Origin of the sequence: Pseudomonas sp. CFBP 13602, assembly GCF_014842725.1 — a bacterium.
Lineage (GTDB): Bacteria > Pseudomonadota > Gammaproteobacteria > Pseudomonadales > Pseudomonadaceae > Aquipseudomonas > Aquipseudomonas baltica.
On record NZ_JACYVT010000002.1, the window covers coordinates 457,710 to 515,380 of the forward strand.

Below are 57,671 nucleotides of genomic sequence, written 5' to 3' on the forward strand. Positions count from 1 at the left end.
CACCGCGCTTCACCTGGCACAGCGCATCCCGGAGCGAGGGTCAACCTCGCTCGGCGGGGACCGAAGACAATTCGAACGGGCTGCTGCTGCGACGCTGGTTGCGATCCTCGCGGGGGGTGGCGCCGAAAAAATTGCGGTAGGCGCTGGAAAAATGCGGGCCCGAGGAAAACCCGCACGACAGGCCGATCTGGATGATCGACTTGCTGGTCTGCATCAACATCTGCCGCGCCTTGTTCAGGCGCAACTCGAGGTAGTACTGGCTGGGCACGCGGTTCAGGTACTGCTTGAAGATGCGCTCCAGCTGGCGCCGCGAAACACACACATGCTGGGCGATCTCGTCGGTGGTCAGCGGCTCTTCGATATTGGCTTCCATCAACAACACCGCCTGGGTCAGCTTCGGATGGCTGGACCCCAGACGATTCTGCAACGGAATGCGCTGGCGCTCGCCGCCCTCGCGGATACGCTCCACCACCAGCTCTTCGGACACCGCCCCGGCCAGTTCGGCGCCGTGATCGCGGGCCAGTACCGCCAGCAGCAGGTCGAGCACCGACAAGCCCCCGCAAGCCGTCATGCGGTCGCGGTCCCAATCGAACAGGTGGCTGGTGGCGATGACCTTGGGAAAGCGCTCGGCGAAATCATCCTGCCAGCGCCAGTGCACGGCCGCGCGGTAGCCATCGAGCAGCCCCAGCTGCGCCAGCGGGTAGACCCCCGCCGACAGCCCGCCCACCAGGCATCCGGCCCGGACCGTCTGCTTGAGCGCAGTGGCCAGTGCCGGCGCCAATGCCGACGGTGGCTCGTCAGCCAGCAGAAAAAGCTTATGGCAACCCTCCAGGCGACCGTTCCACGCCTCACCGGGCAGCTGCCAGCCGCCTGGAACAGGTGGTTCGGCTTGCAGGAAAAGCAACTCGTAGGTCACTTCCGGGTGCACCTTCTGCGCCACTCGCAGGGCCTCTTCGGCCAGCGCCAGGGTCAGGGCTCGCGTGCTGGGCCAATAGAGGAAACCGATTCGTTGGGCTGTCATCTGATGCGGACCGAAACCTTAGGTATCAAAAACCGAATGGGAAATGGCACTGCGCCAGGCATGCTCGACCTGCTCGCAGGAAAACACCCGGCAGATGTTTCAAGCGGCGATCACTTGAGGCTGCCGGACAAGAACTGCTGCAACCGCTCGGAACGCGGATTGGCCAGCACCTCGCGCGGGTCGCCGGTTTCTTCGACCAGGCCCTTGTGCAGAAACACCAGTTGGTTCGACACCTCACGGGCGAAACCCATCTCGTGGGTCACGACGACCATGGTCCGCCCTTCCTGAGCCAGGGCCTGCATCACCTTGAGCACGTCACCCACCAGTTCCGGGTCGAGCGCCGAAGTCGGTTCGTCGAACAACATCACCTCGGGTTCCACCGCCAATGCACGGGCAATGGCGACACGCTGCTGCTCGCCACCGGACATGTGCCCCGGATAGGCATCCTTGCGGTGCGAAACCCCTACCTTGGCCAGATAATACTCGGCTTTTTCCAGCGCTTGCTTTTTCGATACGCCCAACACATGCACGGGCGCTTCGATGACGTTTTCCAGCGCGGTCATGTGCGACCACAGGTTGAAATGCTGGAACACCATCGACAGGCGCGAACGCAAGCGTTGCAGCTGCTTGGGGTCGGCCGCCCTGAGCGCCCCATCCTTGCCGGCAACCAGTTTGAGTTCTTCGTCGTTGAGCAGGATCTTGCCCGCGTGGGGCTGTTCGAGCAGGTTGATGCAACGCAGGAACGTGCTCTTGCCCGATCCGCTGGAGCCGATGATGCTGATCACATCGCCCGCCTTCGCCGCCAGCGAGACACCCTTGAGCACCTCGTGCGAGCCATAGCGCTTGTGCAGGTCCTGAACTTGGAGTTTGTACATGATCGGGGGTCTCGCAAATCGGTCAGTCACGGGCCAGCGGCCCGTGGCGAAAAGGTTTTTGCTGCACGCGCTCAGTGCCTGCGCGGTGCCAGGTAGGCCAGCCAGCGGCGCTCGGCCAGCTTGAACAGGCGCACCAGAATGAACGTCAGGCACAGGTAGCACACACCCGCCGTGATGTAGGCTTCGAACGGCAGGTAATACTGGGCGTTCACCGTACGCGCTGCGCCGGTGATGTCGATCAGGGTCACGATCGAAGCCAGGCTGGTGGTCTGCAGCATCATGATCACTTCGTTGCTGTACTGCGGCAGCGCTCGGCGCAGTGCCGAGGGCAGCAGGATACGCCGGTACATCCCGGCCCTGGACATGCCCATGGCCTTGGCCGCTTCGATCTCGCCCGGTGGCGTGGCCCGCAGGCTGCCGGCGATGATTTCGGCGGTGTAGGCACTGGTATTGATGGCGAAGGCCAGGCAGGCGCAGAACGTGGCGCTCGACAACCAGGGCCAGAGCACGCTGTTGCGCACGGCCTCGAACTGGGCCAGACCGTAATAGATCAGAAACAGCTGCACCAGCATGGGCGTGCCACGGATCACGTAGGTGTAGAGCCACGCGATGCCGTTGACCAGCGGCTGCCGGGACACCCGCATCAAACCCAGCGGCAGCGCCACCAGCAGACCGAAGAACAGCGAAATCGCCAGCAGCTTCAAGGTTTCCAGCATACCGCTCATGTACAGCGGCAGGCTGTCCCAGACGACGTTGTAATCGAAGATCATAGCTCAGCCGCCTTGATGCCCACCGAGTAGCGTTTTTCGATGGCGCGCAGCAACAGCAGCGACACACTGGTGATGACCAGGTACATCGCCGCCACCGCGAGGAAGAAGGTGAACGGTTCGCGGGTGGCATCCGCCGCCTGCTTGGCCTTGAACATCATGTCCTGCAGGCCGACCACCGAAATCAATGCCGTAGCCTTGGTCAACACCAGCCAGTTGTTGGTGACACCGGGAATCGCCAGGCGAATCATCTGCGGCACCAGCACCCGAAAGAACACCTGCAGGCTGCTCATGCCATAGGCCATGCCGGCTTCGGCCTGGCCCTTGGGAATGGCCATGAACGCCCCGCGAAAGGTTTCCGACAGGTAGGCACCGAAGATGAAACCCAGGGTGAAGATACCGGCCAGCAGCGGATTGAGGTCGATGTAGTCGTCGTAACCCACCAACGGCGCCACGCGATTGAGGATGTCCTGGCCACCGTAGAAGATCAGCAGGATCAACACCAGATCGGGTATGCCACGAATCACCGTGGCGTACAGGTCACCCAGCCAGGCCAGCCAGCGTACCGGCGACAGGCGCAGGGCCACGCCGAACAGACCCAGCACGATGGCCAGTGCCATGGACGACAAGGCGAGCTGCAGCGTCAGCCAAGCGCCATCGAGAATGACGGCCCCGTAGCCTTTCAACATGTAGAGATCCTCGCCCGAAGAATGAAAAATGGTGCAGACCGCGGTTTCCCGCCGTTTGCACCATCAGTCAGGTGACGCCTGCCGGCTTATTTGCCGTAGATGTCAAAATCGAAGTACTTGTCCTGGATCTTCTTGTACTCGCCGTTGGCGCGAATGCCTTCGATGGCCGCGTTGATGCGATCCACGTTGGCCTTGTCGCCCTTGCGCACGGCGATACCGATGCCGTCACCGAAGTATTTCGGGTCGTTGACCGACGGGCCGACGAATGCGTAGCCCTTGCCGGCGTCGGTGTTGAGGAAACCGTCCTGCAACAGGGTGGCATCGGCCAGCGTGCCGTCCAGTCGACCGGCGGCCACGTCCAGGTAGATCTCGTTCTGCGAGCCGTACGGCATCACTTCGACGCCCAGCGGCTTGAGCACCTCGGTGGCATACCGGTCATGGATGGTGCCGCGCTGCACGCCGATCTTCTTGCCTTTGAGCTCGGCCATGGAGTCGCTCACCTGGGTGCCGGACTTCATGACCAGACGCGCCGGAGTGGCGTAGTACTTGTTGGTGAAATCAACGGACTTCTTGCGGTCGTCGGTAATCGACATCGACGACAGAATGGCGTCGATCTTGCGAACCTTGAGGGCGGGAATGAGACCGTCGAATTCCTGCTCGACCCAGGTGCACTTGACCTTCATCTCAGCGCACAGCGCGTTGCCGATGTCGTAGTCGAAACCGACGATGCTGCCATCCGGCGCCTTGGACGCGAACGGTGGGTAAGCGGCTTCGATACCGATCTTCAGCGGCTTTTCATCGGCGAACGCTGTCGCCGACAGCACGGACAGTGCCAATGCGCCAAACAGTGCAAGTTTCTTCATTGGGTGAGCTCCAGCGAAAATGGGCAGTATGGGCAAAGTGAGCGCAGGCCCAGAATGCGAAAAATGAGGCTGAACGGGCGACGCCACGAGGTCCGGCGAGTGAGCGCATTTTAACGGCACTGTGCCAGTCGATATTTCTTCAATGCGACAAGTAGTTACAGAAGCACCGAGACACCCAGACCAAGGGATTGACAGCCCATGCCGATTGTGGCTGAGCAAAAAGACGCGCAACCTGTCCATCAAGCAATTAGCGCGCCCATTATTGGCAAAGCCTTGGCAGACGGCAAGCTTGGGGTTGTGGGAGATGTTGCATGTGACAGGCGATGGGGCCTTGGGTGGCACCCGGCGCGGCAATGGCGTTACCGCAGTAACGCCAGCGCTGCCTGAACAGCCTTGCGGGCCCCTTCGCGGGCAGAGGCCCCCGAGGTCGCGTCAACTCACGCCGAAGCGCGATGCATTTCCTTGTGGGTGTCGATCAGCTGTTGCACCACCCCCGGATCAGCCAAGGTAGAGATGTCACCCAGCGAGTCGTACTCGGCCGTGGCGATCTTGCGCAGGATGCGCCGCATGATCTTGCCCGAGCGCGTCTTGGGCAGCCCCGGCGCCCACTGGATCACATCCGGCGAGGCGATGGGGCCGATCTCCTTGCGCACCCAGTTCTTGAGCTCCAGGCGCAGTTCCTCGCTGGTCTGCTCGCCACCATTGAGCGTGACATAGACATAGATGCCCTGCCCTTTCAGCTCATGGGGAACGCCCACCACAGCGGCCTCGGCCACCTTGGGATGGGCCACCATCGCGCTTTCGATCTCGGCCGTGCCCATGCGGTGCCCGGAAACGTTGAGCACGTCATCGACTCGGCCGGTGATCCAGTAGTAGCCATCTTCGTCGCGACGCGCGCCGTCGCCGGTGAAGTACATGCCGCGAAAGGTCTTGAAATAGGTATCGACGAAACGATCATGGTCGCCGTAGAGGGTACGCGACTGGCCGGGCCACGAATCGAGAATCACCAGATTGCCCTCGGCAGCGCCGTCGATCAGGTTGCCCAGGTTGTCCACCAGCGCCGGCACCACGCCGAAGAACGGTTTGGTCGCCGAACCGGGCTTGAGGCCGATCGCACCCGGCAGCGGGCTGATCAGGATGCCGCCGGTTTCGGTCTGCCACCAGGTGTCGACGATCGGGCAGTTCTGCTTGCCGACCGTGTTGTAGTACCAGTTCCAGGCCTCGGGGTTGATCGGTTCGCCCACCGAACCCAGCAAGCGCAGGCTCGAGCCATCGGCGCCCTCGACTGCCTTGGTGCCCTCGGCCATCATCGCGCGGATAGCGGTGGGCGCGGTGTAGAGGATATTGACCTTGTGCTTGTCGATGATTTTCGAGACGCGGGTAATGTCCGGGTAGTTGGGCACGCCTTCGAACAGCAAGGTGGTGGCACCGTTGGCCAGCGGGCCATAGACGATGTAGCTGTGGCCGGTGATCCAGCCGACGTCCGCCGTGCACCAGTAGACATCGCCCGGCTTGTAGTCGAACACTCGCTCATGGGTCAGCGCGGCGTACACCAGGTAACCGCCGGTGGTGTGCAGCACGCCCTTGGGCTTGCCGGTCGAGCCGGAGGTATAGAGGATGAACAGCGCTTCCTCGGCGCCCATTTCCTTCGGCGCGCAGGTGCTCGATGCCACCTCCAGCAGCGAGTGGTACCAGATGTCGCGATGACGGTTCCACTCGATCTCGCCACCGGTGCGCTTGCACACGATGACCTTCTGTACGCTGCTGGTTTCGGGGTTGGTCAGGGCGCGGTCGACGTTGGCCTTGAGCGCCGTTTTCCTGCCGCCCCGCAGGCCTTCGTCGGCGGTGATCACCACCTTGGACTGGCAGTCGATGATGCGCCCCGCGAGCGCCTCGGGCGAGAAGCCACCGAACACCACCGAATGCACCGCGCCGATGCGGGTACAGGCGAGCATCGCCACCACCGCCTCGGGAATCATCGGCATGTACAAAGTCACCACGTCGCCGCGGTGCACATCCTGGCCGCGCAGGGCGTTGGCGAACTTGCACACCTCGGCGTGCAGCTCGCGGTAGGTGATGTGACGGCTTTCGGAAGGGTCGTCGCCTTCCCAGATGATCGCGACCTGATCACCACGCTCGGCCAGGTGGCGGTCCAGGCAGTTGTAGGAGACGTTGAGGGTGCCGTCGGCGAACCATTTGATGTCGACATGGTGATCGTCGAACGAGGTCTGCTTGACCTTGGTGAAGGGCTTTATCCAATCGAGGCGCTGCGCCTGTTCGCGCCAGAAACCGTCCGGGTTGACCACGGACTGCTGGTACATGGCCTTGTAGGTCGCCTCATCGGTCAGCGTGGACGCCGCCACCTCTGGACGAACGGGATACAGGGAAGCCGCACTCATCTTTCATACCTCGGTTGAGTAGTTGTTGTTTTATACACCTGTTTTAAGGGTATCTGGCCCGTGCAGCCATTCGACGATGGTAGTACCGCTGCTTGCACCGATGCACGCCCAGACCCGCGGGATTAGTGCAGATTCGAATAAAACTGTTTATCCGAACCGGCTCTGTTTACCTCCACCGTGCACGCCTAGAATCGATTTCGCCAGCAACGGCACCGCGATCGACGAAGACTGCATCCCCCCACGAAGGCCTGTCGATCGCAACTTTCCCACTCTCAAGTTTCACACGTGACCTCACAAGGGCTGCGTGCACCCTGACGACTGCAAAACAGGAAAATCGACATGAAAGCTTTTTTGATTCTGGCGCTGATTGGCGCGAGCGGCATGGCCCTGGCCGATGAAACCACCACGGCTGCCACCGAAAAAACCACGGTGGAACCTTATGAGTATTCGCAGCACCCCGATATTGCTCACGTCATCTCGACTTCAGCGATTCCCAACGTCTGCGCCGTGGTCCCGGCACGCCTGACCTACGAAGATTCGCAGGGCAAGCGCCACATCATGGAATATCAGGTCATGGGCAACGGCTGTTCGAACAGCTGAACACCTCCCAGCGTCGGGGCTGCGGCCCCGCTGTTGGCCTGCACCTGAGCAACCCCGCCAGCAGCATCTGCATGAAGCGCCACCCATCGCCGTCTCTCTTTTTGTGCCTCGTGCCTCTATCATGAGCGTCACGTAAGCCTGTCTTCATTTCTCGTGTGCGCCGGACACCCAGCCAGCCTGCCCGCACCTGCGCCCATCACCTGCTTCCGCGACGGATCTACCTATGCCCCACTCACAGCGCCCCATGACGGTCACGCTGCAAGTCGTCTCCATCGTCCTGTTCACCTTCATCGGCTACCTGAGCATCGGCATCCCGCTGGCGGTATTGCCAGGCTTCGTCCACAGCGACCTGGGCTACGGCGCGGTCATTGCCGGGCTGGTGATCAGCGTGCAGTACCTGGCCACCCTGCTCAGCCGCCCGCAGGCGAGCAAGATCATCGACAACCTGGGCAGCAAGAAAGCAGTCATCTACGGCCTGGTTGGCTGCGGCATCAGCGGGCTGTTCATGCTGCTGGCCGGCTGGTTGCAAAGCTGGCCGGCGCTGAGCCTGACCAGCCTGCTGGCGGGTCGGATACTGCTGGGGTCGGCGGAGAGCCTGGTGGGCTCGGGGTCCATTGGCTGGGGGATTGGCCGCGTCGGCGCAGCCAACACCGCCAAGGTCATCTCCTGGAACGGCATTGCCAGCTACGGCGCCCTGGCCATCGGTGCGCCGCTGGGCGTGCTGATGGTCAAGCATCTGGGCCTGTGGAGCATGGGTGCGAGCATCATCGTGCTGGCTGGCGTGGGCATCGCCCTGGCCTGGAACAAGCTTCCCGCACCGGTGGTGGCGGGCGAGCGACTACCGTTCCTGCACGTGCTGGGCCGCGTGCTGCCCCATGGCACCGGGCTGGCCCTGGGCGGTATCGGCTTCGGCACCATCGCCACCTTCATCACCCTTTACTACGCCAGCAATGCCTGGGACAACGCGGCACTGTGCCTGAGCCTGTTCGGTGCCAGCTTTATCCTCGCCCGGCTGCTGTTCGGCAACCTGATCAACCGCATCGGCGGTTTTCGGGTGGCGATCGTATGCCTCAGCGTGGAAACCCTGGGCTTGTTGCTGCTGTGGCTTGCGCCCAGCCAGGAGCTGGCGATGGCTGGCGCGGCGTTGACCGGATTCGGATTTTCCCTGGTATTTCCAGCGCTCGGCGTCGAAGCGGTCAATCTGGTGCCGGCGTCCAGCCGCGGTGCGGCCGTGGGGGCCTACTCGCTGTTCATCGACATGTCGCTGGGCATCACCGGGCCGGTGGCAGGCGCCATCGCCGCAGGCTACGGCTTCAGCGCGATCTTCCTGTTTGCCGCCGTGGCTGCGTGCGCCGGCCTGGGCCTGACCTTCTATCTATACCGGCGAGCGGCAAGCCTGCCACCAGCGCAAGACAAGCTGGTCTAGAACGGCATGATCTAGAAATCGATCCTGCCACGCCCGGCCTTGATCGCCCCGCGCTTGGTCTTGCCTTCCAGGCGGCGAGTCTTGGAGCCCAGCGTGGGCTTGGTCGGCCGGCGCTTCTTCTCCACCTTGGTGGCCAGCAGAATCAGCTCGCGCAGGCGCTGCAGGGCTTCGGCGCGGTTTTGCTCCTGGGTGCGAAACTGCTGCGCCTTGATGACGATCACGCCATCGCCGGTGATCCGGCTGTCGCGCAGCGCCAACAGGCGCTCCTTGTAGAACGGCGGCAGCGACGAAGCGCCGATGTCGAAGCGCAGGTGCACCGCACTGGAAACCTTGTTGACGTTCTGCCCACCCGCGCCTTGTGCGCGGATGGCGCTGAGTTCGATTTCAGCGTCGGGCAGATGGACGGCGTTGGAGATTTCCAGCATGCAGCGCTCCGGTCAGGACGAGGGGTTCGACTTGAGGCGATAACACAGGTACATCCCGCCGATCCACAGAGGAATGGCATACACCGACACGCGGATGCCGGGAATCATCAGCATGATGATCAGGATGAACGCCACGAACGCCAGGCACAGGTAGTTGCCGTACGGATACCACAACGCCTTGAACAGCGGCACCCGGCCCTGGCGCTGCAAGTGCTGGCGAAACTTGAGGTGCGAGTAGCTGATCATCGCCCAGTTGATCACCAGGGTCGCCACCACCAACGACATCAACAGCTCGAGCGCCTGCTGCGGCACGAAGTAGTTCAATGCCACGGCCACCAGCGTGATCGCCGCCGACACCAGCAGCGCCCGAACCGGCACGCCACGGCCATCCACCTTGGCCAGTGCACGCGGCGCGTCGCCCTGCTCGGCCATGCCCAGCAGCATGCGGCTGTTGCAATAGGTGCCGCTGTTGTAAACCGACAAGGCTGCGGTCAGTACCACGAAGTTGAGCACGTGGGCAGCCGTGTCGCTGCCCAGCATCGAGAACACCTGCACGAACGGGCTGCCGCTGTAGGCATCGCCCGAGGCATTCAGGCTGGCCAGCAGACCGTCCCACGGCGTCAGCGACAACAGCACCACCAGCGCGCCGATGTAGAAGATCAGAATGCGGTAGATCACCTGATTGATGGCCTTGGGAATCACCGTCTTCGGGCTGTCGGCCTCGGCCGCCGTAAAGCCGAGCATCTCCAGGCCACCGAAGGAGAACATGATGATCGCCAGGGCCATGACCAACCCGCCTACACCGTTGGGAAAGAAACCACCGTGGGCCCAGAGGTTGCTGACACTGGCCTGAGGGCCGCCGTCACCGCTGACCAGCAGATAGCTGCCCAGGGCAATCATGCCGACGATCGCCGCGACCTTGATGATGGCGAACCAGAATTCGGTCTCGCCGAACACCTTGACGTTGGTCAGGTTGATGGCATTGATCATCAGGAAGAACACCGCAGCGGAGACCCAGGTGGGTATTTCCGGCCACCAGTAGTGCACGTACTTGCCGACGGCGGTCAGTTCGGACATGCCTACCAGGATGTACAGCACCCAGCAGTTCCAGCCGGACAGAAAACCGGGAAACCGGCCCCAATAGCTGTGGGCGAAGTGACTGAAAGAACCGGCAACCGGTTCCTCGACGATCATTTCGCCCAGCTGACGCATGATCAGGAAGGCAATGAAGCCGCAGATGGCATAGCCCAGGATCATCGACGGGCCGGCGGACTTGAGCACGCCTGCCGAACCCAGGAACAGCCCGGTACCGATGGCACCGCCCAGAGCGATCAGTTGGATGTGGCGGTTCTTCAGCCCACGCTTGAGCTGGTTTTGTTCAGTCATCAGGGAGCAGTCACTTCTTCGACGTTCGAGGTATCAAGAGTGCAATGGTCCGCCGCAGGCAAACCTTGTGGGAGCGGGTCTCTGCCCGCGAAGAGGCCCCCACCGACACCCCACAAAAAAACGCCAACCCTGGAAGGTTGGCGCACGTGGACATCAGTTGTCCTTACTCGGGCTTGGGCTTGCGACGGCCAAAGCCTGGGCGCTGACCGGTGACGGCGGCCGGGCCACGACGATTGCCCGACGGCGCGTCGTCCACCAGCTTGATGCCCGGGCGCTTTGCAGCGGGCTTGGCGCCCGGCTTGCCGGCAGGCCTGGCTGGACGCTTGTTCATGTCCGCCGGACGCTCGGCCACGGCACTGCCACGACCGCTGTCCTTGCGCGCAGCCGGCGCCGAATCACCGCGGGGCTGACGGGCTGGACGCTGCTCGCCGGACGGCGCCGAATCGCCGCGCGGCTGGCGAGCCGGGCGTTGGTCGGTGGACGGCGCGCCGTCCTGGGCAGGACGCAAGGTGCGCACGCGCTCGCCGCGGCCCATCGGGCGCGAGGATTTGCGCTGCATGCGCTCCAGCTTGTCCTTGGTCTTGGTGGTCATCGACGGCATGGCCACGGCGGTCAGGCCGACTTCGGCGCTCAGGGTATCGACTTCACCCTGGGTCAGCTCGCGCCAACGACCCATCGGCAGGTCGGAGTTGAGGAATACCGGACCGAAGCGCACGCGCTTCAGGCGGCTGACCACCAACCCCTGGGATTCCCACAGGCGACGCACTTCGCGGTTGCGGCCTTCCATCACCACGCAGTGGTACCAGTGGTTGAAGCCTTCGCCACCCGGTGCCTGCTGGATATCGGTGAAGCGCGCGGGCCCGTCTTCCAGGATGACGCCGTTCTTGAGGCGCAGCAGCATGTCGTCGTCGACTTCGCCGCGTACGCGCACCGCGTACTCACGGTCCATTTCGAACGAGGGATGCATCAGGCGGTTGGCCAACTCGCCGTCGGTGGTGAACATCAGCAGCCCGGTAGTGTTGATGTCCAGGCGGCCGACGTTGATCCAGCGGCCTTCGCGCGGGCGCGGCAGGCGGTCGAATACGGTCGGGCGGCCTTCGGGGTCGTCGCGGGTGCAGATTTCGCCGTCGGGCTTGTTGTAGATGATCACGCGGCGCACGGTTTCCGAGGCTTCTTCGCGCTTGATCACCTTGCCATCGACGGTGATGGCGTCGTGCAGGTCGACGCGCTGGCCGAGGGTCGCGACCTTGGCGTTGACCTTGATTCGGCCTTCGCTGATCCACGCCTCGACGTCTCGGCGCGAACCCACGCCGATACGGGCCAATACTTTCTGCAGTTTTTCGCCGGCAGGGCCGATTTCCTGGCTGCCGTCTTGCTGATCGAGATCTTTCATCGTAAGCACCTCCCGGTGGGTCGAATTGAATGCTGCTCGGCGCAGGCGCGCCGGAGGGCCGCGAATGATACGCGCAACACGGCGCCTGCGCATCAAAGGCTAGCCGATTTTTTCAGGCTTTCTTCTTTTTCCGCTTGGCGGTGCCTTTCATGTCTTTCAGGCGCTGCACCGCCTGTGCGTTCACGTCGCGACGCTCGTCCTTGTCCATCTTCTTCCAGGCCTTGCATTCAGGCTTGGTGCGGCCACAGGCAATACACGTCTCGTCAGTGAACTTGCAGACGCTGATACAGGGGTTCTTGCTGCTCATGGGACGGGGCACCGGTGCGCGACTGGAGGGATAAGGCTCTGACAACCGCCAGCGCCGAATGCGCCATTTTCTTTGAACGCAGCAGGCTCGAACCTATCCGGCGGCACTCGTTGAAAACCGTTGAAAACCGTTGAAAACTGACAAGCGCCACCGAGGAAACGCTGAACTAAATAATGATTCACACACGTTAAATATGAAAAATCATATTCATTCTTCTGCCTGTCGAAGTTCTCAGCATGTGCTTAACTTTTTTTAACCGGGGGTCGCGCCATGCGCCTGCAACACGGGTAATGATTAGAACAATTTATTCATTGAATACGAGGTGCAGCATGAACGCCAAAGACTTTAAGCCGTTTGATTTTTCAACCGTCAAACGAGATCAGAAGAACAGCGTAGCCAGCGTCGCGGACCTGCCAGTGGAGTTCAGTCATATCCCTGCCCGATACGCCAGCGAGTTTCCAAACAGACAGGTCGTTTTCAAAGATGTACAGATTTTCGAAACCGCCCGGGGTGTGACGTTTTCAGCGAACTATGTTCCCGATCGCGGCAGTCACTGGGAGTTCATGATAAACACACCCACGTCCCCAGGCTTCCACACCATTGGCGCTCAAGGATCGGCATACGCCGGGTTGCGTCACGGGGGACACGAGATGCACTTGTTCGATTACGACACCGTCGAGCTGAAAGCCTACATGCCAGACAGCATCTATCAGGCAAGGCTCGTCAATGCAGGTCAAGCCGGGGAGGACGGTTTCCAACTAAGCCTGGCTTCCAATGTGCAGGAGGACTGAGTCTCGAAAAAATCCAGACACAAAAAAAGCGACCCGAAGGTCGCTTTCTTTGTTTGCCTCAAGGAGTTCAAGGGCCTCGAAGCTTTGTATGGCGCAGCGGACGGGACTCGAACCCGCGACCCCCGGCGTGACAGGCCGGTATTCTAACCGACTGAACTACCGCTGCGTATCGCTCGGACTTGCGTCCGTTTGAAACCTGTTGACCCAGAACTTCGAAGTTCTCGATCGCTGACCCGGCGAACCGAATCAGTGTATAAAAATGGCGCAGCGGACGGGACTCGAACCCGCGACCCCCGGCGTGACAGGCCGGTATTCTAACCGACTGAACTACCGCTGCGCAGTGTGTGCTCTCTTGTTTCAGCACGTGTTGCTCTTCGTTGCGTTCTCAGCTGCATTCTAACGAAATGGTGGGTGATGACGGGATCGAACCGCCGACCCTCTGCTTGTAAGGCAGATGCTCTCCCGGCTGAGCTAATCACCCTTTGCTTCGCTGAGGCCGCGAAATTTACGCAGGTACCGAACCTAAGTCAATACCCTGTATGAAGTTTTTTTGAAAAAGGTGTTAAATGTCAGAGCTTGTGAAACCTTGCGGGCCTCTTCGCGGGCAGAGCCCGCTCCCACAGGATCCTCAGATGAACTGGGTTTGTGTGGGAGCGAGGCGGGCGGCGAGCCCTCTGCCCGCGAAGAGGCCTTCAGCCCTTACAACGCAGCCAGCCCGCGCGCCAGATCGGCCTGCAGGTCGCCAACGTCTTCCAGGCCTACCGCCACCCGGATCAAGCTGTCGCGAATCCCTGCCGCTTCGCGTTCGGCGGGCGACAGGCGCCCGTGCGACGTGGTGGCCGGGTGGGTGATGGTGGTCTTGCTGTCACCCAGGTTGGCGGTGATCGAGATCAGGCGGGTTGCATCGATGAAGCGCCAGGCGCCCTCCTTGCCTCCCTTGACCTCGAAACTGACCACGGCGCCGAAGCCTTTGGTCTGACGCTTGGCCAGTTCATGCTGAGGGTGGCTCGGCAGGCCCGAGTAATGCACCTTCTCGATGCCATCCTGCGCCTCCAGCCATTGCGCCAGCACCTGCGCGCTGGCGCAATGGGCGCGCATGCGCAGGTTCAGGGTTTCCAGGCCCTTGAGGAAGATCCAGGCGTTGAACGGGCTCAAGGTAGAGCCAGCGGTGCGCAGGTAACCCAGCACCTCGTTCATTTCCTTGCTGCGACCGCACACGGCGCCACCCATGCAACGACCCTGGCCGTCGATGAACTTGGTCGCCGAGTGCACGACGATGTCGGCACCCAACGCCAGCGGCTGCTGCAGCGCCGGTGTGCTGAAGCAGTTGTCGACCACCAGCATGGCGCCCTTGGCCCGGGCCACGGCGCTCAAGGCCGTGATGTCGACCAACTCGGCCAGCGGGTTGGACGGCGACTCGACGAACAGCAGCCTGGTATTGGCCTTGATGGCCCGTTCCCAGCCGCTGACGTCGGCCAACGGCACGTAGTCCACTTCGATGCCGAAGCGCTTGAAGTACTTCTCGAACAAGCTGATGGTCGAGCCGAACACGCTCTGCGACACCAGCACGTGGTCGCCCGCGCTGCACAGGCTCATGACCACGGCAGTGATCGCCGCCATGCCCGTGGCGAAGCCGACCGCCTGTTCGGCGCCTTCCAGGGCGGCCAGGCGCTCTTCGAAGGAGCGCACGGTGGGGTTGGTGTAGCGCGAGTAGACATTGCCCGGCACTTCGCCGGCAAAACGCGCCGCGGCATCGGCCGCAGTACGGAAAACATAGCTGGAAGTGAAGAACAGCGGATCACTGTGTTCGCCTTCCGGCGTGCGGTGCTGGCCGGCGCGAACCGCCAGGGTGTCGAACGACACCCCTTCGAGATCGCTATCCAGTCGCCCGGCATCCCATTCCTGTGTCATGCCGTTGCTCCCATTCAGTTGTTGTAGAGGTCTATGATCGCGCTGACCGCATGCGACTTGCTCTTGTTGGAGTCGTTGCGCGCCTGCTCGATCTTGTTCAGATAGAACGCGTCGATATCGCCGGTGACGTACTTGCCGTCGAACACCGCGCAGTCGAAGTTCTCGATCTTGACCTTGCCACCACCGACCGCGTCGATCAGGTCGGGCAGGTCCTGGTAGATCAGCCAGTCGGCGCCGATCAGATCGGCCACTTCCTGGGTGCTGCGGTTGTGCGCGATCAACTCATGCGCACTCGGCATGTCGATGCCGTAGACGTTCGGGTAGCGCACGGCTGGAGCAGCCGAGCAGAAATAGACGTTCTTGGCGCCGGCTTCGCGGGCCATCTGGATGATCTGCTTGCAGGTGGTGCCGCGCACGATCGAATCGTCCACCAGCATCACGTTCTTGCCGCGGAACTCCAGCTCGATGGCATTGAGCTTCTGACGTACCGATTTCTTGCGCGCGGCCTGGCCGGGCATGATGAAGGTACGACCGATGTAGCGATTCTTGACGAAGCCTTCGCGAAACTTCACGCCCAGGTGGTTGGCCAGCTCCAGGGCCGCGGTGCGGCTGGTGTCCGGAATCGGGATGACCACGTCGATGTCGTGTTCGGGGCGTTCGCGCAAAATCTTGTCGGCCAGCTTCTCGCCCATGCGCAGGCGTGCCTTGTAGACCGAGATACCGTCGATGATCGAGTCAGGGCGGGCCAGGTACACGTGCTCGAAGATGCACGGTGCGTACTGCGGGTTGGGTGCGCACTGGCGCGTGTGCAGTTTGCCGTCTTCGGTGATGTACACCGCTTCGCCCGGCGCCAGGTCGCGGATCAGGGTGAAGCCGAGTACGTCCAGGGACACGCTTTCGGAGGCGATCATGTATTCCACGCCTTCGTCGGTGTGGCGCTGGCCGAACACGATCGGACGGATCGCGTGCGGGTCACGGAAACCGACGATGCCGTAGCCGGTGATCATCGCCACCACCGCGTAGCCACCGGTGCAGCGCTTGTGCACGTCGGTGACGGCGGCGAACACATCTTCCTCGGTAGGCTGCAGCTTGCCGCGCACGGCCAGTTCGTGGGCGAACACGTTGAGCAGCACCTCGGAGTCCGAGCTGGTGTTGACGTGACGCAGGTCCGATTCGTAGATTTCCTTGGCCAGCTGCTCGACGTTGGTCAGGTTGCCGTTGTGCGCCAGGGTGATGCCATAGGGCGAATTGACGTAGAACGGCTGGGCCTCGGCCGAGGTCGAGCTGCCCGCCGTGGGATAGCGCACATGGCCGATGCCCATGTGCCCGACCAGCCGCTGCATATGGCGCTGCTGGAAAACGTCCCGTACCAGCCCGTTGTCCTTGCGCAGGAACAACTTGCCATCGCTACTGGTAACGATACCGGCAGCATCCTGGCCGCGGTGTTGGAGGACCGTTAGCGCGTCATACAGCGCTTGATTGACGTTCGACTTACCGACGATACCGACGATGCCACACATGCGACGCAACCCCTACTTAATGAATCTGAACTGAGCACCACTCACTGCGCCTTGTTGGCCGGCAAGAGGTGTTCCTTGAACGGAATGTCAGCCGGTGCGCTGATTCCGCTGGCGAGCCACTGGCTGGACATCCCCAGAATGAGGTTTTTCGACCAGTCAGCAACCAAAAGAAATTGGGGCAGGAGCCGTGATTCCTGCCACCACGAATCCTGTTGAACGGGCCCCAGGCTCATCAGCCCGGCGGCCACCACCACCAGCAGGCCACCGCGCGCGGCGCCGAAGACCATGCCCAGGAAGCGGTCGGTGCCCGACAGCCCGGTGACGCGAATGAGTTCGCCGATCAGATAGTTGACCATGGCGCCGACCAGCAGGGTGGCCACGAACAGTACGGCACACCCGGCGATGACGCGCGCGGATGGGGTCTGGATGTAGTTTTCGAAATAACCGGCGAGGGAACCACCGAACAGCCAGGCCACGCCACCTGCGACTATCCACGTGACCAGCGACAGGGCTTCCTTGACGAAGCCGCGTGTCAAGCTGATCAGTGCGGAGATGGCGATGATCGCGATGATCGCCCAGTCGACCCAGGTAAATGCCACGGTGCGGCCTGCATACGGATAAGGCGGCGCATTTTAGCAGAGCGCGGGCGCGGGAGTAAGCGGCGATTGTCGCCTGCACCGCAGTGCGCCCCTTCGCGGCCGCTGACCAATCCTACAGCTTCTCGTAGGAGCGGTCAGCGGCCGCGAAGGGAGCGCCACGGTCCCACGCCAAAAGAAGACTCAGCCGCGCTCGGGCTCGAAACGTACCACGAACCCTTGCAGCTTCTGCTGGCGGTTGATCACGTCACGCAGGCGCTCGGCCTCAGCGCGCTCGACCAGTGGACCGACGAACACCCGGTTCTTGCCATCGGCCGTACGCACGTAGGCGTTGTAACCCTGCGCACGCAGGCTCTTCTGCAAGGTGTCGGCACCGGCGCGGTTGGACAGGCTGGCCAATTGCACCGACCAGCTGACCGGCAGCCCATTGGGGTCGATCTTGCTGCCGGTGTCCGTCTTGGCGACCGGTGGCACCTTGGCCGCAGCGATGGGCGCGGAAGGCTGCACCGATTCCACCGGCTTCTTGGCAGGTGTGGCAGGCGCGGCAGGCACCGACTGGATCGGCTGGCTAGGCGGGGCAGCCTGCGTCGCGGCCTGCGCTGGAACCGGCTCCGTCTCGATGATCTGCGGCTCGGGCACGGCAACCGGCTCGACCTGCACCTGAGGCGCTGCCGGTGCCTGCGGCGCTGCCGGGGCTTGTACCTGAACCTGGCGCACGGTTTGATCCTCGCGCGAAAACAGCATCGGCAGGAAAATCACCGCCAGCGCGATCAGCACCAGGGCGCCGATCATGCGCTGCTTGAACACCTTATTGGGCAATGCCATCCACGTTCTCCCGTTCTACGTTGCCATACATCCATTTCAGAGCCTGGGCGACACAGTGGAACGAGCCGAACACCAGAATCTCGTCACCCTCGCCTGCGGCTTCGCACTGCGCTTCGAGCGCATCGGCGAGGCTGCCATGAGACGTCGTGGCAGCGCCAAGGTTCAGGAGCGCGGCGTCGAGTTCGGCGGCCGGACGACTGCGCGGTGTTTTCAGTGGTGCGACTGCCCAGTGCGCGATGACGGCTGTCAGCGGCTCGATCACTCCGACTAGGTCCTTGTCGGCGAGCAGGCCGAACACGGCCAGACGCCGCCCCGCAAGAGGCTGGCGCGCCAGCCGCTCGGCCAGAAAGCGAGCGGCGTGCGGGTTGTGGCCCACGTCGAGAAGAATTTCGACCGGCTTGCCGGCGTAACTCACCCGGTGACGGTCCAGGCGGCCGGCCACGCGGGTGTGCGCCAGCGCCCAACCCATACGTGCAGCGTCACGCGGCAGATCGAGTGCCACATAGGCCTGCAGGGCCAACGCGGCGTTTTCCAGCGGCAAGCTGGGCAATGGCAACGACAGCAACTCGACCGGGTAGCCTTCGACATCCACCCCGCGCCACGACCAGTGATCGCCTTGCGCGGTGAAGTCGTAGTCGCGGCCGCGCAGATAGAAGGGGCAACTCAATGTGGCAACCTGCTCGAGCAATGGCTGCGGAGGGTCGATATCGCCACACAGTGCTGGCACGCCAGCGCGCAGGATGCCGGCCTTCTCGAACGCCACCGACTCGCGGGTATCCCCCAGGTACTCGGCATGGTCCAGACCGATGCTGGTGACCACGGCCACATCGGCATCCACCAGATTGACCGCATCGAGCCGACCGCCCAGGCCCACTTCCAGCACCACGGCATCCAGCTCGGCGCGCTGGAACAGCCAGAGCGCGGCCAGGGTGCCCATCTCGAAATAGGTCAGGGTAGTGGCGCCGCGCGCCGCTTCCACGGCGGTGAACGCCTGGCACAACTGGGCATCGGTGGCCTGCTGGCCGTCGATCAGCACTCGTTCGTTGTAGCGCAGCAGATGCGGCGAGGCGTAGACCCCCACTTTCAGATCGCGATCCTGCATCAGCGCCGCGATGAACGCGCAGGTCGACCCCTTGCCGTTGGTCCCGGTCACCGTGACCACACGCTCGGCTGGCTTGCCCAGGCCCAGGCGCTGCGCGACTTCGCGGCAACGGTCCAGGCCCATGTCGATGGCCGAAGGGTGCAGCTGCTCCAGATAGGCGAGCCACTGGCTCAGGCTGCGCTCGGTCATACGTTGGCGGGCGCCGGTGGAACCACAATGGGCTCGATCGGGGCGGCCACGTAGGTAGGCGTCGGCAGGCCCATGAACTGGGCCAGCAGGCTGCCCAGGCGCGGGCGCAGTTCCTGGCGCGAAATGATCATGTCGATCGCACCGTGCTCGATGAGGAATTCGCTGCGCTGGAAGCCTTCCGGAAGTTTTTCGCGCACGGTCTGCTCGATCACCCGCGGGCCGGCAAAACCGATCAGCGCCTTGGGCTCGGCGACGATCACGTCACCGAGCATGGCCAGGCTGGCGGAAACGCCGCCGTAGACCGGATCGGTCAGCACCGAGATGAACGGAATGCCTTCTTCGCGCAAACGCGCCAAGACTGCTGAGGTCTTGGCCATCTGCATCAGCGAAATCAGCGCTTCCTGCATGCGCGCACCACCGGAGGCGGCAAAGCAGATCATCGGGCAACGGTTTTCCAGGGCGTAGTTGGCGGCACGCACGAAGCGCTCGCCGACGATGGCACCCATGGAGCCACCCATGAACGAGAATTCGAAGGCGCTGGCCACCACGGGCATGCCCAGCAAGGTGCCGCTCATGGAGATCAGCGCATCCTTTTCGCCCGTCTGCTTCTGCGCTGCAGTCAGGCGATCCTTGTACTTCTTGCCATCACGAAACTTCAGGCGATCGACCGGTTCCAGATCGGCACCCAGCTCGGCGCGGCCATCTTCGTCGAGGAAGATGTTCAGACGCGCACGTGCACCGATGCGCATGTGGTGGTTGCACTTGGGACAGACGTCGAGGGTCTTCTCCAGCTCCGGACGGTACAGCACTGCTTCGCAGGACGGACACTTGTGCCACAGGCCTTCGGGCACCGAGCTTTTCTTCACTTCCGATCGCATGATCGAAGGGATCAGCTTGTCTACCAACCAGTTGCTCATGCTTTATTTCTCCAGTACCGGGGACTGCTGGCCTGGCCAGGTCCCGTGCATGCTCTTGAGCGTGTTCAGATATGAAACGAATGCGTGGGCGAGCGTGGCGCAGGCTGCACACCTGCGTGCCGCGCGTTTCGCGAAACGTATGGACGGTGCCGAGCTGCCTGCCGTCACATGCTGCTCCCACGCACCGCTTTGAGGAAAGCGTCGATTTTGCGATGGTCCTTGATGCCCTTGCTCGACTCCACCCCGCCACTGACATCCACCGCCCAGGGTTTGACCTGAGCGACGGCCTGGGCGACGTTGCCGGCGTGAAGCCCTCCTGCCAGCACGATCGGCTTGTCCAGGTCCGCGGGCACCAGCGACCAGTCGAAGGCTTCACCGGTGCCGCCCGGCACGCCGGCCACGTAGGTGTCGAGCAGAATGCCGCTGGCGTTGCGATAGGCCCGGCAGGCCGCCTGCAGATCATCGCCGGCGCGCACGCGCAATGCCTTGATGTAGGGACGGTGGTAGCCCTCGCATTCTTCCGGCGTTTCGTCGCCATGGAATTGCAGCAGGTCCAGCGGCACGGCGTCGAGGATTTCACCCAGTTCGCACCGACTGGCATTGACGAACAGGCCGGTGGTGGTCACGAACGGCGGCAGCGCGGCGATGATCGCGCGTGCCTGTTGCACGTTCACCGCCCGGGGGCTTTTGGCATAGAACACCAACCCGATCGCATCGGCACCCGCGTGCGCAGCGGCCAGAGCATCCTCTATGCGGGTAATACCGCAGATTTTGCTGCGAACGGCTGACATGTCGGCGAGTACCTCGACTTGGCTGGGGAACGGCGGATGTTAGCAAATGCTGTCGGCGACGTCAGCCAGTGTGTCGAACCCGGTCAGGAAGTGCGGACCGATATAGCGCTCGGGCAGTGGGAACTCATCGCGGTACTCGACTTGCACCAGGTACAGCCCGAAGGGATGGGCCGTGACCCCGCCGGTTCGGCGTACCCGGCTTTGCAACACTTCGGCGGCCCATTCCACAGGGCGCTCGCCCGTGCCGATGGTCATCAGCACACCGGCGATGTTGCGCACCATGTGGTGCAGGAAGGCATTGGCGCGCACGTCGATGACGATCATCTTGCCGTGCTGGGTGACCCGCAGGTGATGCAGTTGTTTGATCGGCGACTTGGCCTGGCACTGACCGGCGCGGAAGGCACTGAAGTCATGGGTACCGACCAGCGCCTGGGCGGCGGCGGCCATGCGGGTGACATCCAGCGGACGGTGATTCCAGGTGATTTCCTCGCCCAGATGGGCGGGTCGGATCTGGTCGTTGTAGATGACGTAGCGGTAGCGGCGGGCGATGGCCTTGAAACGCGCATGAAAGGTGGGCGGCATGATCTTCGCCCAGGTGACACTGACATCATGGGGCAGATTGATGTTGGCACCCATGACCCAGGCTTTCATGCTGCGCTCGGCCTGGGTATCGAAATGCACCACCTGGCCGCAGGCGTGGACACCCGCGTCCGTGCGGCCGGCGCACATCAGCGAGACGGGCGAAGCGGCAACCTTGCCCAGGGCGTCTTCGAGGGTTTCCTGTACGGTGCGTACGCCAGAGGCCTGGCGCTGCCAGCCGCGGTAGCGCGAACCTTTGTATTCAACGCCCAAGGCAATGCGATAGAAGCCGTCGGCCGCCGATTCGGCGACCGCGTTGTCGATGTTTTGCACGAAGTTGCAGCCTGTTGGTTAAGCGATGGCGGCGATTATACCGGATCATCGAATGGCGGCGCTGCCTTCGCGGGCAGAGCCCGCTCCCACAAAAAGGGCCTCGATGTACAGATGTGGGAGCAGGTTTGGGGGTCGGACGGCGACCGCTGCACCGCGTTACCGACTGATGCGCCCAAGCATCTCGCGCGCCTCATCCTGCTGCCCGGTGCTGCCTTCCTTGAGCACTTCACCGAGAATGTCGCGGGCGCCGTCGTTGTCGCCCATCTCGATGTAGGCACGGGCCAGGTCAAGCTTGGTGCCCGCCTCGTCTCCCCCGTCGAGGTAGTCGAAATCGTCTTCGCCTTCGATCGGTGGAAGGTCTTCAGGCTTGGGGGGCACGGCGAACGGTTCGGCCATGGGTGTGCGGGCAAAGCCGTCGGAGAGTTTTTCCAGTTCGGCATTGATCTCGTTCAGGCGCGATTCGGGTGCCTGTGGCTCCTCGGCGTCATCGGCCAACGACAGATCGAAATCTTCCGGCAACGTCGTCTCGGGTTCGTCGGTCGAATTGCCCGCTGCAGCTTTCTGCTCGGCCAGCAAGGTGTCGAAGTCGATGTCCGCGCCTGCCGTCGGCGCGGGGTCCGGGGTGTCGTCCAGGTTGAGGTCGAAATCGGTATCGAAGGTGCCGTCCAGCGAGTCGGCGGACCCCGGCTCGTCGTGCAGCAACTGCTTGACGTACTCGGCGTCCATCTGCGCTGCCGCGGCGGCTGCACCGGCAGCGGCGGCGGCAACGCCCAGCATGGCAGGGAAGCGCGCTTTCAGACGCTCGACGTCGGCATGGTTCTGGCCGGTGGCGATCAACTGCCGCTCCTGGCCGACGAAGCCATCACGATCACCTTGCAGGCCATACACTTCCATCAATTTCAGGCGCAGATCGCTGCGCTTGGGCTCGCGCTCGGTTGCCGCTTCCAGCAGTTCGGCAGCATGATTGAGGCGGCCGCGAGCAATGCTCTGCTCCACTTCGGCGAACAGCCCTTCATCGGTGTCGATGCTGGGGCGCAGCGGCGGCGTAGGCAGCACGGTCGGCGCGGGCGCCTCGGCGAAGGTAGCCGGTGCGGCACTGGCCCTGGCGCCCGCTACCGAGGCGGCCACCATGGCCGGGGTCAGGTGCACGGTCGCCGCCGGGCGCTCCAGTCCTTCGAAGCTGTTGGGCGGCAAGTCGAGATCCGGGCCGTGATCGGGCTCTTCGGCCAGCGCGCGGGCCATGCGCATGTGCTTCTCGGCCTCCTGCTGCGCCTTGCGGCGGCGGGCCAGCAGCAACAGCAGCAAGAGCAGCGCTGCAAGGGCACTGGCACCCACCACCATCAGCAGGGTCGAATTGTCGCTGGGCTGCTCGGCAACCGCGTCGTCGGCGGGGTCGGTGGTCGCATCCAGCGGCTCGCCCTGAGGCAAGGCCGGCGTACTGGCGGCAGCGTCGGGATTGACCTGCTCGGTGGCACCGGGTACCGCCGGTGCCGGAACCAGCGCGGCGTTGACCGGGGCGTCGGAATCGCCCTCGGCAGGCTCGCCGTCGTCCTGCGCAGGGGCCAGCGCCTGCGCCGGCGCCAACGCTTCGGCCGGCACCGGTACATCGGCGCCCGCTGCCTGCATCTTGGCCAGTTGGTCGTTCTTGAGCTGAATCAGTTTCTGCAACTTGTCGAGCTGGCTCTGCAGGTCGGCGTTACGGCTGCGCAATTCTTCGTTGTCACGGCGCGTGGAGTCCAGGGCTTCCTGGGTCACCGCGAGTTTCTGGTCGAGGGCCCTGGCATCGCCCGCCGGGCCGTTGGCCTCGCTGGCGCCTGACACCAGGCTGAGGTTATCTTGCGGCGGCGCGGCGGCCGGCGCCGGAGCACCGTTGCCGCGGCGCGTGGCATCGACCTGCTGCGCCCGCGGACCGAGGCGACGGCCTTCGCGCCAGGCAGCATTCTGCCGCGCGACTTCAGCCACGGCTGGGCCCGGCGCGGTGGCCGCGGTCTGCTGGGCGTCCGGCATGCGCAGGACCTGGCCGGTCTTGAGACGGTTGATGTTGCCGTCGAGGAACGCGTCGGGGTTGAGCGCCTGGATGGCCAGCATGGCTTGCTGGACCGAGCTGCCCTGACGATTGCGCGCCGCGATCTCCCACAAGGTGTCACGCGAACCCGTGGTGTAGGACGCCTGGTTGGCACTGGCGGCGGGAGCGCTCAGCGCCGGCTGCGGTGCATTCTGCGCCGCCTGGGCCGCCTGCGGGGCAAACTGCGCGGGATCGAGCAGCATGCTGTAGTCGCGCAGCAGACGGCCGCTGGGGAAATTGACCTGGACCAGGAATTTCACCAAGGGCGCAGACAAAGGTTGCGTCGAGGTCACGCGGATGACGCTGCGGCCACTGGCGTTGATCACCGGCGTGAAGCGCAGGCTGTCGAGGAAAGCCTGGCGCTCGACGCCCGCCTTGCTGAATTCCTCGGCCGGGGCCAGCACTGGCTGCACCTCGGCGGCAGTGAGGCCGCGCACATCCAGCAGTTCTATCTCGGCGAGCAGGGGCTGGTTCACCGCGGACCTGAGGGTCAACTCACCCAGCTCCAGGGCGTTGGCGATACCGGAGGACAGCGCCGAAGCGGCAGCCATTGCTAACACCAGTTTGCGAACTTGAACCATGGCCTAATCCTTGTCTGAACATTCCTCGGCAAGCGAGAAGAAGCTTGCGCTGTCGCATGCGAACAGCTGGGCAAAACGGGCGAACTGTCTGCAAATTGTCGGCAAGTATCTTTTAGCCATGACCTTTAATCAACAACTCGGCCACTTGTACCGCATTCAAGGCGGCGCCCTTGCGCACGTTGTCCACCGTGGCCCACAGGCTCAGCGCCTGGGGATCGTCGATACCGGTGCGTACACGACCCACGTACACCACGTCCTGGCCTACCGCATCGCCCACTGCTGTAGGGTAGTCGTCTTCCACCGTTTCGATCCCGGGCGCCATGGCCAGGGCCTGGTTGATGGCCGCAAGATCCAGCGTCGAGCCGGTCTGCAGCGCGATGCTGTAGCTGTCGCCGAAGAACACCGGCGCCTGCACGCAGGTCACCGAAATCTTCAGCGCAGGCATGCCAAGCAGTTCGCGCAGTTCGTCGACCAGCCGCCGCTCCAGCGGCACATGGCCCTGCGCATCGGGCGTACCGACCTGCGCCAGCAGGTTGAAGGCGATCTGGCGGTCGAAGAACTGCGGTTCCAGCGGGCGCACATTGAGCAGCTCGGCCGTTTGCCGGGCCAGTTCGCTGACAGCCTCGCGGCCCAGGGCCGACACGGCCAGGCAGGCGGTCACGTGCACCTGCTGCAGATCCAGCACCGCGCGCAAGGGTGCCAGGATCACGGCCAGCGCAGTGGCGGCAGCGCTGGGGCTGGCGACTTGCACGGGCAGCGGCAGATCGCTCAGCACGGCGGCATTGGCTTCCGGGACCACATTGGGGGCCTGGGACGTCGCCAGGCCGGCCGACAGATCGATGACCGTGCAACCGGCCGCCGTAGCACGCGGCGCCAAGCTGCGCGTCACCGCAGGGCCGGCGGCGAAGAACACCAGCTTGACCAGACTGAAATCGAACTGATCGACTTCACGCACCCGCACATTCTTGCCGCGAAAGGCCACCGACGCACCGGCCGATTCGCTGCTTGCCAACAGGTGCAGCGCACCCACCGGAAAATCGCGCTCTTCGAGAACCTGCACGAGGGTTTCGCCAACCGTCCCGGTGGCGCCGATCACGGCGATGTCGAAAGTCTTGGGCATGGGCAGGGTCCTCGGGAAATGAACAGGCCGCGCACTTTATCGGTTATCGGCCGCGCTGTCCTCGCAGCAGACAGGCGCCGCAGTGCAACTGCCTCACCGCGGCGCGCCCTTCGCGGCCACAGACCGCTCCTACGGACAACCTCGTAACCTGCGTAGGAGCGGTCATCGGCCGCGAAACAGGCGCCGCGGTGCCCCTGACCCACCGCGGTGCGCCCTTCGCGGCCACGGACCGCTCCTACGGACAACCTCGTAACCTGCGTAGGAGCGGTCATCGGCCGCGAAACAGGCGCCGCGGTGCCCCTGACCCACCGCCGTGCGCCCTTCGCGGCCACGGACCGCTCCTACGGACAACCTCGCAACCTGCGCAGGAGCGGTCATCGGCCGCGAAACAGGCGCCGCGGTGCCCCTGACCCACCGCGGCGCGCCCTTCGCGGCCACGGACCGCTCCTACGGACAACCTCGTAACCTGCGTAGGAGCGGTCATCGGCCGCGAAGGAAGCGCCGCGATGGCTCAGTGCTTCTTGTCTTTCTTGAAGGCGGCTTCCAGCGCATCGTTGATGGTGCGCAGTACCTTGACTCGCGCCCAGCGCTTGTCGTTGGCCTCGACCAAGGTCCACGGCGCCACCTCACTGCTGGTGCGATCGACCATGTCGCCCACGGCGTCGCGATAGGCACCCCACTTTTCGCGGTTGCGCCAGTCGTCTTCGGTGATCTTGAAACGCTTGAACGGAATCTGCTCGCGCTCTTTGAACCGTTTCAACTGGGTCTGTTCATCGATCGCCAGCCAGAACTTGACCAGCACCACACCGGCATCGGTCAGTTGCTCTTCGAAGTCGTTGATCTCGCCATAGGCGCGCATCCAGTCGGCCGGACTGCAAAAGCCTTCGATCCGCTCGACCAACACGCGGCCGTACCAGGAGCGGTCGAACACGGTGAACTTGCCCCGCGCCGGCAATTGCCGCCAAAAGCGCCACAGATAGGGCTGGGCGAGTTCGTCCTGGGTTGGCGCGGCAATCGGCACGATGTGGTATTGACGCGGGTCGAGCGCGGCGGCGACACGCTTGATCGCTCCTCCCTTACCCGCCGCATCGTTGCCTTCGAACACCGCCACCAGGGCGTGGCGGCGCATGCGCTTGTCGCGCATCAGGCCTGCCAGGCGAGCCTGCTCGGCAATCAGCTGGCGTTCGTAATCGTCCTTCTGCAGATGCCGGCTCAAATCCAGGCTGCCGATCAGGCTGCGTTTGTCGATGCTTTCACCGATGTTCGCCACGGCCTTGCGCACTGGCTCGGTGGGCGCCTTCAGCGCTGCCTGCAATCCTTCGAGCAGAATCTGCCCGACCGCCAGGCTGCGGTAGTTGGCATCCACGCCTTCGATCACGTGCCACGGCGCGTAGTCGCGACTGGTGCGCCGCACCACGCGTTCGCCGAAGCGCACGAAGCGGTCATAGGTCCTGGACTGCTGCCAGTCCAGCGGGCTGATCCGCCAGCTGTGCAACGGATCGTCACGCAATGACTTGAGCCGCGCCTTCATCTGCTGCTTGGACAGGTGAAACCAGAACTTGAAGATCAGGGCACCTTCGTCGCAGAGCATTCGCTCCAACCGCTGCGCGCCGTTGATGGCCTGCTCCAGACGGCCATCCTTGATGTCGCCATGCACCCGATCCTGAATCATCTGGCTGTACCAGTTGCCGAAGAACACCCCCATGCGGCCCTTGGCCGGCAACTGGCGCCAGTAGCGCCAGGCCGGTGGTCGCGCCAGTTCCTCGTCGGTCTTTTCATCGAAGGTGCGCACCTCGATCAGGCGCGGGTCCATCCACTCATTGAGCAACTTGACCGTCTCGCCCTTGCCCGCCCCTTCGACGCCGTTGATCAACACGATCACCGGAAAACGCGCTTGCTCCTTGAGCTCGTACTGGGCTTCCAGCAGCGCTTCGCGCAGGGCAGGCAGACGCGCCTCGTAAGTGTCCTTGTCGATGGCATGACCAATTTCGGCGGATTCGAACATGGGGCAGGCATTCCTCTTCGGTTAGCTTGAGCGAGCCTCGCTGGGCGAGGTGGTGCTTTGCGTATCGCTACTGAAGCCGACCCGCTCGAGCAGGGTTAGTTCGGCCAGCAAGGCGTTCTCGGCACCCTGGCGACGTCGGGCGATGTCATTGGCGCGCCGCAGGTAATCGCCGCTGCTGCCGGGTTCCTGGCGTTCGTCGAGGACGCTCAACTCCTCGGCGAACGGCGCCAGACCCCGTTCCAGGGTGCTCGCATGGCGTTCACGCAGGTAGTCGGTCCAGAATGCCTGGCGGATCATGAACGCGGCGAAGTCCGGTGCGGCTTCGGCCTGCAGCACCTCGGCCTGTGCGGCGTCGTAGATGTCGACGCCGATACCGGCCGTGGCGGCATAGGCCATGCTCTGCGGCTGGCCGGGCAAGGCCAGGCGACGGGCCAGATAGGTCCGCAGCGCCATGCGCACTTCTGCCTCGTCGACGCTCACACCCAGGCGCCGACGCTCGGCAATGATGCGCCGGGCAATGACCTCCAGCCGGTCGAGCCGGAACAGTCCACGGGCCAGCTCGTACAGGCGTTCGCCCCGCTGAGCCCAGGTTGCGCCCTGCAAGGCGTAATGCTGGAGCACATGCACTTCCATATCACTGAACATCAACCGCTCTCCATCCACGCAAGTGTCCAACCCCTGGGCCATGGTGTACAGGCGTTGACGCAACTGGCGATTGGCCGATGCACCGGCAACGACATTCCAGACGCGCCGGGTCAGTTCGGTTGGATTGCGGGTGTAATCCGGTGTGTGACGCAGATTGTCGATCAAGCGGGTGAAGGCCTCGGAGCCGTCTTCATCGACCAGCCCCTGCCACAACTGTGCGCGATGGCGTCGCTCCACCTCGCTGGCACCCTGCAGCCACACATCGACCAGCGGGCGGCCGGCACTTGCCGAGTGCACATCGTTGGTCCGATGGGCGAAGAACTGAAAACGCCGGTGTGGCCTGGGGCTATCCAGCTGCCTCAAGCTGAAGTCATCCAGCCTGTTGCGATCCATGAAAACGTCCACACCCTGCCCTTGGCTCATCTCGGTGAACACCGAGTCGGGAATATGGCGCAGCCGGGTGCGGTACAGGTTCAGGGTCCGCAGCGCGGGCAGCCGCGAAGCCCACTGTGGCCAGCTGGGCAGCACCAGACCGGCGAGATTGAGTTGCTGCAGCCTGGAGAAACCGCTGGAAGTGGCTATCGGCCCCGGAAGATTGCCGCTCAGGCTCAACAGGGTCAGGTCCGGCAGACGCCCCAGGCGATCGAGCAGCGCCTGGTCCAGGGTCAGGTTGCAGAGCGTCAGGTCCAGTTCGGTCAGCTGTGTCAGACGATCGACCGCTTCGGGCAACTGGCCCAGGTTGCACTCACGCAGGGTCAGGCTGCGCAGCTGCGAAAAGCTGGCCAGCAAGTTGGTCAGTGCCGGCGCGTCCACCGTGCTGCCGGTCAGGTTGAGGTGCGTGACGAAGCGCAGATCGGCGTTCAGGCCAGGAAAATCCAGCAGCGGCGCGTAGGTCAGATTCAGATGATAGTGGTGTCCGTTGGCCGCACGTTCGGAAGGCAGCTGACGGCGCCAGGCGATGTCCAGACGCGCCGTGACGTCGGCACGGTAATGCATCAGGTCGCCTCTGCTGGCGTTGTAGCGGGCCGGAAGGTTGGCCGGGGCCGGTCGGTGCGCCCACGCTTGCAGCTGAGCGTGCATCTGCGAACGCTCGGAGGCCAGGTTGTCCAGCCCCAGCATGATGTCGGCGCGGCTCATGCCGGCTTGTTCGTACAGTCCCGGCAGTTCGCGGGCAGCGGGCTCGCTGGTGCCCGGATAGAGGCCGCGAATGCGTGCCACCAGCACCCGTCGCGACAGGACCACCTCTCGCCTTCCGCTCATGGGGTAACCCACGCGCCCGTAGCCGTCGCGCATCGGTGCCCTGAAGCTTTCCGGCAGAGGCGTCTGGCCCAGCCAGCGTGCACAGGCATCGCGGTGAGCGAAGGCGTAGTCACGCACCGCATCGCCCGACGCGGTGTCGCCCAGCACCTGCTTGATGGCCCGTTCCAGCTCGAGGCTGTCCAGCGACTGCGCGGTGCCGAAGCACAGGCCTTCGAAGGCGCGATTGAGCCGTTGGCACTGTTGATAGGCACGCGCGCGCTCACTCGACTTCAGGGGGATGCGTCGATTAACCAGCATTCGCGCCTGTTCGCCAGGCGCCACGCCGAGCAATACCTCTTCGGCTGCGGCGACGCTCAAGGCGGGAAAATCCCTGCAAATGAGCTGGGTGGCCGGACCGCTGCCAAAATGCGTGGCGTCGTAGAGCTGTTCGAAACGTACCTGCGCGGCAGTGTCCACAAGCCCGGCGCGTTGCACCTGGCGGTGCAGGGCAAAACGTTGCAGGGCATCGACCAGCAACGCAGTGGGTTTGTAGGCCTGGGCATAGACCGCGTCCAGCAAGGTGGGCGGCAACCCGGTGCTGGCCAGCGCCCGATGGATATCCTGTGACTCCATGCCCGACAGCCGCCAGCCCAGGCGGTCACGCAGGGTGGTGCCGGTCACCTCGGGTTGCTGCTCGGCGGCCAGCCGCCAACCGGCACCCGTTTCCTCGATCAGTGGCAGGTAGGCATTCGCGTCGCGCGGATGGGTAATGCGCCACCGCTGGTACCGATCGTCGAAGCGAAGGTCATGCACGCGCCCGTCGATGACCACGCTGTCACGTGCTTCGTCGTGATAGAGCCGATCGGTATCGGGCAGCAGGTCGGCAGGCAGGCCCTGGGCAGCAACGTAGTCGTCGAGGTTGGGACGCCACAGGTGCTCGCGGCCATCGGCGAGCGTCACCGGGAGCAGTTCCGCCAGCTGGGTATCGGCGGCAATGGCAGGCACTCTGGGCGCGACCCAGCTGCGGCCCGCCTGCACCGCGCCGGCGAACACCGCCATGGTCGCCAGATTTTCGACCACGCTCATGGCATGGCCGAAGGCGGCATGATCATCGCCCTGGCGCCAATCGTCGACGCCACTGAACACTTCCTGCAACAGCTGGGCCGCAGCGCAGGTCAGCATGGCCGCACCCAACGCCGGGACCAGCAGGCCGGCGATATTGAGCAGGGTCGTTCCGGCGTCCAGATAACGCCGGCGTTCACGCTCCCGGATGATGGCGTCTTCGTCGGCGGTCGGCACCGCCATCACTCGAGCATCCTGGTAGGTCTTGAGCAAGCGATCATTATGTTGCAGGTCGAACAGGTCACCGACCACCGCACGCTTTTCCAGGTTCAATCGCTTCAGCCAAGCGCCACCGGAGCCGGCAATCCGCTGCTGCAGACGCTGGTCGAACGGCGCAGCGAACTTCTCGCCCACCAACGAGCAGACATATCGCTGGAAATCGGGCCGCTGGAGTTTTTCTCCCAGGCGTTCGGCGAAGGCCTGGAACGAAGGGTATTGCTTGATCGGGTGGTCGGGTTCGCCGGGCATCAGCACCACACAGCGACCGTCGACGGTCGATTCGATCAGTTGCACGCCGTACAACGCCACGGCAGCGAAATCGGCGCTGCCCAGCAGGCGCAGCCAGTGATAGCGCACCGCGCTGCCCGCCCAGGTCGGGGGAGCCGCTTGGGCAACCTGCAGCAGCAGACGATAGCCGTCTTCCTCGACATCGCCGCGCAAGCGGGCAATGTGGGCCAGCACTGCGAGATGGGCCTGGTCATTGCGTTTGAACAGCGCCGCCACCCGCTCGGGTTGGTCGTCGGGCTTGAACACTGTGTCCAGGTGAGCCTGGTAGCGCTGGCCCAGGTCCAGGCGCCGGCAGGCAGTGGCGAATTGCTGGGGGTCAAGGGCGATTGCCGGTTTTTCCTGGCGGGCGCGAAAGTCGATGTCTTTGCCGGCAGTGAAGTATTCGACACCGCCGCTTGGCAGCACCATCGAACCCGGCGCAAAGCTCAGGTTCGCTTCGAAATTCTGCATGGCGGCAACCAGCAGGTTCTGTTCAATCGCCCAGCGATGACTGAAGCCCATGCCGACGTTGTGCATGGCGCGCACCAGCACATAGCCGCGCGGATCGATGTCGAGCTGGCACTGCCTGCGGATCTCCTGCCCGACCAGGTCGGCACAGAACTCGGTGACGTCGCGCAGCCCGGCCAGTACAGGGGCGAGGGCGCGCTTGGCGGCGTGGCTTTCATTCTGACTGGCGCTCAACGCCTGGCGCATCGCCGGGCTGGCCTGGCTCAGCCAGGTCGGCAACCGCTGCGCGACGATGCGCGCATGGCGGCGGTCCCGGGCGGTGCCGCCCTGGCTCATTGGGGGGTAGATCGCGTGCATGATCGGCTCCTTGCCGAAAGGGGAGCGCGCACGGTAGCCCGCGCCACAGCCGCCAGAGGCTGCATTAATAACCACCTGCAGACCGCAGTGGCCGCCGCTGCGCAGCCGTCGCAGCCGTCGCAGCGGCCTGGCGCTGGCGAAGCAGAGCCTGCGCGCTACAATGCCTGCTCGCCTATTGCCGAAGCCGTCATGAAAACCCCGAGCATCCTCGCCCAGCTGGACTGGACCGACACCGGTCATCCTCGATCGCGCGCCTTCGGCGACGTCTATTTCGCCGCCGACGGCCTGGCCGAAAGCCGCCATGTGTTCATCGAGCAGAATCGCTTGGCAGAACGCTTCGCCGCCCTCGCCGACGGCGAACGCCTGGTGATCGGCGAAACCGGCTTCGGCACCGGGCTGAATTTTCTCTGTGCGTGGCAGTGCTTCGCCGCCTCGGCTGCACCGACTGCGCGCCTGCACTTCATCAGCGTGGAAAAGTACCCGCTGAGCGCTGCGGACCTGACCCGTGCCCTGGCGCTGTGGCCAGAGCTTTCGGCCTGCAGCGAGGCGTTGCTGGCGCAGTACGTGGCGGTGCATGAAGGCTTCCAGCGCCTGGTGTTCGACGGCGGCCGGGTGACCTTGACGTTGCTCATAGGCGATGCGCTGGAACAGCTGCCGTGCCTGGACGGGAAGGTCGATGCCTGGTTCCTGGATGGTTTCGCTCCGGCGTGCAACCCGGCCATGTGGACACCCCAGCTGTTCGCCGAACTGGCGCGGCTGGCGGCGCCCGGCGCAACGCTGGCCACGTTCACCAGCACCGGCTGGGTTCGTCGTGGCCTGGCGGCCGTCGGCTTCAAGATGAAACGAGTGCCGGGCATCGGCAACAAATGGCATGTATCCAGAGGCGTATTCGTGGCCGACGCCGCCGTGGCAACACCCGCCGTCAGGCCCTGGTTCGCCCGCCCCGAGCCGGTAACCGGCGAACGCCACGCGCTGGTCATCGGTGCCGGCCTGGCAGGATGCGCCACCGCTGCCAGCCTGGCCGCGCGCGGTTGGCGGGTGTCGCTGCTCGAGCGTCATGCCGAAGTGGCTCGGGAAGCCTCGGGAAATCCGCAGGGCGTGCTGTACCTGAAACTTTCGGCCCACGGTACGGCCCTTTCGCAGTTGATTCTGGCGGGCTTCGGCCACACGCGCAGGCTGCTTGCGCAACTGCAGCGCGGTCGCGACTGGGACGCCTGTGGCGTTCTGCAGCTGGCCTTCGACGACAAGGAAGCGCAGCGCCAGGGGCAACTGGCCGACGCATTCCAACCCGAACTGCTGCACCTGCTGGACCGTTCAGCGGCCCAGGCGCAGGCAGGCGTCGACTTGCCCAGCGGCGGCCTGTTCTATCCCGACGGTGGCTGGGTCCACCCGCCTGCCCTGTGCCAGCACCTGGCGCGTCACCCACGCATCACCCTGCTGCGCCATCACCACGTGGCAGACCTGCGCCACCTCGACGGCCAATGGCACGCGTTCGCCGACGACACCCTTCTGGCCTGCGCCCCAGTAGCCGTGCTGGCGTGCGCCGCCCAGGCCAATGCCTTCGCCCAGACCTGCGCCCTGCCACTCAAGCGCATCCGCGGGCAAATCACTCGCCTGTCGGAGACACCGCGCAGTGCTGCGCTGTCGACGGTGGTCTGCGCCGAGGGCTACATCGCACCCGCCCGCTCGGGCGAACACACGCTGGGCGCCAGTTTCGACTTCCACAGTGAAGACCTCACGCCCAGCCACGCGGACAACCTCGACAACCTGGCCCTGCTCGAGGCGATTTCCCCTGACCTTGCCGTGCGTCTGGGCGCTGCGCTGCTGCCCGCCGAACGCTTGCAGGGCCGGGCCGGATTTCGCTGCACCAGCCCGGACTACCTGCCGATCATCGGGCCGGTCGCCGACGCGCAGGCATTCGCCGAGCGCTTTGCGATCCTGGCCAAGGATGCCCGCCAGGTGCCTGAACAGCCCTGCCCCTGGCTGCCGGGGCTGTACGTCAACAGCGGCCATGGCTCGCGCGGGCTGATCACCGCGCCGCTGTCGGGTGAACTGATTGCCGCCTGGCTGGACGACGAACCGCTGCCGCTGCCTCGGGAAGTGGCCTGGGCCTGCCATCCGAATCGCTTCGCGCTGCGGCGGCTGATACGCAACAAAGCTTGAACCTGCATGGGGGGCCGGACTCACAGTCACAGCCCCTCGCCGTTGCCGCGGCCCGAGGGCCGCAGCATCACCGTCATGAAGAACCTGCCCATGTTGCATATCCAGGGTCTGCACAAGACCTACGCCACACCGCAAGGCCCACTGCCGGTGCTGCAGGGCATCGACCTGCAACTGGAGCGTGGCGCCAGCCTGGCGCTGATGGGTGAATCGGGCAGTGGCAAGAGCACCCTTTTGCATCTGGTCGCGGGGCTGGACATGGCCGACAGCGGTCGTATCGAAGCGGCCGGGCAGGTGCTCACACAGATGAACGAGCGCCAGCTGGCGCGCTGGCGGCGCTGCGACATCGGCTTGATCTTCCAGCAGTTCAACCTGATCAGCAGTCTCAGCGTGGCCGACAACCTGGCCTTTCAGGCCCGCCTGGCCGGCCGCCTGGACCCAGCCTGGCAGCGCGAACTGGCTGAACGCCTGGGCTTGTCGGCACTCCTGCAGCGGTATCCGGAGCAACTGTCCGGCGGGCAACAACAGCGCGTGGCCCTGGGCCGCGCATTGGCCTCGCGGCCGCCCCTGCTGCTGGCCGACGAACCTACCGGCAACCTCGACGAAGCCACCAGCGAGCACGCGCTGGACTTGATGCTCGAGTTGCTGCGGGCCAGTGGCAGCACGCTACTGATGGTCACTCACAGCCCGCTGGTGGCAGCCCGCCTGGAGCGACGCGTGGTGCTGCAGGCCGGTCGCATCGTTGCCGGGACGGATCGCTGACGTGGCGGTGCTGTACTGGACCCTGCGCAGCCTGCTCAGCCATTGGCGCCGGCATCCGGTACAGGGCGTGGCGCTGATCACTGGCCTGTGGCTGGCCACCGCGTTGTTCACCGGCGTACTCGCCTTGAACAGCCAGGCACGACAGAGCTATGCCCTGGCCAGCCAGATGGTCGGTGGTCAAGCCCAGGCCAGCATCGTTGCCCGTGACGGCGCCGACCTTGCGCAATCGACCTTCATCGCACTGCGCCTGCAGGGCTGGCCAGTCTCTCCGGTGCTCGAGGGCCGGATCACCCTCCCCTCGCATCCGCAACTGCGCCTGCAAGTGATGGGTATCGAGCCGTTGACTCTGCCAGCAGGCAGCCCCGTGGCCGGCGAGGTGCCGAGCAGCGATGACCTGAGCGCGTTCATCGGCGCACCCGGCCGTACCTGGGTGGCGCCGCAGACCTTGCGCGAGCTTGGCGTGGAGGAAGGTGCACGGTTGCCCGCCGGCACTGGCGCAACCCTTCCTCCCCTGCAGGCCCGGGCACAGATGGCACCCGGTGTGCTGCTGATGGATATCGGCGCGGCCCAGACGGTGCTGCAGACGCCTGAACGACTGACCCGCCTGCTGCTGCCACGAACGTTCGAAGGCGTTCTGCCCGACGCCTACACCGATCGTCTGCAAATCAACCGCAGCGATGCCGACGGCGACCTCGCGCGGCTGACCGACAGCTTTCACCTGAACCTGACCGCGCTGGGCCTGCTGGCGTTCGTGGTCGGCCTGTTCATCGTCCACGCTGCCATTGGCCTGGCACTGGAACAGCGTCGTGCCTTGCTGCGCACCTTGCGTGCCTGCGGCGTGAGTGCCGCCCTGCTGGTGCTGGCCCTGGCCTTGGAGCTGGGCCTGCTGGCGCTGCTCGGCGGCCTGGCCGGTATCGTCAGCGGCTACTGGCTGGCCAGTCTGCTGCTGCCCGATGTGGCGGCCAGCCTGCGTGGCCTGTACGGCGCAGAAGTCGCCGGGCAGCTGAACCTGAGCCCGGCCTGGTGGCTGGGCGGCCTGGCACTGAGCCTGGGCGGCGTGTTGCTGGCCGGCGGCGACAGTCTCTGGCGTGCTGCACGCCTGCCACTGCTGGCATTGTCCGGTGGCGAAGCCTGGCATCAGGCCCACCGCCAATGGCTGCAGCGACAAGGCGTGGTGGCGGCCTGTGCAGCCGTGCTGGCCCTGCTGTTGGCAGTATGGGGCAACGGTCTGGCCACGGGCTTTGCGCTGATGGGCAGCCTGTTGCTGGCGGCAGCGTTGGCCTTGCCGGTGCTGCTCAGCAGCGTCCTCGCCCTGCTCGCCCGGCGCCGCTGGGGCGTGCTGGGCCAGTGGTTCCTGGCCGACTGCCGCCAGCAATTGCCGGGACTGAGCCTGGCCCTCATGGCATTGCTGCTGGCACTGGCCGCCAACATCGGCGCTGCAAGCATGACCGAGGGGTTTCGACAGACCTTCAATGGCTGGCTGGAACAGCGCTTGAGCGCCGAGTTGTACCTGCGGCCACAGCACGCCGAGCAGGCCCAGGCGCTGCAACGATGGTTGCAAGGCCAGAACGGGATCGAGCAGGTGCTGCCCGGCTGGGAGATGCAGATTCGTCAACAAGGCTGGCCAACCGAACTGACTGCCGTGATCGACGCGCCGCTGTACCGCGAGCATTGGCCGCTGCTCGAACAGGCCGCCGGCAATCCATGGGACACCTTGTTTTCCAGTGACAGCCTGATGCTCAGCGAGCAACTGGCGCGGCGCCTGGGCGTAGGCATCGGGGCGCGCCTTGCATTGCCCGCCGCCCAAGGGCGCTGGAACCCGACCGTGGTGGGCATCTATGCCGACTACGGCAACCCCAAGGGCCATATTCTGGTCAGCGCCGCGCAGTTCCAGCAACACTGGCCCGGGACCCCACCTGCCCGTTTTGCCCTGCGCATGGCCGAGGCCGACACCGCTGCCCTGAAAAGCCGAGTGCAGCAAGCGTTTGGCCTGGACGACAGCCATGTGGTGGAACAACGGCAACTCAAGCGCTGGGCCTCGCAGGTTTTCGAACGCACGTTTAGTGCCACGGCTGCCCTGAATGCACTGACCCTGGGGGTGGCCGGCGTGGCCCTGTTCATCGGCCTGCTGACCCAGAGCCAGAGTCGCCTGGGTCAGCTCGCGCCGCTGTGGGCAATGGGCGTGCAACGGCGCCAACTGATCCTGCTCAGTGTGGCGCAGACCTTGATCCTGGCTCTGCTGACCCTGGTGCTGGCGGTCCCGCTGGGGATTCTGCTGGCATGGTGCCTGGTGGCGGTGATCAACGTGCAGGCGTTCGGCTGGCGCCTGCCCCTGCAGGTGTTCCCATGGCAGATCTTGCAGCTGTGCGGCCTGGCGCTGATTGCAGCGATGCTGGCCTCGGCCTGGCCCATGCTGCGCCTGCAACGCAGCCAACCCACCGACCTGCTGCGAGTGATGGCCAGTGAGCGTTAAGTTGATCCGAATCCTGGTGCTGGCCCTGCTGCTGGCAGCCAGCGGCTGCGAGCCAACCCCACCCCCTGCCGGTTTTGCCGGGCTTGGCGGCCAGGCCGGTGACTTCGCCCAGGTCACCCCCGGCAAGGTCTTCCAGTTTCCCGCCGACCATGGCGCTCACCCCGACTTCCGCATCGAGTGGTGGTACCTGACCGCCAACCTCGAAGACGACCAGGGGCAACGCTTCGGCGTGCAGTGGACCCTGTTCCGCAGCGCCCTGGCACCAGGCAGCACCGAACCGGGCTGGGGTAACCGCAACCTGTGGATCGGCCACGCCGGACTCACTTCCGCAACGGACCACTACAGCGCACAGACCCTGGCCCGCGGAGGCATCGGCCAGGCCGGTGTGAGCATCATGCCGTTCAACGCCTGGATCGATGACTGGCACCTGCGCAGCCAGCCTGGCGTCGAGCACACGCTCGCCGCAATGGCGGTACAGGCCACTGGCGAACGGTTTGCCTACCAACTGGCCCTGACCAGCGAGCGCCCTCTGTTACTGCAGGGCGAGCAAGGCTATAGCCGCAAGTCCGATGCGGGACAGGCCTCGTATTATTACAGCCAGCCGTTCTTCAGCGCAGCCGGCCAGCTGCAGATCGACGGCAAGCGCTATAAGGTCAAGGGCCGCGCGTGGCTTGACCGGGAATGGAGCAGCCAGCCACTGGCAGCCGATCAGTCCGGCTGGGACTGGTTTTCGCTGCACCTGGACGACGGCCAGCAGTTGATGGTGTTTCGCCTGCGCGGCGCCGGCGGGCAAGACTTTCTCAGCGGTAACTGGATCGACGCCCAGGGACGCAGCACACCGCTGGCCCCGGGCAGCATCACCCTGCGCCCGTTGCAGGACACCCGCGTGGCCGGTCGGCAGGTACCCACGCGCTGGGCCATCGACATCCCCAGCCACGGCCTGCATGTGCAAACCACCGCGTTGAACCCGAAAGCCTGGATGGCGGTGGGCACGCCCTACTGGGAAGGCCCGGTGACCCTGGCGGGCAGCCATGCTGGCGAAGGCTATCTGGAAATGACCGGATACTGATACACGCACGGGTTTTTGTACAAATATCAAACCAACTTCGGTCGCAGCGGTCCTTTTAGAAATACCTAAGGACGCTCCGTCACGGCATGCCGACCTCCAGCGCTTTTGCCAAACACTGGTTCGCCAGCCGTCAATGGAAGCCCTTCGCGTTCCAGAAGGACGTCTGGGCCGCCGTCAAACGCGGCGAATCGGGCATGCTCCACGCGAGCACTGGCGCGGGCAAGACCTACGCCGTCTGGTTCGCCGCCCTGCAACGCTTCGCCAAGGCCGGGCCCGTCATTCCCAAGGGCAAGCGCAAGCCGGTCATGGCGCCGCTGACCGTGCTATGGGTCACGCCCATGCGCGCGCTGGCCGCCGATACCCTGCGCGCCCTGCAGGTACCGGTGGATGAGTTGCAGATCGGCTGGAGCCTGGGCCTGCGCACTGGCGACACCAGCAGCAGTGATCGCGCCAAGCAAACGCGCCGCCTGCCCTCGGCGCTGGTAACCACGCCTGAAAGCCTGACGCTGCTGCTGGCCCGCGACAAGGCTTGCGAGGAGTTGAGCAGCGTCGCCATGGTCGTCGTCGATGAGTGGCACGAACTGATCGGCAACAAACGCGGCGTGCAGTTGCAGCTGGCATTGGCGCGATTGCGGCAGTGGAACCCGCAGCTCATCGTCTGGGGCATCTCCGCCACCCTGGGTAACCAGGCGCATGCACAGGAAGTGCTGCTACCCGGCCAGCCGAGTGTCAGCGTACAAGGCGCGCAGGCCAAGACGATCGAGGTCGACACGCTGTTGCCGGCGGCCATCGAACGATTTCCCTGGGGTGGGCACATGGGTCTGCGCATGCTCGACCAGGTAGTCGCGGAGGTCGAAAGCAGCAACAGTTGCCTGATATTCACCAACACCCGTGCACAGTCCGAAATCTGGTTCCAGGCCATCCTTGATGCGCGCCCGGACTGGGCGGGCATCATCGCCCTGCATCACAGTTCGCTGTCGCGGGAAGTGCGCGAGTGGGTCGAACGGGCCCTCAAGCAAGGCCAGCTCAAGGCGGTGGTGTGTACGTCGAGCCTGGATTTGGGGGTGGACTTCCTGCCGGTGGAACGGGTGCTCCAAATCGGCTCGGCGAAGGGTATCGCGCGCTTGATGCAGCGTGCCGGTCGCTCCGGCCATGCACCGGGTCGGGCATCGCGGGTCACCCTGGTGCCGACCCACAGCATGGAGCTGGTCGAAGCTGCGGCGGCCCACGATGCCGTCGCGCAGCGACGCATCGAGCCACGCGTGTCACCCGACAAGCCATTGGATGTGTTGGTCCAGCACCTGGTGAGCATGGCGCTGGGCGGCGGTTTCCTGCCCGACGCATTGCTGGTCGAAGTGCGTACCACCTGGGCTTACCGCAACCTGACCGAGGATGAATGGCAGTGGGCCCTGGCGTTCGTGCGCTATGGCGGCCACTCCCTCACTGCCTACCCCGATTACCGTCGAGTCGAGCCTGACGAGCATGGCCTGTGGCGCGTCCCCGACGCACGCCTGGCGCGTCGTCATCGCATGGGCATCGGCACCATCGTCAGCGATGCCAGCCTGCAGTTGAAGTACTGGAGCAAGGGCGGTGGCGGTCGCTCGCTGGGCAGTGTCGAAGAGGGGTTCATCGCCCGTCTCAAACCGGGTGACGGCTTTCTGTTCGCCGGGCGCCAACTGGAGCTGGTGCGGGTCGAGGACATGACCGCCTACGTCAAGCGCAGCACCGCCAAGAAAGCCGCCGTGCCGCGCTGGAATGGCGGGCGCATGCCGCTGTCCGGCGAGCTGGCCGACGCCCTGGTGGCGAAGCTGGGCGCCGCCGCCCGCGGTGAGTACGACAGCCCCGAGATGCGTGCCGTGCGCCCGCTGCTGGAAGTACAGCAACAGTGGTCGGCGCTACCTAGCGAAACCACGTTACTGGCGGAAACGCTGAAGTCGCGCGAAGGCTGGCACCTGTTCATCTACCCCTTCGGCGGTCGCCAGGTGCATCTGGGACTGGGCAGCCTGCTGGCCTGGCGCCTGGCGCAGCGCCAGCCCCTGACATTCTCCATCGCGGTGAACGACTATGGGCTGGAACTGCTCAGTGCCACCGAGGTGGACTGGGCCGCCCAACTGGACCCTGCACTGCTCAGCGCGCACAACCTGTTGAGCGATGTACTGGCCAGCCTGAACGCTGGCGAACTGGCGCTGCGGCGCTTTCGCGAGATTGCGCGGATCTCCGGCCTGGTGTTCGGCGGTTACCCTGGCTCGCAGAAAAGCACCCGCCAGGTTCAGGCTTCCAGCGGCCTGTTCTTTCAGGTATTCAAGCAATACGACTCCGGCAACCTGCTGCTGACCCAGGCGCAGGAAGAAGTCTTGAAGCAGGAGCTGGAAGTGCAGCGGCTGGAGCATGTACTGCAACAGATCGCCAGTCGGCGTCTGGATATGCACGCGGTCAAGCGTCCGACGCCGCTGGGCTTTCCGCTGCTGGTCGAGCGTTTCCGTGAAAGCCTGAGTTCGGAGAAGCTCGCCGACCGCATACGTCGCATGGTCGGCGACCTGGAGAAAGCCGCAGGATGAGTGAGTATTGCAACGTACAACTGGCAGGCGCCGAGCTATGGCTGCTGGCCGAGAAAGCGGTCTACTGGCCCGAGCACAAGGCCCTGTTGATAGCCGATGCGCACTTCGGCAAGGCAGCGGCCTACCGCAAGCTGGGCCAGCCGGTGCCTCATGGCACCACAGCCAGCAACCTTCAAGTGATTGACCGAATCCTGGAGAAGTATCCCACCAAACACCTGATATTCCTCGGCGATTTTCTTCATGCACCGGGATCGCATTCGGCCGGAACGCTGGATGCCTTGGCAGCGTGGCGAACGGATGTCGCAGATTTACGCATCACGCTGATTCGAGGCAATCATGACAAACGCGCGGGCGACCCACCGGCGGAACTGCGTTTCGAAGTGGTTACCGAGCCTCTGGAAATGGGCCCGTTCGCATTGCAGCACGAACCCGATCCACACCCAGAGCTGCATGTCCTGGCTGGACACATTCACCCGGTCTATCGGCTGCACGGACGTGGCCGCCAAAGCCTGCGCCTGCCGTGCTACCTGCTCAGAGGCAAGGTCAGCCTGCTGCCGGCATTCGGCGCTTTCACGGGGGGATACAACATGGACAGCGCCGCCGACCAGCGTGTGTACGTGGTCGGCGACGGCGGCGTCTGGCGGGTCGCTTGAGCGTCAGACCACCGGCGCGGGGGGCGGCTCGTCCGGAATGGTCGGGCTGCCTGGCTCCGGTGGTTGCGGGGTATCAGGATCGGGTTGGCCAGGTACGCCGCCAGCCATATGGCCGTAGGAATCGGCCAGAAGCGACCAGGCGAGTAGGCCAATCTGGTTGGGCTGCAGCTGAGCCAGTTGAGCACTGATAGTCGGGTCGATTTTCATAGACACTCCTGAGCAATGGCCCGGAATACGGTGGGTAAACCGGGCAAGTCACTCATATGGAGTAGTAAAATGATAACTAGTTCGCCTCGATGGCTTTCACCTGTCTGCCCACCTGTCTGCCGGAATCAGGTGCGTGGCAGGGTCACGCCGCGCTGGCCCTGATATTTCCCGCCACGATCCTTGTAGGACACCTCGCATTCTTCGTCGGACTCCAGGAACAGCATCTGCGCCACCCCTTCGTTCGCATAGATCTTGGCCGGCAGCGTGGTGGTATTGGAGAACTCCAGGGTCACATGCCCTTCCCATTCCGGCTCCAGCGGGGTGACGTTGACGATGATGCCGCAGCGCGCGTAGGTGCTCTTGCCCAGGCAGATGGTCAGCACGTTGCGTGGAATGCGGAAGTACTCGACCGTGCGGGCCAGGGCAAAGGAGTTGGGTGGAATGATGCAGACGTCGCTCTTGATATCGACGAAGCTTTTTTCGTCGAAGTTCTTCGGATCTACCGTGGCCGAGTTGATGTTGGTGAACACCTTGAATTCATCGGCGCAGCGCACGTCGTAGCCGTAGCTGGACACCCCGAAAGAAATCACCCGATCTGCGCCCTCGCCGCGCACCTGGCGTTCGACGTAGGGTTCGATCATGCCGTGTTCCTGCGCCATGCGGCGAATCCACTTGTCCGATTTGATGCTCATGGCGGGTGTCCTGAATAACGAGGTGAATAAAGTCCGAAGCGCATCTTACCGGGCCTCGCGCTGCGGTTCAAAGACTGCCTCGCCCATGGCGCGGCGAACCTGCCACCAGGCTGCGCATGGCCGCCGAGCACTATTTGCAAGAAACCCTGCAAAGACCATTGGCACGTTCCTGAAAAAGGGTTAAGGTGGCGCCACTGTGTTGCTTGTGTCACTGAGAATCTCTACCCGATGTCCAACATCTTCATGAATTTTCCTGCTCTTTGCACTCAGTCTCGGCCAGGGCTTTTCCCGAACCGCAGTTAACTTTGTTCAAGGAGATACACCATGTCCAATCGCCAAACCGGTACCGTCAAGTGGTTCAACGATGAAAAAGGCTTCGGCTTCATCACTCCACAATCCGGTGACGACCTGTTCGTACACTTCAAAGCCATTCAGGCTGACGGCTTCAAAAGCCTGAAAGAAGGCCAGCAGGTCTCTTTCATCGCTACCCGCGGTCAGAAAGGCATGCAAGCTGAAGAAGTTCAAGTCGTATAACTTGAGCTGAACAGCTTCTGAAGAACCCCGCCCTCACCGGCGGGGTTTTTTTATGCCCGCAGTTTGATCTTTTCAGCTACAGGTGACGGCGGGCGCCAGGCGCGCCGTCACTCACTGGGCTGGGCAGCTCAGTCGTCGCTGACGGTAATGCTGGGCATTGCCTGCGCGCTGGCTTCCTGCAACACGATCCGCGCACCGACATGCCGCGCCAGCTCCTGGTAGACCATGGCGATCTGGCTCTCCGGCTCGGCCGCCGCCGTCGGTTTGCCACCGTCGGCCTGTTCGCGAATCAGCATCGACAATGGCAGCGACGCCAGCAGCTCCACGCCGTATTGCGATGCCAGCTTCTCGCCGCCGCCTTCGCCGAAGAGATGTTCGGCATGACCGCAGTTGGAGCAGATGTGCACGGCCATGTTCTCGACCACACCGAGCACGGGAATGTGCACCTTGCGGAACATCTCGACACCCTTGCGGGCGTCCAGCAGCGCCAGGTCCTGAGGCGTGGTGACGATCACCGCACCCGCCACCGGCACCTTCTGCGCCAGGGTCAGCTGAATGTCGCCAGTACCCGGCGGCATGTCGATGACCAGGTAGTCGAGGTCGTCCCAGGCAGTCTGGGTGACCAATTGCAACAGCGCGCCCGACACCATCGGACCACGCCAGACCATCGGGGTGTTGTCGTCGGTGAGGAAGGCCATCGACATCACCTCCACGCCATGCGCCTGGATGGGCACGAACCATTTCTGGTCCTTGACCTTGGGCCGAGTGCCCTCGGCGATGCCGAACATCACGCCTTGGCTGGGGCCATAGATGTCGGCATCGAGAATGCCCACCCGGGCGCCTTCGCGGGCCAGGGCCAGGGCCAGGTTGGCGGCCGTGGTCGACTTGCCGACTCCACCCTTGCCCGATGCCACGGCCACCACGTTCTTGACGTTGGCCAGCCCGGGAATCTGCGCCTGCGCCTTGTGCGCCTGCACCACGCAATCGATCTGCACGCGAGCGCGGTCGACCCCGTCCAGGTTTTCAATGGCCGTCTGCAGTACCTGGGCCCAGCCATTCTTGAACAGGCCGGCGGCATACCCCAGCTGCAAGCGCACCTGCACCTGCGCGCCATCGATATCGATGGCCTGCACGCACCCGGCACTGACCGGGTCCTGGTTCATATAGGGGTCGGTGTACTGGCGAAGGACGGCTTCCACCGCTGCGCGATTCACGGTGCTCATGGCTACTCCCGATCAAAGACTGAGCAAAACAGGCGGCTATCCTAACGCGTCTGCCCGGACACCGGCAGATTGGATTTGCGCGCCCGCCGGGGCCGGTCTGCGGCATCGGCGCGCGGCGCCCAGATTATTCAGCATACCTTTGGCCCTGCGCCCCCCAATCCGTTAGAATCAGCGCCTTTTCAAAAGCGGGAGACAGGCAGCATGGCGCAGCAGTATCAACCGGGGCAACGCTGGATCAGCGACAGCGAAGCGGAACTCGGCCTGGGCACCGTCCTGGCCCAGGACGGTCGCTTGCTCACCGTGCTCTACCCGGCCACCGGCGAAACCCGCCAGTACGCATTGCGCAATGCTCCGTTGACGCGCGTGCGCTTTTCTCCAGGCGATGTGATCACCCACTTCGAAGGCTGGAAACTGACCGTCCGCGAGGTCGACGATGCCGACGGCCTGCTGGTCTACCACGGCCTCAATGCGCAGAACGAGCAACGCACACTGCCTGAAACCCAGCTGTCCAATTTCATCCAGTTCCGCCTGGCCAGCGACCGCCTGTTCGCCGGCCAGATCGACCCGCTGCCGTGGTTTTCGCTGCGCTACAACACCCTGGAACACACCAGCAAGCAGTTGCAGTCCTCGCTCTGGGGCCTGGGCGGCGTGCGTGCGCAACCCATCGCGCACCAGCTGCACATTGCCCGCGAAGTCGCCGACCGCATCGCCCCGCGCGTATTGCTGGCCGACGAAGTGGGCCTGGGCAAGACCATCGAAGCCGGCCTGGTGATTCATCGCCAGCTGCTGTCCGGGCGAGCCAGCCGCGTGCTGATCCTGGTCCCGGAAAACCTGCAGCACCAATGGCTGGTGGAAATGCGCCGGCGCTTCAACCTGCAGGTGGCCCTGTTCGATGCCGAGCGCTTCATCGAAAGCGATGCCAGCAACCCCTTCGAGGACGCGCAACTGGCGCTGGTCTCGCTGGAATGGCTGACCGAAGATGAAAAGGCCCAGGATGCGTTGTTCGCCGCCGGCTGGGACCTGCTGGTGGTCGACGAGGCCCATCACCTGGTCTGGCACGAGGAAAAGGCCAGCCCGCAGTACTCGCTGGTCGAGCAACTGGCCGAAGTCATCCCCGGCGTTCTGCTGCTCACCGCCACCCCGGAGCAACTGGGCCAGGACAGCCACTTCGCACGCCTGCGCCTGCTCGATCCGAACCGTTTCCATGACCTGGCGGCCTTTCGTGCCGAAAGCGAAAACTATCGTCCGGTCGCCGAAGCCGTGCAGGAACTGCTCGACAAGGGCAGCTTGTCGAGCACCGCGCAACAGACCATCCACGGCCTGCTTGGCGCCGATGGCGACACCCTGGTCGCGTCGGTCAATGCCGGCGACGAGGAAGCCGGCCCGCGCCTGATCCGTGAACTGCTCGATCGCCACGGCACCGGGCGCGTATTGTTCCGCAACACCCGCGCCGCCGTGCAGGGCTTCCCCGAACGCAAGCTGCACCCCTACCCACTGCCGTGCCCGGACGCCTACCTGGAGCTGCCGCTGGGCGAACACGCCGAGTTGTACCCGGAAGTCGGCTTCCAGGCTCAGGCCGAGGACAGCGACGCCGAACGCTGGTGGCGCTTCGATCCGCGGGTGGAATGGCTGATCGACACGCTCAAGATGCTCAAGCGCACCAAGGTGCTGGTCATCTGCGCTCACGCCGAAACCGCGATGGACCTGGAAGACGCCCTGCGCGTGCGCTCCGGCACCCTGGCCACGGTGTTCCACGAAGGAATGAGCATTCTGGAGCGGGACCGCGCAGCGGCCTATTTCGCTGATGAAGAATTCGGCGCGCAGGTGCTGATCTGTTCGGAAATCGGCAGCGAGGGCCGCAACTTCCAGTTCGCCCACCATCTGGTGCTGTTCGACCTGCCTGCGCACCCCGACCTGCTCGAGCAGCGCATCGGCCGCCTCGACCGAATCGGCCAGAAACACATCATCGAGCTGCATGTGCCGTACCTGGAAAACAGCCCGCAGGAACGCCTGTTCCAGTGGTACCACAGCGCGCTCAATGCCTTTCTCAACACCTGTCCTACGGGTAACGCGTTGCAGCACCAGTTCGGTCCGCGCCTGCTGCCGATGCTGGAAAACGCCGACGACGGTGAGTGGCAAGCGCTGATCGACGAGGCGCGCAGCCGCCGTGAGTCGCTGGAAAGCGAGCTGCACACCGGGCGCGACCGACTGCTGGAGCTCAACTCCGGCGGCGACGGCGAAGGCCAGGCTCTGGTGGCTGCCATCGAAGAGCAGGACGATCAATTCGCCCTGCCGATCTACATGGAAACCCTCTTCGATGCCTTCGGCATCGACAGCGAAGACCATTCCGACAACGCGTTGATCCTGCGCCCCAGCGAGAAGATGCTCGATGCCAGCTTTCCGCTCGGCGACGACGAAGGCGTGACCATCACCTACGACCGCGAGCAGGCGTTGTCGCGCGAGGACATGCAGTTCATCACCTGGGAGCACCCCATGGTGCAGGGCGGCATGGACCTGGTACTGGCGGGGTCGATGGGCAACACTGCCGTGGCGCTGATCAAGAACAAGGCGCTCAAGCCAGGCACCGTGCTGCTGGAACTGCTTTACGTCAGCGAAGTGGTCGCGCCGCGCTCGCTGCAGCTGGGCCGCTACTTGCCGCCTGCGGCGCTGCGCTGCCTGCTCGACACCAATGGCAACGACCTGGCATCGCGAGTGTCGTTCGAAACCCTCAACGATCAGCTCGAAAGCGTCCCCAAGGCCAGCGCCAACAAGTTCATCCAGGCGCAGCGCGATGTGCTCGCACCGCGCATCACCGCCGGCGAAAGCAAGATCGCGCCGCGGCATGCCGAACGCGTCGCACAGGCGCAGCACCGCCTGGCTGCCGAAACGGAAGAGGAACTGGCACGCTTGACGGCGTTGCAGGCGGTCAATCCGACCGTGCGGGACAGCGAACTGGTTGCCCTGCGCAAACAGCGTGAAGACGGCCTGGCCATGCTCGACAAGGCTGCCCTGCGCCTGGAAGCCATTCGCGTGCTGGTAGCCGGCTGACCGCTGCCTTCCCGCGCGGGCGTGAGCCTGCGCGGGAGGGCGTTACGGAATCACCCTGACTGTTACTGGCCGTGTCGCCAGCGTTCGCTGGCACGCGGTTGGTTGCCGATGACCACGATCAGCAGTTGCGAAGACCGGCGCGTTTGACCTCGACCACGCACCGCTGTGGTGCATGCATTATTCCCCTGCCCTTTCCTGGATCACCACCCACGGTGACACCACCACCGCCCAGAGCACCGGATCGCGTTCGCAAAAATCCAAGGCCCGCGGCGCAGACAGCTTCTCGACCTTTCCATCGGCCAGCCATTGGGCGACCTCAGCGTGCTTGTCTTCGGCCAACGCCTGCCCTACGGTGATCAAATCCAGGCCAGGCTCGACCCACAACAGGGCACCCTTGGCAAAGAAGGGCTGCAATGCCTGCCATTCGATAATTGCGGTCTCGCCAAGCAATTTGGCATAGAGGGTGCTAGCGTCTTCAGTCATGGGTTTCACCGTCAGGAAAAAATCGGCGCCATGATAGCGGTCCGAGTTGTCTGGAAAAACCCGGTTGCAATATATAGGTTCGAGTTTTGCCCCGACAAACCGGCTTTATTTGTCTGGCCGGACGCCAGCATGTACTTGAATCTATAACTTTATGTCGATTTAGCGACAACCGATCGCTTTCGCTGCAAACGCCAGCTTTCCAACCGGCAAACCGGCGCTCTACACTGTACCGGTACAGTTGTCGGGTGCAGATTCGGATGTCGTCTGCCATGGCTCGCCGAGGGGGTAAAGCGGTGAGTGTGGCCAAGATTCGGTCCGCCGCCTGTTCGGCCAGGACTATAAAAACTACAACGCAAAAATGGAGCACTAATGAATAAGCAGATTTCCAAACTGTTTGCCGCTCTGGTTCTGGCCGGCGTCGCCAGCCACTCGATGGCAGCCGACACCATCAAGATCGGCATCGCCGGGCCCAAGACCGGCCCGGTTGCCGAATACGGCGTCATGCAGTTCAACGGCGCGAAGATGGCTATCGAGCAGATCAACGCCAAGGGCGGCGTTGACGGCAAGCAGCTCGTAGCCGTCGAATACGACGACGCCTGCGATCCCAAGCAGGCCGTTGCGGTGGCCAACAAGGTGGTCAATGACGGCGTCAAGTTCGTCGTTGGTCACCTGTGCTCCAGTTCCGCCCAGCCGGCATCCGATGTCTACGAAGACGAAGGCATCATCATGGTGACCCCGGCGGCCACCAGCCCCGACATTACCGCCAAGGGCAAGAAGCTGGTATTCCGTACCATCGGCCTGGACAGCGCCCAGGGCCCTGCCGCCGGCAACTACATCGCCGATGTGGTCAAACCCAAGATCGTTGCCGTCGTCCACGACAAGCAGCAGTACGGCGAAGGTATTGCCACGGCGGTCAAGACCACGCTTGAAGGCAAGGGCGTGAAAGTCGCCGTGTTCGAAGGCATCAACGCCGGCGACAAGGATTTTTCATCGCTGATCGCCAAGCTCAAGCAGGCAAACGTCGACTTCGTCTACTACGGCGGCTACCACCCCGAGCTGGGCCAGATCCTGCGCCAGTCCAAGGAGAAAGGCCTGAACGCCAAGTTCATGGGCCCTGAAGGCGTGGGCAACGATTCCATCTCGCAGATCGCAGGCGAAGCCTCCGAAGGCCTGCTGGTCACCTTGCCCAAGTCTTTCGACAAGGATCCTGAAAACATCGCGCTGACCAAGGCATTCCAGGACAAGAAGCAAGACCCGAGCGGTCCGTTCGTTTACCCGTCGTACTCGGCCGTGCAAGTGATTGCCGACGGCATCACCGCCGCCAAGAGCGAAGACACCGACAAAGTGGCCGAGGCCATCCACGCCGGTACCTTCAAGACGCCCATGGGCGATCTGAGCTATGACGCCAAGGGCGACCTGAAGAACTTCCAGTTCGTGGTCTACGAGTGGCATTTCGGCAAACCCAAGACCGAAGCCGCCCAGTAAGCCCGGCGACACCCCCACAAAGCCCACTGCATTGCAGTGGGCTTTGTTTTACGAGTGACGGGTACGGCCGGTGCGAACCACCGGCCGGCCCCCTGAAAATCTTGAAACCGTAACCAGCGGTTCACCTGCCCTGCCCGGCAACACTGCGCCAAGGAGAGCGCTCGGGACATGGCCGGAGAAATGCGAACAGGTTTTTAGGAGCGCGGTAAATGCCTGAATTATTCCATTACATGCAGCAGTTGGTGAATGGCCTGACCATCGGCAGCACCTATGCATTGATCGCCATCGGCTACACGATGGTGTACGGCATCATCGGCATGATCAACTTCGCCCATGGCGAGGTGTACATGATCGGTTCGTATGTCACCTTCATCGTTCTGGCTGGCCTGGCCATGCTGGGCATCCACAGTCTTCCGGTACTGATGATCGCCGGCTTCGCCGCCGCCATCCTGGTCACCAGTGCCTATGGCTACAGCATCGAACGTGTCGCCTATCGACCGCTGCGCAACAGCAACCGGTTGATCCCGTTGATCTCGGCGATCGGCATGTCGATCTTCCTGCAGAATTCGGTGCAGCTGTCCCAGGGCTCCGGCAACTTCGCCATTCCCAATCTGCTCCCCGGCAGCCTGACCTTCGGCCCCGGTGGTGCCGAGGAAGTACAGATTTCCTACATGCAGATTCTGGTATTCCTGGTCACGCTGGGCGCGATGTACGGCCTGACGCTGTTCATTTCCCGCTCACGCATGGGTCGCGCCTGCCGCGCCTGCGCCGAGGACATGAAAATGGCCAACCTGCTGGGCATCAACACCAACGCGATCATCGCCCTCACCTTCGTGATAGGCGCGGCACTGGCCGCAGTCGCGGCCGTGCTGTTGAGCATGCAATATGGCGTGATCAACCCCAGCGCCGGCTTCCTGGTCGGGCTCAAGGCCTTCACCGCAGCGGTGCTGGGCGGTATCGGCAGCATTCCAGGCGCCATGCTGGGCGGCCTGGTGCTGGGCGTAGCCGAAGCGTTCGGCGCGGATATCTTTGGTGACCAGTACAAGGACGTCGTGTCGTTCGGCCTGCTGGTCCTGGTTCTATTATTCCGTCCGACCGGCATCCTGGGCCGTCCGGAGGTTGAGAAAGTATGAGCAAGTCTCTTAGATCCGCGCTGTTCAGCGCGGCACTGGTGTGGGCCGTGGCCTATCCGGTACTGGGCCTGAAACTGGCCTTCTCCGGCGTTACCCTGGTTGTGCAGAACGCCAGCACCGGCACCCTGCTGACCATTGCCGGCTGTTCGCTGCTGATGTTCCTGCGGGTGCTGTTCGCCGAGCGCATCGGTGGCCTGCGCCGCGATTCGAGCAGGCCGCTGATACCGGCCAAGGCCTCGAACTTCCTCACCCTGCCCAGCACTCAGCGCTGGTTCATCCTGGCCCTGGTGGTGCTGGCGTTCATCTGGCCGTTCTTCGGTTCGCGTGGCGCGGTCGACATCGCAACCCTGATCCTGATCTACGTCATGCTCGGCCTCGGCCTGAACATCGTGGTCGGCCTGGCTGGCCTGCTCGACCTGGGTTACGTGGGTTTCTATGCAGTCGGCGCCTACGGCTATGCCCTGCTCTCGCATTATTTCGGCCTGAGCTTCTGGGAGTGCCTGCCACTGGCCGGTCTGCTGGCGGCAACCTTCGGTTTCCTCCTGGGCTTCCCGGTGCTGCGCCTGCGTGGTGATTACCTGGCCATCGTGACCTTGGGTTTCGGGGAAATCATCCGGATATTCCTGCGCAACCTCACCGACATCACCGGCGGCCCGAACGGCATCAGCAACATCGAGAAGCCGACGTTCTTCGGCCTCTCGTTCGAGCGCCGCGCCGCCGAAGGCAGCCAGACCTTCTACCAATTCTTCGGCCTGGAATACAGCCCGATCGGCAAGGTCATCTTTCTCTACCTGATCGCCCTGCTGATGGCCCTGGCGGCGCTGTTCGTCATCAACCGCTTGCTGCGCATGCCCATCGGACGAGCCTGGGAAGCGCTGCGCGAGGACGAGATCGCCTGCCGCGCGCTGGGCCTCAACCCGACCGTGATCAAGCTCTCCGCGTTCACTTTGGGTGCGGCATTCGCAGGCTTCGCCGGCAGTTTCTTCGCGGCACGGCAAGGCCTGGTCACCCCGGAATCGTTCACCTTCATCGAGTCGGCGATCATTCTTGCCATCGTTGTGCTGGGGGGCATGGGCTCGCAACTGGGGGTGATCCTTGCCGCCATCGTGATGATCCTGCTGCCTGAATTGATGCGTGAGTTCAGTGACTACCGCATGTTGATGTTCGGCGCCCTGATGGTGCTGATGATGATCTGGCGTCCGCAAGGCTTGCTTCCGATGCAGCGTCCCCACCTGGAGCTGCGCAAATGAGCCAGAACATTCTGCAAGTCACCAACCTGAGCATGCGCTTCGGCGGCCTGCTGGCGGTCAACGGCGTGGCCCTGAGCGTGAAGGAAAAGCAGGTGGTGGCCCTGATCGGCCCCAACGGCGCCGGCAAGACCACGGTGTTCAACTGCCTGACCGGCTTCTACAAGCCCAGCGGCGGGACCATCCTGCTCGATGGCCAGCCGATCCAGGGACTGCCCGGCCATCAGATCGCTCGCAAGGGCGTGGTGCGCACCTTCCAGAACGTGCGGCTGTTCAAGGAAATGACCGCACTGGAAAACCTGCTGATCGCCCAGCATCGGCACTTGAACACCAATTTTTTCGCCGGCCTGTTCAAGACGCCCAACTTTCGCAAGAGCGAAAGGGATGCCATGGAGTACGCCGAGTACTGGCTGGAAAAGGTCAACCTCAAGGAGTTCGCCAATCGCACCGCGGGGACGCTCGCCTACGGGCAGCAGCGCCGCCTGGAGATTGCCCGCTGCATGATGACCCGGCCGCGCATGCTGATGCTCGACGAACCGGCGGCCGGCCTCAACCCGCGCGAAACCGACGACCTCAAGGCGCTGATCGGGGTGCTGCGTGAAGAGCACAACGCAACCGTGCTGCTGATCGAGCACGACATGAAACTGGTCATGAGCATTTCCGACCACATCGTCGTGATCAACCAGGGCACGCCCCTGGCCGATGGTACGCCGGAGCAGATCCGCGACAATCCTGACGTCATCAAAGCCTACCTGGGGGAAGCGTAAATGCTGCAGTTCGAAAACGTTTCTACCTTCTACGGCAAGATCCAGGCGCTGCACGGGGTCAATGTGGAGGTTCGCCAGGGCGAGATCGTCACCCTGATCGGGGCCAACGGCGCGGGCAAGTCAACCCTGCTGATGACCCTGTGCGGCGCGCCTCGGGCGCACTCGGGGAGCATTCGCTACATGGGCGAGGAGCTGGTGGGCAAGGAGTCAGCGGAAATCATGCGCAAGAGCATTGCCGTGGTGCCCGAAGGTCGCCGGGTGTTCGCGCGCCTGACTGTCGAGGAAAACCTGGCCATGGGCGGGTTCTTCACCGACAAGGGCGACTACGAGGAGCAGATGGACAAGGTCCTGACCTTGTTCCCGCGGCTCAAGGAACGCTTCAGCCAGCGCGGGGGCACCATGTCGGGCGGTGAACAGCAGATGCTCGCCATCGGCCGCGCGCTGATGAGCAAGCCCAAGCTGCTGTTGCTCGATGAACCCTCCCTGGGGCTGGCACCGATCATCATCCAGCAGATCTTCGACATCATCGAGCAGTTGCGCCGTGATGGGGTCACGGTGTTCCTGGTCGAGCAGAACGCCAACCAGGCCCTGAAGATCGCCGACCGTGCCTACGTGCTGGAAAACGGCCGGGTGGTCATGCAAGGCAGCGGCGAAACCCTGCTCACCGACCCCAAGGTGCGCGAGGCCTACCTGGGCGGTTGAGTGCGCCGCCAGGCTTGTGCGCCCCGCTACCTGTAGGAGCGGTCCGCGGCCGCGAAGGCATCACCGCGGCTCGACTGACAGACCGCGGTAAGTCCTTCGCGGCCGCGGACCGCTCCTACGGCAGACCGTGAGGCGGAGCGGACGACGTAGTCCCGTCGTCCCTGCGAACACGTTTTTCACGGGCCCTGTGCTACCGTGCTCCTCATCGTTCAGGAGACCCACGATGCACCTGCCCCGCTCCCTCGCCATGCTCGCCCTGCTGCCACTGCTCGCCAGCTGCCAGTCCATCTTCAACCGCGCTGCGGATGCCCCTTCCACTGCAGGCCTGACCCGCATGCAAGGCGCCCTGCAGGGCGACAACGGCCGGCTGTTCTTTCAGCCCTGTGGTGACCCGCGCCGCTATGCGGTAACCGACAGCAATGGCACCGGGGTGTTGCAGGAGGCCTCGCAACTGGCCGGCAATCGCCCTGTGGTGTATGCCGACCTGCGCGGACGTTTCGACGCCAGCACCAACGGCAGCACCGATGGCCAACTGCGCCTGCAGCAGCTGTATCGACTCGATCGCTCGCTGGCCGCGTGCAAGGACCCGGACTTCAAACTGTCCAGCCTGAGCGCCGCTGGCGAGTCCCCGCGCTGGCAGGTCAGGGTGACCGGCCAGGGCATGATCGTGGATCGCGAAGGTCAGGCTCCCCTGGCCTTGCCCTATGTCGAGGAACAGGTCGGCGATGGCCGCTTCAACCTGTCCACCGAGGCCAACGGCCAGCGCATCGAGCTGTGGGTGGCACCGCAACGCTGCGTCGATACGCGCAATCAGGGCGTGCAGTTTCTCGCTGCCGAACTGCGCGTCAACGGCGACGTGCAGCGTGGCTGCGCGACCTTCGGCGGCGCACGCAATCAGTAAGCTGCACCGTCCAGCGTTTTTTACCTGACGACGGGCAGCGCATCGCGTTTATAATGCCGGGTTCTGTTATGCCCCCGGGGCGCGCCCGGATTTTTGGACCTGTCATGCTACGAATCACCGAACTCAAGTTGCCCCTGGACCACTCCGACGACGCCCTGCAGCCTGCCATCGTGCAGCGCCTGGGCATCGCCGACGCCGACCTGCTCGACTTCACTCTATTCAAACGCAGCTACGATGCGCGCAAGAAGAACAGCGAACTGCAGTTCATCTACACCGTCGATCTGCAAGTGCGCGACGAAGCCGCGGTGCTCGAGCGTTTCGCCGATGACCACAACGTCAACGTGGCCCCGGATGTCAGCTACAAGGTAGTCGGGCATGCGCCAGGGGACTATGCCCAACGCCCTCTGGTCGTGGGTTTCGGCCCCTGCGGGATCTTCGCCGCCCTGCTGCTGGCGCAGATGGGCTTCAAGCCCATCGTGCTCGAAAGAGGCAAGGAGGTGCGCCAGCGCACCAAGGACACCTGGGGCCTGTGGCGCAAGAACGTGCTGAACGCCGAGTCCAACGTGCAATTCGGCGAGGGCGGTGCCGGCACCTTTTCCGATGGCAAGCTCTACAGCCAGATCAAGGACCCACAGCACCATGGGCGCAAGGTTCTGCACGAGTTCGTCAAGGCTGGAGCGCCCGAGGAAATCCTCTACGTCAGCAAGCCACACATCGGCACGTTCCGCCTGACCGGCATGGTCGAGAACATGCGCCAGCAGATCATCGCGCTGGGCGGCGAGATCCGCTTCGAGCAGAAAGTCACCGACCTGCTGGTCGATGGCGAGCGCCTGCAGGGAGTGGTTCTGGAAAGCGGCGAGCAGTTGCTCTCCAACCATGTGGTCATGGCCCTGGGACACAGCGCCCGGGATACCTTTCGCATGCTGCACGCGCGCAATGTGTTCATGGAAGCCAAGCCCTTCTCCATCGGCTTTCGCGTGGAGCACCCGCAGGGCATCATCGACCGCGCCCGGCTGGGCAAGTACGCCGGCCACCCGAAGCTGGGTGCCGCTGACTACAAACTGGTCCACCACGCCAAGAATGGCCGCTCGGTGTACAGCTTCTGCATGTGCCCCGGCGGTACCGTGGTCGCGGCCACGTCCGAACCGGGTCGCGTGGTCACCAACGGCATGAGCCAGTATTCGCGCAACGAGCGCAATGCCAACTCAGGCATCGTCGTCGGCATTACCCCGGAACAGGACTATCCCGGCGGCCCGCTGGCCGGCATCGAGCTGCAGGAACAGCTCGAGTCCACGGCTTACCTGCTGGGTGGCAGCAACTATCAGGCGCCGGCGCAATTGCTGGGCGACTTCGTTGCCGGCAAGCCCTCCACAGCACTGGGCAGCGTCGAGCCTTCGTACAAACCGGGGGTCACGCTGGGCGACCTGGCACTGTCGCTGCCGGCTTTCGCCATCGAAGCGATCCGCGAGGCCCTGCCGGCATTCGAACGCCAGATCAAAGGCTTCTCGATGCATGACGCCGTGCTGACCGGCATCGAGACACGCACGTCCTCGCCCCTGCGCATCACCCGCGGTGCCGACTACCAGAGCCTGAACCTCAAGGGTCTGTTCCCGGCCGGTGAAGGTGCTGGCTATGCGGGCGGGATTCTTTCCGCCGGCGTGGACGGCGTACGTATCGCCGAAGCCGTGGCGCGGGACATTCTGGGGCTGCACTGACCCTTCGCCACTGCGTATTGGCATTGCCTGGAAAACGCATGTCGCTCACGCCCGTAGCGGGCGCAAAAAAACCGGCCTAGGCCGGTTTTTTCGTCAACGAGTTCGCTTAGTGCGAAACGCGGCTGGTGCCGTCTACCGTCATGATGCGTACACGCTCGCCGACACGGAACACTTCGTTCTCCTGCACGGCCTGAACGTAGGCACGCATGCTGCCGTCGTCCTCGCGCACGGTGATTTCCACACCCTGTGTGCGGGTGAATCCTTCTTCGGTGGCCGAGCCCAGCAGACCGCCAGCCACTGCGCCGATCACGGCAGCGACGATGCTGCCTCGGCCGCCACCGACTGCACTGCCGGCAACACCACCGACCACGGCACCCGCGCCACCGCCGATCGGTGTCTTGGTGCCTTCGATCTTGACCGGACGCAGCGACTCGATGGTGCCCATGCGCACGGTTTGCACACGGCGCGCCTCGTCGCGCGAGTAGGAGTCGCCCGACAGGTTGGAGGCACATCCGCCCAGCAGCAGGGACATCGTGGTGAAGCAGGCAACTAGCAGAACTGACTTGCGCATTTTGGCAGGACTCCATGGGACATGTGTGCATTAGACGCCGCAGGCCAACGGCTGTCACGACACGGTCTATAAAAATTTACGTCAGAGGTGCGTCAAAAGGTGCAGACGCGGGCCTGGATGCTCGACAAGCCACTGAACGTCTGGACAACGGGCAGTGGCAAAAGGTCAAGGCAGGGTCAGGGAGCCAGACGTTCGCGAACCCACGAACCGGCTTGCAAGCGATAGTTGAGGCGGTCGTGCAGGCGACTGGGACGCCCCTGCCAGAACTCGATTCGATCAGCCACCAGGCGGTATCCGCCCCAGTGCGCGGGGCACTCGGGCTCGACAGCGCTGAAGCGCTGCTCGGTTGCCTGCAGCAGCGCTTGCAGCTCGCTGCGATCAGCAATGACCTGGCTCTGCGGCGAGGCCCAGGCACCGAGGCGACTGCCAAGGGGACGGACCCGATAGTAGGCATCGGATTCGGCCGCGCTGACCTTGTTCACCCGCCCTTCTATTCGCACTTGTCGCTCGAGGGTAGGCCAGAAGAAGGTCATGGCCGCAAACGGCCGATCTGCCAGCTGCTGGCCCTTGGCACTGTCGTAGTTGCTGAAGAAGGTGAAACCCTGATCATCCAGGCCCTTGAGCAGCAACACGCGACAATGGGGACGACCTTCGGCATCGACGGTGGCCAGCGTCATCGCGTTGGCTTCCACCGGCGCCTGCTCGGTCTGGACTGCCTCGCCGAACCACTGGCGAAACAGCGCGAAGGGCTCGGACGGTGCCTGCGCCTCGTCCAGCCCATCACGGGTGTAACTACGGCGCATGTCGGCCAGGGCTTGCGTCATGGCAGCGATCCTTGCATCAGTGCGCCTTGGCCTGGTCGTTGCTCACGGCTTTCTTGGCGACGGCTTTCTTGGCCTCGGTTTTCTTGGCAGCCGGGGCGGCTTTCTTGGCCACGGCTGGCTTGGCTGCGGTTTTCTTCGCGGTTGCAGCTTTGGCCGGCGCCTTGGCGGCAGGTTTGGCAACCGGTGCAGGCACGGCCTTGACGTCCTGGGTGGCAAGCATTTCAGCGGCAGTGAAGGTCGGCTGGTTGTACTTGGCCAGCAGGGCCAGCATGGTGTTCTGCGGGGTCAGGAGAATCTCCACGCGACGATTGAGCGAACGACCTTCGACACTGTCGTTGGCGGCACGGGGCATGACCGAACCCATGCCACGCAGCATCAGGCGGTCACGCTGCAGACCGCTGAGGCGGAAGATCGAGGCGATCGACTGCGCACGCTCCTGGCTCAGTTTCTGGTTCAACGGCCCGGGGCCGCTGGTGTCGGCATGGCCCAGGACCAGCACGGCTGTCTTGTGATCGGCGTCGATGGCCTTGGCCACGCGGGTGATCGGGCCGAGGCTGATCGGCAGAAGCATCGAAGGCCGGTCGGGGTTGAACGAGGAGTCGACCGGTGCGGTGATCACCAGCAGGTCTTCGCGACGCTCGAGTTCGAACTTGCTGTCCTTGATGGCTTCG

At 63.9% G+C, this 57,671-nt stretch carries 47 protein-coding genes and 3 tRNA genes (1 of these 50 only partly in view); 18 read left to right on the plus strand and 32 right to left on the minus strand.

Annotated elements, in window-relative coordinates; genetic code table 11:
- Positions 1-40: 40 nt before the first annotated feature.
- From argR to acs, 6 genes are all read right to left on the minus strand, one after another.
- Positions 41-1,021 (minus strand): transcriptional regulator ArgR, encoded by a 981-nt coding sequence (gene argR, locus IFU31_RS05245; protein ID WP_192102449.1) that lies wholly within the window; start codon positions 1,019-1,021, stop codon positions 41-43.
- Between the two features lie 110 nt (positions 1,022-1,131).
- Positions 1,132-1,896, minus strand: a complete 765-nt coding sequence (locus IFU31_RS05250) for an ABC transporter ATP-binding protein (RefSeq protein WP_185794328.1) — start codon at positions 1,894-1,896, stop codon at positions 1,132-1,134.
- A gap of 71 nt (positions 1,897-1,967) precedes the next feature.
- The gene (locus IFU31_RS05255; protein WP_122476385.1) at positions 1,968-2,666 is read right to left on the minus strand and encodes an ABC transporter permease; all 699 of its coding nucleotides are present in this window, start codon (positions 2,664-2,666) and stop codon (positions 1,968-1,970) included.
- The gene (locus IFU31_RS05260; protein WP_122476387.1) at positions 2,663-3,352 is read right to left on the minus strand and encodes an ABC transporter permease; all 690 of its coding nucleotides are present in this window, start codon (positions 3,350-3,352) and stop codon (positions 2,663-2,665) included. Before IFU31_RS05260 ends, IFU31_RS05255 begins: the two co-directional genes overlap by 4 nt.
- Before the next feature lie 86 nt (positions 3,353-3,438).
- Positions 3,439-4,215: an ABC transporter substrate-binding protein gene (locus IFU31_RS05265; RefSeq protein WP_122476389.1), complete on the minus strand. Its 777-nt coding sequence runs from the start codon at positions 4,213-4,215 to the stop codon at positions 3,439-3,441.
- 437 nt (positions 4,216-4,652) lie between these two features.
- Positions 4,653-6,614 carry an acetate--CoA ligase gene (gene acs, locus IFU31_RS05270; protein WP_122476391.1) on the minus strand — a complete coding sequence of 654 codons (1,962 nt, stop codon included), beginning with the start codon at positions 6,612-6,614 and terminating at the stop codon, positions 4,653-4,655.
- 339 nt (positions 6,615-6,953) lie between these two features.
- Here acs and IFU31_RS05275 point away from each other — a divergent pair, with 339 nt between their 5' ends.
- Together IFU31_RS05275 and IFU31_RS05280 are read left to right on the plus strand one after the other, a co-directional pair.
- Positions 6,954-7,214 (plus strand): DUF2790 domain-containing protein, encoded by a 261-nt coding sequence (locus IFU31_RS05275; protein WP_122476393.1) that lies wholly within the window; start codon positions 6,954-6,956, stop codon positions 7,212-7,214.
- 223 nt (positions 7,215-7,437) lie between these two features.
- On the plus strand, positions 7,438-8,640 hold the full coding sequence (locus tag IFU31_RS05280) for an MFS transporter (RefSeq protein WP_192052934.1): 1,203 nt from the start codon (positions 7,438-7,440) through the stop codon (positions 8,638-8,640).
- A gap of 11 nt (positions 8,641-8,651) precedes the next feature.
- Here the strand turns inward: IFU31_RS05280 and arfB are convergent, their stop codons facing one another.
- The 4 genes from arfB to IFU31_RS05300 all read right to left on the minus strand — a co-directional run bounded on the left by arfB (position 8,652) and on the right by IFU31_RS05300 (position 12,151).
- The gene (arfB, locus tag IFU31_RS05285; protein ID WP_192102450.1) at positions 8,652-9,065 is read right to left on the minus strand and encodes an alternative ribosome rescue aminoacyl-tRNA hydrolase ArfB; all 414 of its coding nucleotides are present in this window, start codon (positions 9,063-9,065) and stop codon (positions 8,652-8,654) included.
- A 12-nt stretch (positions 9,066-9,077) separates the two neighbouring features.
- On the minus strand, positions 9,078-10,451 hold the full coding sequence (locus IFU31_RS05290) for an amino acid permease (protein WP_192102451.1): 1,374 nt from the start codon (positions 10,449-10,451) through the stop codon (positions 9,078-9,080).
- A gap of 163 nt (positions 10,452-10,614) precedes the next feature.
- Entirely contained in the window at positions 10,615-11,844 is a 1,230-nt protein-coding gene (gene rluB, locus IFU31_RS05295) for a 23S rRNA pseudouridine(2605) synthase RluB (protein WP_192102452.1), read from the minus strand.
- A 112-nt stretch (positions 11,845-11,956) separates the two neighbouring features.
- The gene (locus IFU31_RS05300; protein ID WP_122476402.1) at positions 11,957-12,151 is read right to left on the minus strand and encodes a DUF1289 domain-containing protein; all 195 of its coding nucleotides are present in this window, start codon (positions 12,149-12,151) and stop codon (positions 11,957-11,959) included.
- A 329-nt stretch (positions 12,152-12,480) separates the two neighbouring features.
- Between IFU31_RS05300 and IFU31_RS05305 the strand changes: the two genes are divergently transcribed.
- Positions 12,481-12,942 carry a hypothetical protein gene (locus IFU31_RS05305; RefSeq protein WP_192102453.1) on the plus strand — a complete coding sequence of 154 codons (462 nt, stop codon included), beginning with the start codon at positions 12,481-12,483 and terminating at the stop codon, positions 12,940-12,942.
- Positions 12,943-13,031: 89 nt separating this feature from the next.
- On the opposite strand, the gene IFU31_RS05310 is transcribed toward IFU31_RS05305, so the two are convergent.
- From IFU31_RS05310 to IFU31_RS05380, 15 genes are all read right to left on the minus strand, one after another.
- Positions 13,032-13,108: transfer RNA gene (locus tag IFU31_RS05310), tRNA-Asp, on the minus strand.
- A 94-nt stretch (positions 13,109-13,202) separates the two neighbouring features.
- Positions 13,203-13,279: transfer RNA gene (locus IFU31_RS05315), tRNA-Asp, on the minus strand.
- 68 nt (positions 13,280-13,347) lie between these two features.
- Positions 13,348-13,423, minus strand: a tRNA-Val gene (locus IFU31_RS05320).
- Between the two features lie 218 nt (positions 13,424-13,641).
- Positions 13,642-14,853 (minus strand): O-succinylhomoserine sulfhydrylase, encoded by a 1,212-nt coding sequence (locus IFU31_RS05325; protein WP_122476405.1) that lies wholly within the window; start codon positions 14,851-14,853, stop codon positions 13,642-13,644.
- Positions 14,854-14,867: 14 nt separating this feature from the next.
- Positions 14,868-16,373, minus strand: a complete 1,506-nt coding sequence (purF, locus tag IFU31_RS05330; RefSeq protein ID WP_122476407.1) for an amidophosphoribosyltransferase — start codon at positions 16,371-16,373, stop codon at positions 14,868-14,870.
- Positions 16,374-16,414: 41 nt separating this feature from the next.
- Positions 16,415-16,972, minus strand: a complete 558-nt coding sequence (locus IFU31_RS05335) for a CvpA family protein (protein WP_122476408.1) — start codon at positions 16,970-16,972, stop codon at positions 16,415-16,417.
- Positions 16,973-17,152: 180 nt separating this feature from the next.
- Positions 17,153-17,794 carry an SPOR domain-containing protein gene (locus tag IFU31_RS05340; RefSeq protein WP_185794319.1) on the minus strand — a complete coding sequence of 214 codons (642 nt, stop codon included), beginning with the start codon at positions 17,792-17,794 and terminating at the stop codon, positions 17,153-17,155.
- Entirely contained in the window at positions 17,778-19,085 is a 1,308-nt protein-coding gene (gene folC, locus IFU31_RS05345) for a bifunctional tetrahydrofolate synthase/dihydrofolate synthase (protein ID WP_192102454.1), read from the minus strand. The genes IFU31_RS05340 and folC overlap by 17 nt, the downstream gene beginning before the upstream one ends.
- A complete protein-coding gene (gene accD, locus IFU31_RS05350) occupies positions 19,082-20,002 on the minus strand; it encodes an acetyl-CoA carboxylase, carboxyltransferase subunit beta (protein ID WP_122476414.1) in 921 nt (306 codons plus the stop codon). The genes folC and accD overlap by 4 nt, the downstream gene beginning before the upstream one ends.
- 164 nt (positions 20,003-20,166) lie before the next feature.
- Positions 20,167-20,793: a phosphoribosylanthranilate isomerase gene (locus IFU31_RS05355; RefSeq protein WP_192052928.1), complete on the minus strand. Its 627-nt coding sequence runs from the start codon at positions 20,791-20,793 to the stop codon at positions 20,167-20,169.
- Positions 20,794-20,832: 39 nt separating this feature from the next.
- The gene (truA, locus tag IFU31_RS05360) at positions 20,833-21,705 is read right to left on the minus strand and encodes a tRNA pseudouridine(38-40) synthase TruA (RefSeq protein ID WP_192052926.1); all 873 of its coding nucleotides are present in this window, start codon (positions 21,703-21,705) and stop codon (positions 20,833-20,835) included.
- 156 nt (positions 21,706-21,861) lie between these two features.
- Positions 21,862-24,351, minus strand: coding sequence for a FimV family protein (locus IFU31_RS05365; RefSeq protein WP_192102455.1), 2,490 nt, complete (start codon positions 24,349-24,351; stop codon positions 21,862-21,864).
- Between the two features lie 112 nt (positions 24,352-24,463).
- Positions 24,464-25,471: an aspartate-semialdehyde dehydrogenase gene (locus tag IFU31_RS05370; protein ID WP_192102456.1), complete on the minus strand. Its 1,008-nt coding sequence runs from the start codon at positions 25,469-25,471 to the stop codon at positions 24,464-24,466.
- Positions 25,472-25,982: 511 nt separating this feature from the next.
- The gene (pap, locus tag IFU31_RS05375) at positions 25,983-27,476 is read right to left on the minus strand and encodes a polyphosphate:AMP phosphotransferase (RefSeq protein WP_192102457.1); all 1,494 of its coding nucleotides are present in this window, start codon (positions 27,474-27,476) and stop codon (positions 25,983-25,985) included.
- A 21-nt stretch (positions 27,477-27,497) separates the two neighbouring features.
- Positions 27,498-31,793: an NEL-type E3 ubiquitin ligase domain-containing protein gene (locus tag IFU31_RS05380; protein ID WP_192102458.1), complete on the minus strand. Its 4,296-nt coding sequence runs from the start codon at positions 31,791-31,793 to the stop codon at positions 27,498-27,500.
- Between the two features lie 189 nt (positions 31,794-31,982).
- Here IFU31_RS05380 and mnmC point away from each other — a divergent pair, with 189 nt between their 5' ends.
- From mnmC to pdeM, 6 genes are all read left to right on the plus strand, one after another.
- The gene (mnmC, locus tag IFU31_RS05385) at positions 31,983-33,956 is read left to right on the plus strand and encodes a bifunctional tRNA (5-methylaminomethyl-2-thiouridine)(34)-methyltransferase MnmD/FAD-dependent 5-carboxymethylaminomethyl-2-thiouridine(34) oxidoreductase MnmC (protein WP_192102459.1); all 1,974 of its coding nucleotides are present in this window, start codon (positions 31,983-31,985) and stop codon (positions 33,954-33,956) included.
- 90 nt (positions 33,957-34,046) lie between these two features.
- Positions 34,047-34,715 (plus strand): ABC transporter ATP-binding protein, encoded by a 669-nt coding sequence (locus tag IFU31_RS05390; protein ID WP_185794559.1) that lies wholly within the window; start codon positions 34,047-34,049, stop codon positions 34,713-34,715.
- Between the two features lies 1 nt (position 34,716).
- A complete protein-coding gene (locus IFU31_RS05395; protein WP_192102460.1) occupies positions 34,717-37,188 on the plus strand; it encodes an FtsX-like permease family protein in 2,472 nt (823 codons plus the stop codon).
- Between the two features lie 4 nt (positions 37,189-37,192).
- Positions 37,193-38,257 carry a lipocalin-like domain-containing protein gene (locus IFU31_RS05400; RefSeq protein WP_342345281.1) on the plus strand — a complete coding sequence of 355 codons (1,065 nt, stop codon included), beginning with the start codon at positions 37,193-37,195 and terminating at the stop codon, positions 38,255-38,257.
- An 86-nt stretch (positions 38,258-38,343) separates the two neighbouring features.
- The gene (locus tag IFU31_RS05405) at positions 38,344-40,815 is read left to right on the plus strand and encodes a ligase-associated DNA damage response DEXH box helicase (protein ID WP_192102462.1); all 2,472 of its coding nucleotides are present in this window, start codon (positions 38,344-38,346) and stop codon (positions 40,813-40,815) included.
- Positions 40,812-41,468 (plus strand): ligase-associated DNA damage response endonuclease PdeM, encoded by a 657-nt coding sequence (gene pdeM, locus IFU31_RS05410; RefSeq protein WP_192102463.1) that lies wholly within the window; start codon positions 40,812-40,814, stop codon positions 41,466-41,468. Before IFU31_RS05405 ends, pdeM begins: the two co-directional genes overlap by 4 nt.
- A 3-nt stretch (positions 41,469-41,471) precedes the next feature.
- Here the strand turns inward: pdeM and IFU31_RS05415 are convergent, their stop codons facing one another.
- Positions 41,472-41,675 (minus strand): hypothetical protein, encoded by a 204-nt coding sequence (locus tag IFU31_RS05415; protein ID WP_122476433.1) that lies wholly within the window; start codon positions 41,673-41,675, stop codon positions 41,472-41,474.
- Positions 41,676-41,800: 125 nt separating this feature from the next.
- The gene (gene dcd, locus IFU31_RS05420) at positions 41,801-42,367 is read right to left on the minus strand and encodes a dCTP deaminase (RefSeq protein ID WP_043185284.1); all 567 of its coding nucleotides are present in this window, start codon (positions 42,365-42,367) and stop codon (positions 41,801-41,803) included.
- 324 nt (positions 42,368-42,691) lie between these two features.
- On the opposite strand from dcd, the gene IFU31_RS05425 reads away from it, so the two are divergent.
- Complete coding sequence (locus IFU31_RS05425; RefSeq protein ID WP_049862192.1) at positions 42,692-42,901, plus strand: cold-shock protein; 210 nt, start codon at positions 42,692-42,694, stop codon at positions 42,899-42,901.
- Positions 42,902-43,029: 128 nt separating this feature from the next.
- On the opposite strand, the gene apbC is transcribed toward IFU31_RS05425, so the two are convergent.
- Positions 43,030-44,124: an iron-sulfur cluster carrier protein ApbC gene (gene apbC / locus IFU31_RS05430; RefSeq protein WP_122476437.1), complete on the minus strand. Its 1,095-nt coding sequence runs from the start codon at positions 44,122-44,124 to the stop codon at positions 43,030-43,032.
- A 201-nt stretch (positions 44,125-44,325) separates the two neighbouring features.
- Between apbC and rapA the strand changes: the two genes are divergently transcribed.
- Complete coding sequence (gene rapA, locus IFU31_RS05435) at positions 44,326-47,172, plus strand: RNA polymerase-associated protein RapA (protein ID WP_192102464.1); 2,847 nt, start codon at positions 44,326-44,328, stop codon at positions 47,170-47,172.
- 177 nt (positions 47,173-47,349) lie between these two features.
- Here the strand turns inward: rapA and IFU31_RS05440 are convergent, their stop codons facing one another.
- Positions 47,350-47,655, minus strand: a complete 306-nt coding sequence (locus IFU31_RS05440) for a DUF2288 domain-containing protein (RefSeq protein ID WP_122476440.1) — start codon at positions 47,653-47,655, stop codon at positions 47,350-47,352.
- A gap of 369 nt (positions 47,656-48,024) precedes the next feature.
- Between IFU31_RS05440 and IFU31_RS05445 the strand changes: the two genes are divergently transcribed.
- From IFU31_RS05445 to IFU31_RS05475, 7 genes are all read left to right on the plus strand, one after another.
- Positions 48,025-49,140, plus strand: coding sequence for a branched-chain amino acid ABC transporter substrate-binding protein (locus tag IFU31_RS05445; RefSeq protein WP_122476442.1), 1,116 nt, complete (start codon positions 48,025-48,027; stop codon positions 49,138-49,140).
- A 209-nt stretch (positions 49,141-49,349) separates the two neighbouring features.
- A complete protein-coding gene (gene livH / locus IFU31_RS05450) occupies positions 49,350-50,273 on the plus strand; it encodes a high-affinity branched-chain amino acid ABC transporter permease LivH (RefSeq protein WP_122476443.1) in 924 nt (307 codons plus the stop codon).
- Positions 50,270-51,523: a high-affinity branched-chain amino acid ABC transporter permease LivM gene (locus IFU31_RS05455; protein ID WP_122476445.1), complete on the plus strand. Its 1,254-nt coding sequence runs from the start codon at positions 50,270-50,272 to the stop codon at positions 51,521-51,523. Before livH ends, IFU31_RS05455 begins: the two co-directional genes overlap by 4 nt.
- Positions 51,520-52,287, plus strand: coding sequence for a high-affinity branched-chain amino acid ABC transporter ATP-binding protein LivG (gene livG / locus IFU31_RS05460; protein WP_192102465.1), 768 nt, complete (start codon positions 51,520-51,522; stop codon positions 52,285-52,287). Before IFU31_RS05455 ends, livG begins: the two co-directional genes overlap by 4 nt.
- On the plus strand, positions 52,288-52,989 hold the full coding sequence (locus tag IFU31_RS05465) for an ABC transporter ATP-binding protein (RefSeq protein ID WP_192102466.1): 702 nt from the start codon (positions 52,288-52,290) through the stop codon (positions 52,987-52,989).
- Positions 52,990-53,212: 223 nt separating this feature from the next.
- Positions 53,213-53,890 (plus strand): hypothetical protein, encoded by a 678-nt coding sequence (locus tag IFU31_RS05470; RefSeq protein WP_122476450.1) that lies wholly within the window; start codon positions 53,213-53,215, stop codon positions 53,888-53,890.
- A gap of 104 nt (positions 53,891-53,994) precedes the next feature.
- Positions 53,995-55,605, plus strand: a complete 1,611-nt coding sequence (locus IFU31_RS05475) for an NAD(P)/FAD-dependent oxidoreductase (protein ID WP_192052898.1) — start codon at positions 53,995-53,997, stop codon at positions 55,603-55,605.
- A 106-nt stretch (positions 55,606-55,711) separates the two neighbouring features.
- Here IFU31_RS05475 and IFU31_RS05480 read toward each other — a convergent pair whose 3' ends face one another.
- The 3 genes from IFU31_RS05480 to IFU31_RS05490 all read right to left on the minus strand — a co-directional run.
- Positions 55,712-56,176 (minus strand): glycine zipper 2TM domain-containing protein, encoded by a 465-nt coding sequence (locus IFU31_RS05480; RefSeq protein ID WP_043185261.1) that lies wholly within the window; start codon positions 56,174-56,176, stop codon positions 55,712-55,714.
- 176 nt (positions 56,177-56,352) lie between these two features.
- The gene (pdxH, locus tag IFU31_RS05485) at positions 56,353-57,000 is read right to left on the minus strand and encodes a pyridoxamine 5'-phosphate oxidase (protein ID WP_185794305.1); all 648 of its coding nucleotides are present in this window, start codon (positions 56,998-57,000) and stop codon (positions 56,353-56,355) included.
- Between the two features lie 16 nt (positions 57,001-57,016).
- Positions 57,017-57,671, minus strand: the 3' portion of a protein-coding gene (locus IFU31_RS05490; protein ID WP_185794304.1) for an OmpA family protein. Its footprint extends 326 nt past the window's final position; only the last 655 of its 981 coding nucleotides appear in the window; the start codon falls outside the window, past its right edge; it ends in the stop codon at positions 57,017-57,019.

Bases quoted from the DNA above. Each gene is read 5' to 3' on its own strand.
- dcd (WP_043185284.1), bottom strand. From the start codon at position 42,367: ATGAGCATCAAATCGGACAAGTGGATTCGCCGCATGGCGCAGGAACAC.
- argR (WP_192102449.1), bottom strand. From the start codon at position 1,021: ATGACAGCCCAACGAATCGGTTTCCTCTATTGGCCCAGCACGCGAGCC.
- IFU31_RS05250 (WP_185794328.1), bottom strand. From the start codon at position 1,896: ATGTACAAACTCCAAGTTCAGGACCTGCACAAGCGCTATGGCTCGCAC.
- IFU31_RS05465 (WP_192102466.1), top strand. From the start codon at position 52,288: ATGCTGCAGTTCGAAAACGTTTCTACCTTCTACGGCAAGATCCAGGCG.
- pdxH (WP_185794305.1), bottom strand. From the start codon at position 57,000: ATGACGCAAGCCCTGGCCGACATGCGCCGTAGTTACACCCGTGATGGG.
- pap (WP_192102457.1), bottom strand. From the start codon at position 27,476: ATGTTCGAATCCGCCGAAATTGGTCATGCCATCGACAAGGACACTTAC.
- IFU31_RS05370 (WP_192102456.1), bottom strand. From the start codon at position 25,471: ATGCCCAAGACTTTCGACATCGCCGTGATCGGCGCCACCGGGACGGTT.
- IFU31_RS05445 (WP_122476442.1), top strand. From the start codon at position 48,025: ATGAATAAGCAGATTTCCAAACTGTTTGCCGCTCTGGTTCTGGCCGGC.
- accD (WP_122476414.1), bottom strand. From the start codon at position 20,002: ATGAGCAACTGGTTGGTAGACAAGCTGATCCCTTCGATCATGCGATCG.
- IFU31_RS05475 (WP_192052898.1), top strand. From the start codon at position 53,995: ATGCTACGAATCACCGAACTCAAGTTGCCCCTGGACCACTCCGACGAC.
- IFU31_RS05265 (WP_122476389.1), bottom strand. From the start codon at position 4,215: ATGAAGAAACTTGCACTGTTTGGCGCATTGGCACTGTCCGTGCTGTCG.
- IFU31_RS05260 (WP_122476387.1), bottom strand. From the start codon at position 3,352: ATGTTGAAAGGCTACGGGGCCGTCATTCTCGATGGCGCTTGGCTGACG.
- rluB (WP_192102452.1), bottom strand. From the start codon at position 11,844: ATGAAAGATCTCGATCAGCAAGACGGCAGCCAGGAAATCGGCCCTGCC.
- livG (WP_192102465.1), top strand. From the start codon at position 51,520: ATGAGCCAGAACATTCTGCAAGTCACCAACCTGAGCATGCGCTTCGGC.
- IFU31_RS05340 (WP_185794319.1), bottom strand. From the start codon at position 17,794: ATGGCATTGCCCAATAAGGTGTTCAAGCAGCGCATGATCGGCGCCCTG.
- rapA (WP_192102464.1), top strand. From the start codon at position 44,326: ATGGCGCAGCAGTATCAACCGGGGCAACGCTGGATCAGCGACAGCGAA.
- IFU31_RS05405 (WP_192102462.1), top strand. From the start codon at position 38,344: ATGCCGACCTCCAGCGCTTTTGCCAAACACTGGTTCGCCAGCCGTCAA.
- IFU31_RS05415 (WP_122476433.1), bottom strand. From the start codon at position 41,675: ATGAAAATCGACCCGACTATCAGTGCTCAACTGGCTCAGCTGCAGCCC.
- IFU31_RS05470 (WP_122476450.1), top strand. From the start codon at position 53,213: ATGCACCTGCCCCGCTCCCTCGCCATGCTCGCCCTGCTGCCACTGCTC.
- purF (WP_122476407.1), bottom strand. From the start codon at position 16,373: ATGTGTGGCATCGTCGGTATCGTCGGTAAGTCGAACGTCAATCAAGCG.
- IFU31_RS05425 (WP_049862192.1), top strand. From the start codon at position 42,692: ATGTCCAATCGCCAAACCGGTACCGTCAAGTGGTTCAACGATGAAAAA.
- IFU31_RS05390 (WP_185794559.1), top strand. From the start codon at position 34,047: ATGTTGCATATCCAGGGTCTGCACAAGACCTACGCCACACCGCAAGGC.
- IFU31_RS05480 (WP_043185261.1), bottom strand. From the start codon at position 56,176: ATGCGCAAGTCAGTTCTGCTAGTTGCCTGCTTCACCACGATGTCCCTG.
- IFU31_RS05455 (WP_122476445.1), top strand. From the start codon at position 50,270: ATGAGCAAGTCTCTTAGATCCGCGCTGTTCAGCGCGGCACTGGTGTGG.
- pdeM (WP_192102463.1), top strand. From the start codon at position 40,812: ATGAGTGAGTATTGCAACGTACAACTGGCAGGCGCCGAGCTATGGCTG.
- arfB (WP_192102450.1), bottom strand. From the start codon at position 9,065: ATGCTGGAAATCTCCAACGCCGTCCATCTGCCCGACGCTGAAATCGAA.
- IFU31_RS05440 (WP_122476440.1), bottom strand. From the start codon at position 47,655: ATGACTGAAGACGCTAGCACCCTCTATGCCAAATTGCTTGGCGAGACC.
- IFU31_RS05290 (WP_192102451.1), bottom strand. From the start codon at position 10,451: ATGACTGAACAAAACCAGCTCAAGCGTGGGCTGAAGAACCGCCACATC.
- IFU31_RS05365 (WP_192102455.1), bottom strand. From the start codon at position 24,351: ATGGTTCAAGTTCGCAAACTGGTGTTAGCAATGGCTGCCGCTTCGGCG.
- IFU31_RS05280 (WP_192052934.1), top strand. From the start codon at position 7,438: ATGCCCCACTCACAGCGCCCCATGACGGTCACGCTGCAAGTCGTCTCC.
- IFU31_RS05325 (WP_122476405.1), bottom strand. From the start codon at position 14,853: ATGACACAGGAATGGGATGCCGGGCGACTGGATAGCGATCTCGAAGGG.
- apbC (WP_122476437.1), bottom strand. From the start codon at position 44,124: ATGAGCACCGTGAATCGCGCAGCGGTGGAAGCCGTCCTTCGCCAGTAC.
- IFU31_RS05275 (WP_122476393.1), top strand. From the start codon at position 6,954: ATGAAAGCTTTTTTGATTCTGGCGCTGATTGGCGCGAGCGGCATGGCC.
- IFU31_RS05300 (WP_122476402.1), bottom strand. From the start codon at position 12,151: ATGAGCAGCAAGAACCCCTGTATCAGCGTCTGCAAGTTCACTGACGAG.
- IFU31_RS05255 (WP_122476385.1), bottom strand. From the start codon at position 2,666: ATGATCTTCGATTACAACGTCGTCTGGGACAGCCTGCCGCTGTACATG.
- livH (WP_122476443.1), top strand. From the start codon at position 49,350: ATGCCTGAATTATTCCATTACATGCAGCAGTTGGTGAATGGCCTGACC.
- IFU31_RS05305 (WP_192102453.1), top strand. From the start codon at position 12,481: ATGAACGCCAAAGACTTTAAGCCGTTTGATTTTTCAACCGTCAAACGA.
- IFU31_RS05355 (WP_192052928.1), bottom strand. From the start codon at position 20,793: ATGTCAGCCGTTCGCAGCAAAATCTGCGGTATTACCCGCATAGAGGAT.
- acs (WP_122476391.1), bottom strand. From the start codon at position 6,614: ATGAGTGCGGCTTCCCTGTATCCCGTTCGTCCAGAGGTGGCGGCGTCC.
- mnmC (WP_192102459.1), top strand. From the start codon at position 31,983: ATGAAAACCCCGAGCATCCTCGCCCAGCTGGACTGGACCGACACCGGT.
- folC (WP_192102454.1), bottom strand. From the start codon at position 19,085: ATGACCGAGCGCAGCCTGAGCCAGTGGCTCGCCTATCTGGAGCAGCTG.
- IFU31_RS05380 (WP_192102458.1), bottom strand. From the start codon at position 31,793: ATGCACGCGATCTACCCCCCAATGAGCCAGGGCGGCACCGCCCGGGAC.